Below are 57671 nucleotides of genomic sequence, written 5' to 3'. Positions count from 1 at the left end.
CGACACGGCGACCATGCAGGTGTCGTTCCTCAAGGACCTGGTCACCATGCGGAACCCGACCAGCGAGTTCAGCTTCCTCAACTACCTGCACGCCGCCGGGCGGCTGGTCGACTTCATCAACCACAAGAACCTCTTCCCGCTGCGCGTGGAGTTCCACGACTACTTCGAGTGGGCGGCGGCGAAGGTCGACGACGTCGTCTCCTACGGCACCGAGGTCGTCTCGGTGACTCCGGTCCACGACGGCCCCGAAGTCGCCTACTTCGACGTCGAGGCGTCGGACGGCTCGACGCTGCGGGCCCGCAACCTCGTGGTGGGCACCGGATTGCGGCCGCAGCTGCCCCAAGGCGTCACCGCCGGGCCGCGGATCTGGCACAACAGCGAACTGCTCTTCCGCGTCGACGCCCTACGCGCGGCCGACCCGAAGCGGTTCGTCGTCGTCGGCGCCGGCCAGAGCGCGGCGGAGGTCGCGGCGTTGCTGCACGACGAGTTCCCGCGCGCCGAGGTGTGCGCGGTGTTCGCCCGCTACGGCTACAGCCCGGCCGACGACAGCTCGTTCGCCAACCGCATCTTCGACCCCGAGGCCGTGGACCAGTTCTACCGCGCGGGCGAGCCGGTGAAGGACCGCCTGATGCGCTACCACGGCGCGACGAACTACTCGGCCGTCGACGTCGACCTGATCGACGAGCTCTACCGGCGGGTCTACCGCGAGAAGGTCCTCGGCGTGGAACGGCTGCGGCTGTTCAACGTCTCGCGCCCGGTCGAGGTGACCGACGCGGGCACGGTGACGGTCGAATCGCTGACCACGGGTGCGCAGACGGTCCTGGAAGCCGACGCGGTCGTCTACGCCACCGGCTACCGGCCCGCGGACCCGACGCCGCTGCTCGGCGAACTCGGCCCGCGGTGCCGTCGCGACGAGTCCGGCCGCCTGCGCGTCGAACGCGACTACCGGATCACCACGGATCTGCCCCTGCGCGGCGGGATCTACCTGCAGGGGGGCACCGAGCACACGCACGGGATCACGTCGTCGCTGCTGTCGAACACCGCGGTGCGGGTGGGGGAGATCCTGCAGTCCGTCGTGGACCGCAGGATCGTCGCCGCGCCGGCGGGGGAGTACGCGATCAGCGGGCGCTGAGCTGCTCCCGCAGGATGTCGCCGTGGCCGGTGTGGCGGGCGAACTCCTCGATCAGGAACAGGTAGACGAAGCGGAGGGTGACCTCGCCGACGACCGGGTGCGTCCACCGGTCGTCGAGCGAGTGGCCGGCCGCGATCTCGCGCGAGCGGGCGCTGGTGCGCTCGTACTCGGCGATGACGTCGTCGACCGTTTCGTCGTCACCGACGGCGAAACTGGCGTCCCCGGGAGTCGAGGGGCCGTCGATCTCGGCCTCGTCCAGCCCGGCGATCAGCCACTGGAACCACCGGCGCTCGGCAACGGCGGCGTGCTTGACGAGGGCGATCGGCGTGGTCAGGGAAGGCACCAGCCGCTGGCGGGCATCGGTTTCCGACAGCCCGCGCGTGTTTTCGACGAGCGCGAGGCGGTTGCGGTCGAGCATGGCCTCCAGCAGTTCGCGCTCGGGGCCGGTGGTCTTTTCGGGCAGCGCATACACGGCAGTCAGCTTCCTTGGTGGGGGATCCGGCCGGAGGGGCCTCGGAGACGGTGAGGCAGGCCGGGCCCCAGAATAGCGCTAGCTGACCGGCGCCGGGTGGTGGCGGCTGATCGGGATGACCAGCGGGGTGCCGCTCACCGGGTCCGGGGTCACCCGGCAACGGACGTCGAACACCTCGTCGACCAGCTCCTCCGTGATCACCGACGCCGGTTCGCCCGCCGCGGCCACGCGGCCCGCCTTCATCGCGATCACGTGGTCGGCGTAGCGGCACGCCTGCGGGAGGTCGTGCAGGACCATCACCACCGTGCGGCCCTCCGCGCGGTTGAGGTCGACCACCAGGTCGAGCACGTCGATCTGGTGGGCCAGGTCCAGGTACGTCGTCGGCTCGTCGAGCAGCAGCACCGGCGTGCCCTGTGCGACCGCCATCGCGATCCACGCGCGCTGGCGCTGGCCGCCGGACAGCTCGTCCACCGGGCGGTCGGCGAGGTCGGTCATCGAGGTCGCTTCCAGGGCGGCGTGCACCGCGCCTTCGTCCGATGTGGACCACTGGCGCCACCAGCTCTGGTGCGGGGCGCGGCCGCGGGCGACGAGGTCGGCCACCGTCATGCCTTCGGGCGCCACCGGCGACTGCGGCAGGATGCCGAGCCGCTGGGCGACCTGGCGGGTCGGCAGGTCGTGGATCGACCGGCCGTCCAGGTACACCCCGCCCTCCTTCGGCGTGAGGAGGCGGGCCAGCGTGCGCAGCAGGGTCGACTTCCCGCACGCGTTCGGCCCCACGATCGCGGTGATCTTCCCCGGCGGGATCTCGAGGTCGAGGCCGTCGATGACGATCCGGTCGTCGTAGGCGACGCGCAGGTCCTGCACCCGCAGTGACGGTGTCATCTTCTCAGCCTCCGGAACCGGATCGGTTGGCCCTGGCCAGCAGCCAGAGCAGCAGCGGGGCGCCGAGCGCGCCGGTCACGATGCCGACCGGCAGCGGGGACGCCGTGAGCGTGCGGGCCAGGATGTCGCTGCCCAGCACGACGACCGCGCCGGTGAGTGCCGACGCCGTCAGTGGTGGGGACGCCTGGCGCGCCAGGCGTTGCGCGATCTGCGGCGCGGTCAGCGCGACGAACGAGACCGGCCCCGCGGACGCCGTCGCGAAGGCCACCAGCCCGGCGCCGGACAGCAGCAGCCCCAGCCGCACCGGCTGCACCGGCGTGCCGAGCCCGGCCGCCACGTCGTCGCCGAGCTGCAGGGTGCGCATCCAGCGGGACAGGGCCAGCACCAGCGGCAGCAGCACCGCCAAGGCGCACGCCAGCGGGACGACGTGCTCCCAGCCGCGGTTGGCGAGGTTGCCGACGAGCCAGCCGATCGACGCCTGCGCTTCGGTGATCTGCGCGCGGCTGAGCAGGTAGTCGGTCAGGCTGGTGCACATCGCGAAGATCCCGATCCCCACCAGGATGATCCGGTAGCCGGTGGTCCCGCGCCGCCACGCGAGCGCGTACACGAGCACGCCGGTCAGGAGCCCGCCCAACAGGCCGAGCGTCGTGGTGCCGAGCCCGCCGCCGAAGCCGAAGGAGATCCCGGCGACGACGGCGGTGGCCGCGCCCGCGTTGATGCCGATCATGTCCGGGCTGGCCAAGGGATTGCGGGTGATGGTCTGGAACACCGCGCCGGACGCGCCGAACGCGAGCCCGGCCAGCAGCCCGGTCAGCGCCCGGGGCAGCCGCAGCTCCCGCACGATGTAGCCGGTCCCGCTGTCGCCGCCGCCGAACACCGCGGACAAGACGTCGGACACGCTCAGCGGGACGTCGCCGATCGTCATGCCCACGCAGAACAACGCGAACGCCAGCACGGCGAGGACGAGCGAGACGGCCACCAGCCGCAGCCGGACCTGGCCGGACACCGCGGGTTTCGCGAGGCGGAAGGTGACGCGGCCGCGCCGCACCTGCAGCAGGCTCATCAGGACTCCACCAGCTTGCGGCGGCGGACCAGGTAGATGAAGAAGGGCGCGCCGAGGAACGCGACGATCACGCCGGCGCGGACCTCGCCGGGCCGGGCCACGACCCGGCCGAGGATGTCGGCGGCCAGCAGCAGGCACGGCGCGAGGACCGCGGTGTAGGGCAGCAGCCACCGGTGGTCGGGCCCGATGACGAACCGCACGGCGTGCGGCACGATCAGGCCGAGGAACACGATCGGCCCGGCGACCGCGACGGACGCGCCGGTCAGCAGCGTGATGGCCAGCGCGCCGCGCAGCCGCAGCGGGCCGAGCCGCCGCCCGAGCGCGACCGCGACGTCGTCGCCGAGCGCGAGGCTGTTCAACGCCGGCCCGCTCGTGAGCGCGAGGACCACGCCGGCGAGCAGGAACGGCAGGATCCGCAGCAGCGAACCGCTGTCGACGCCGGCGAGCGATCCGGCCGACCAGAAGCGGTACCGGTTGAGCGCCACCGGGTCCGAGAGCACCATTGCGCTGGTGAAGGAGCCGAGCAACGCCGTCACGGCGGCCCCGGCGAGGGCGAGCTTGACCGGGCTCGAGCCGGTGCGGCCGCGGGTGCCGAGGAAGTAGACGACCGTCGTCGCGGCGAGCGCGCCGGCGAACGCGAACCAGATGTAGCCGTAGAGGGAGCCGACGCCGAGCACGGTGATGGAGAAGACGATGGCGAACGCGGCCCCGGCGCTGATCCCGAGCAGCCCCGGCTCGGCCAGCGGGTTGCGGGTCAGCGCCTGCATGAGGGTGCCGGCCAGGCCGAGCGCGGCGCCGACCAGGACGGCCAGGAACGTGCGCGGCATCCGGACACTGTGGATGATCACGGCGTCGGCCGAGCCGTCGTCGTGCCACAGCACCTGCCAGACGGCGCCGAACGAAATCTCCTTCGATCCCAGCCAGACACTCAGCAGGCACAGGAAAACGAGGACGCTTAAAGCGCCCAGGAGACCGAGTGCGCGGCCCGTGTGTGGCGGGCGTCGCTTGAGAGCGATGCCTCCGGGGTCTGTTCGCACCGCACCTCCGACTGGTACTGATTTAGGTAAGGCTAACCGATGGTACAGGAGTGCATCCTCACCATCCGTTTGTTAGGGTCACCTAAGTCAGCGCTCCGGTCGGGGCGCCGTGAGCAGCGGGAGGCTGGTCTACCGGTGAGCAACGGTGACGCTGTGCAGCAGCAGGTGTCGAGGCTCGGGTTCTGGCGGGACAGCCTCGCTTCGGCGCCGAAGGAGCTGCCGCTGCCGGTCGACCGGCCGTACGTCGGGGAGCCCGTCTTCGCCCGGCTCGACCGGCCGCTGCCCGCCGTCGACGAACTGACCCTCCTCGCGGCGTTCGCGGTGCTGATGTCCCGGTACGCCGGAACGGTGGATGTCGTGCTCGGGATCGGCGCGCTGGTGCCCCTCCGAGTGGATCTGGGCGGCTCGCCGGGGTTCGGCGAAGTCGTCGCGCGCGTCCGCGAGGCACGGGAAGACGCGCTGGCCCACCGGGTTCCGTTCGCCGACCTGGTCGCCGAGCTGGGGCCCGAGCCGGGACGCGGGGGATCGGTGCTGGTCAACGTCGGTTTCGGCGCCGAGACCGACCTGGCCCTCGACCTGAACCTGACCCGGGACGGCGCGGACTACCGCGCCGACGTCCTCGATGAGTCCACTGTGGACCGCATGCTGGACCACCTCGGGATCCTGCTCGCCGGCGCGCGCGAGCGTCCACAGTGGCCGGTGTCCCGGCTGGAGCTGATGACGGCCCCGGAACGGCACCGGATCCTCGAGGAATGGAACGAGACGGACCTCGAGGCGCCGCTGTCGACCCTGCCCGAACTGTTCGCCGCCCGTGTCCGGGAGGCGCCGGACGCGGTCGCGCTCGTCTTCGAAGACCAGGAACTGTCCTACGCCGAGCTGGACGCGCGCGCGAACCGGCTCGCCCACCTGCTCATCGGGCGCGGCGCCGGGCCGGAACGGGTCGTGGCGCTCGCCGTGCCGCGTTCGATCGAGATGATCGTCGCGGAGCTCGCCGTCCTCAAGGCCGGCGCCGCCTACCTGCCGCTCGACCCCGACCACCCGGCCGAGCGGATCGCGTTCATGGTCGCCGACGCGCGCCCGGTGTGCGTGGTGACCACCCGCGAGCTCGCCGGCCGCTTCGACGGCGACGTCCTGCTGCTCGAAGACATCTCGTGGGAGCCGGCGACCGACCCCGCCGCCGCGATCGTCCCGGCGAACGCCGCCTACGTCATCTACACCTCGGGATCCACGGGACGGCCCAAGGGGGTCGTCGTCTCCCACGCGGGCGTGGCGAAGCTGGTCGCGACGCAGTCGGAGCGGTTCGGCGTCGGCCCGCAGAGCCGGGTGCTGCAGTTCGCGTCGCCGAGTTTCGACGTCGCGTTCTGGGACCTGTGCCTCGGCCTGCTCTCGGGCGGGCGCCTGGTGATCGTCCCGGCGCAGCGGCGGGTGCCCGGCCCGGAACTGGCCGAATACGCGCACGCGCACGGCGTCGACTTCATGATCCTGCCGCCCGCCCTGCTCGCCGAATTCCCCGAGGACTGCGACCTGCCGCGGGACAGCGTGCTGCTCGCGGGCACCGAGCGGGTGTCGCCCGAGCTGGTGCGCCGCTGGGCGCCGGGGCGGCGGATGTTCAACGCCTACGGCCCGACCGAGGCCACGACCAACTCGACGCTGGGCCGCTGCGACCCGGAGATCGCCCCCGGCTCGGCCGTGCCGATCGGGGTGCCGGACCCCGGCACCCGTGCCTACGTCCTCGACGCGCACCTCGCGCCGGTGCCGGTCGGCGTCGCCGGTGAGCTGTACCTGGCCGGGAGCGGCCTGGCGCGCGGGTACCTCGGGCGGCCGGGGCTGACGGCGGAGCGGTTCGTGGCGGATCCGTTCGGTTCCGGTGGGCGGCTGTACCGGACCGGTGATCTGGTCAAGTGGCTGCCGGATGGTCGGCTGGTGTTCCTGGGCCGGGTCGACGACCAGGTGAAGATCCGCGGTTACCGGATCGAACCCGGCGAGATCGAGTCCGTGCTGGCCGAACACCCGCGCGTCGGGCAGGCGGTCGTCGTCGCCCGTGACGGGCAGCTGATCGCCTACGCCGTGCCGGTGCCCGACCGCGACCAGGCGGCCGAGCAGGGGCACGTCGACGAATGGCGCGCCGTCCACGAGGAGATGCTCGCCGGCTCCCACGGCATCGAGGAGAACTTCGCGGGCTGGAACTCCAGCTACGACGGCTCCGAGATCCCCCTGGCCGAGATGCGCGAGTGGCACGCGGCGACGATCGAGCGCATCCGTGCCCTGGCCACCCAGGGGGCACTTTCAGGTGAAAGTGCCCCCTTCGGGCGGGTGCTGGAGATCGGCGTCGGCAGCGGGCTGATCCTGTCGCGGATCGCGCCGGACGCCGAAACCTACTGGGGCGTCGACCTTTCCGAGAGCGCCATCGAGAACGTCCGGCGAGAGGTCGCCGCCGTGCCCGGGCTGGCGGGCAAGGTCCACCTCGCCGCCCGGCCCGCCCACGACCTCGGCGAGCTGCCGGAGTTCGACACGGTGATCATCAACTCGGTCGCCCAGTACTTCCCGAGCGCGGACTACCTCGCCGAAGTCGTCAAGACGGCTGCGCGTGTCGTGCGGCCGGGCGGAGCGATCTTCCTCGGCGACATCCGCAACCTGCGTTCGCTGCGGGCGTTCCGGACCGCCGTCGAGCTGCGCCGCGGCCGTCCCGACGTCGCCGCGGTCGACCAGGCGCTCGCCCGTGAGGGCGAGCTGGTCCTCGACCCGGACTTCTTCCCGGCGCTGGCCCGCGGCCTGGCCGGCTTCGACGACGTCGACCTGTGGGTCAAGCGCGGCACCGCGCACAACGAGCTGACCCGGCACCGCTACGACGTCGTCCTCCGGAAAGCGCCGCGGCCCGAGCCGGCCGGCGAGCAGGTCGTCGCGTTCGGCGATCTCGCTGCCGTGGAACGGTTCCTGGCTGCCGAGAAACCGGAACGACTGCGCGTCACCGCGATCCCGGACGCGCGCCTGGCCGGCGAGTTGGCCGCGGTCCGCGCGCTGGACACCGGCGACGCCGAGGCGGCCCTCGCCGCGCTGGGGCGGCGGGACGGCGTCGACCCGGAAGCCTTGTACGCGCTCGGCGAGCGGGCCGGCTACCGCGTGGCGGTCACCCCGGCGGCCGAAGCCGGTGAACTCGAAGTCGTCTTCACGCGCCCCAATGTGGCCTTGGGGCGCGTGGGGGGCGCTGCGTACCGGCCGGTCCGTCGGACGGGCACACCGGGGTCGTACGCCAACAACCCCGCGGCCGGGCGGGAAACCGGGGCGTTCGTGGCCTCGCTGCGGGCGCACGTGCGGGAGCGGCTGCCGCAGTACATGGTGCCGTCGGCGTTCGTCGTGCTCGACAAGCTGCCCGTGCTCGCCTCCGGCAAGCTGGACCGCAAGGCCCTGCCGAGCCCGGACCGCTTCGACGCCGGGCCCGGCCGCGCGCCGCGCCACCCCGTCGAGCAACTGCTGTGCGAGCTGTTCGCCGACGTCCTCGGCGTCCCGCAGGCCGGACCGGACGACGACTTCTTCGCCCTCGGCGGGCATTCCCTGCTCGCCACCCGGTTGATCCAGCGCATCCGTGCGGCCGTCGGCGCCGAGGTTGGTGTGCGGGCGGTGTTCGACGCGCCGACGCCGGCCGCGCTGGCAGACCTCCTCGCGGGGTCGGTCACTGCGACCGGGCGGCGCCCGCTCGTCCGCGTCACCGAGCGGCCGGACCGGCTGCCGCTGTCGTCCGCCCAGCAGCGCCTGTGGTTCCTGCACGGGCTGGAAGGCGGCTCGGCCACCTACAACGTGCCGCTCGTCATACGGCTGGCCGGTGAGCTCGACGTCGACGCGCTGCGGGCGGCGCTCGACGACGTCGTGGCCCGCCACGAAGCCCTGCGGACGGTGTTCCCGGTCGTCGGCGGCGTCCCGTACCAGCAGATCCTGCCCGAGGGGACGGTCGAGCTCGCCGTCCGCGCAGTGTCCGACGTGGACTCCGAAGTGGCCGGACTCGTGCGTGCGGTGTTCGACCTCGGCGCCGGGGTGCCGGTGCGCGCGGAACTGCTCACCGACGGCCCTCGGCGACACGTCCTCGTCCTGGTCGTCCACCACATCGCCGCCGACGGCTGGTCGCTGTCCCCGCTCTGGCGCGACCTCGCCACCGCCTACCGCGCGCGCCTGCGTGGCGGAGCTCCACAGTGGACACCGCTGCCGGTGCAGTACGCGGATTACACGCTCTGGCAACGCGAACTCCTGGACACCGAAGAGGCCGCCCAGCTCGCCTACTGGCGGGACGCGCTCGCCGGCCTGCCCGACCGGATCCCGCTCCCGCTCGACCGGCCGCACCCGCCCGTGTCGGCCTACCGCGGCGGCTTCTTCACCTTCACCTGGGACACCGGGCTGCAGACCGCGCTCACCGACCTCGCGCGCGCCTGCGGCGCCAGCCCGTTCATGGTCGTGCACGCGGCACTGACGGCCCTGCTCTCGCGCCTCGGCGCGGGCACGGACATCCCCGTCGGCACCCCGATCGCCGGGCGCACCGACCCCGCGCTCGACGACCTCGTCGGCTTCTTCGTCAACACCCTGGTCCTGCGGGTGGACACCGGCGGCGACCCGTCGTTCCGGGACCTCGTCGCCCGCGTGCGCGAGCGCAGCCTCGACGCCTACGCCCACCAGGACGTCCCGTTCGAGCGCCTGGTCGAAGCGCTCAACCCGGCGCGGTCGCTGGCCCACCACCCGCTGTTCCAGACCATGCTCGCCTGGCAGAACACCCCCGGCGCGGGCGTCGAACTGCCCGGCCTGACCGTCACCGAACAGCCGGTCGGCACCGGCACGGCCAAGTTCGACCTCTGGTTCTCGTTCACCGAGCGTCCCGACGGGCTGCACGGCCAGGCCGAGTTCAACGCCGAGGTCTTCGACCGGGCCACCGTGACCGGGCTCCTCGACCGCCTGGAAACGCTGCTGCGGCAGGTCGTCGCCGCCCCGGACCGGCGCCTCGGCTCGCTCGACGTGCTCACCCCGGCCGAGCGTGACGGCCTCGAAAAGACCTGGTCAGGGGCCGTCGAGGACGTGCCCGCGGTGACCGTGCCCGAGCTGTTCGCCGCCCAGGTCGCGCGGACGCCGCATCACCCGGCGCTGGTCTTCGAGGACGAAGAACTCACCTACGCCGAACTCGACGCCGTTTCCGATCGCCTCGCCCGGGTCCTGGCCGCGCGGGGCGCGGGGCCCGAGCGCGTGGTCGCGTTGGCGCTGCCCCGCTCGACGCACCTGGTCACGGCGATCCTGGCCGTGCTGAAGACGGGCGCGGCCTACCTGCCGCTCGACCCCGGCTACCCCGCCGACCGGATCGCGTTCATGCTCGAGGACGCCGAGCCGGCCCTGGTGCTGGCCGTCGCGGACACCGCCGTCCCGGGCGCGCTGCTGCTGGACGACCCGGCCACCCTCGCCGTCGTCCCCGACGCACCCCTCGACGTCCTGCTCCGGCCGGAGCACCCGGCGTACGTCATTTACACGTCCGGGTCGACCGGCCGCCCCAAGGGTGTCGTCGTCCCGCACGCCGGGATCGTCAACCGGCTGCTGTGGATGCAGCACGAATACGGCCTCACCGGCGACGACCGCGTGCTGCAGAAGACGCCGTCGAGCTTCGACGTGTCGGTTTGGGAGTTCCTCTGGCCGCTGCTCACCGGCGCCACCGAGGTGCTCGCCCGCCCGGACGGGCACAAGGACCCGGCCTACCTCGCCCGGCTCATCCGCGACCGCGGGATCACGACCGTCCACTTCGTCCCGTCGATGCTCCAGGTCTTCCTCCAGGAACCGGCGGCGCGGGAGTGCACGAGCCTGCGCCGCGTGCTCTGCAGCGGCGAAGCACTGCCCCTCGACGCCGTCACGCAGTTCGGGCACGTCCTCGACGCCGAGCTGCACAACCTCTACGGCCCGACCGAAGCCTCGGTGGACGTCACGGCCCATCGGACGTCCACCGAGGACACATCCGTCCCGATCGGACGTCCGGTGTGGAACACCCGCACCTACGTCCTCGACGCCGCCCTGCGCCCGGTGCCGCCGGGCACCCCCGGCGAGCTGTACCTGGCCGGCGTCCAGCTGGCCCGCGGCTACCTCGGCCGGGCCGGGCTGACCGCCCAGCGGTTCGTCGCCGACCCGTTCGGCGCGCCCGGCGCGCGGATGTACCGCACCGGCGACCTCGCCCGCTTCCGCACCGACGGCGTCCTGGAGTTCCTCGGCCGCGGGGACGAGCAGGTCAAGATCCGCGGCTTCCGCGTCGAGCCCGGCGAGATCGCCGCGACCCTGTCCGCGCACGACGACGTCGCCCACGCCGTCGTGGTCGCCCGCGAAGACCGGCCCGGCGACATCCGCCTGGTCGGGTACGTCGTCCCCGCCGACGCCGACGCCGCCGGCTCGGCCGAGGAGGAGACCGAGCAGGTCGGCGAGTGGCGCGAGCTGTACGACTCGATGTACGCCGTCGACCGCGACGAGTTCGCCGGCTGGAACTCCAGCTACACCGGCGAGCCGATCCCGCGCGAGGAGATGCGCGAGTGGCGTGCCGCGATCGTCACCCGCATCCGTGAGCTCCGGCCGCGGCGGGTGCTCGAAATCGGCGTCGGCAGCGGCCTGCTGCTGACCGAGCTGGCCCCGGACTGCGAGGCCTACTGGGGCACGGACTTTTCCGCCGAGGTCATCGCTTCGCTGGGCGAGCGGGTCGCGGCGGAACCGGCGCTCGCCGGGCGCGTCGAACTGCGCACCGGCGACGCCGCCGACGTCACCGGCCTGCCCCCGGCGTTCTTCGACACGATCGTGCTCAACTCCGTCGTCCAGTACTTCCCGAGCGGGAGCTACCTCCTGGACGTCGTGCGGAAAGCCCTGGCGCTGCTGGCGCCGGGTGGCTCGCTCTTCGTCGGGGACGTCCGGGACCTGCGGCAGGTCCGGGCGTTCCACACCGCTGTCGCCCGGGCGCGCGGTGGTGACGTCGAACAGCGGCTGCTGCGGGAGAAGGAACTGCTCGTCGCACCGGAGTTCTTCGCCGGCCTCGACGGGGTGGCCGCGGACATCCGGGTCAAGCGCGGCCGGGCGGTCAACGAGCTCACCCAGTTCCGCTACGACGTCGTCCTGCGCCCCGGCACCGCCGAGCCGCGACCGGTCGAGACGCTGACCTGGGGCACCGAGGTGTCCACTGTGGACGAGGTGGCCGAACGGCGGCGCGACGGCCTGCGCGTCGAGGGTGTCCCGAATGGACGGATCACCGACGGCGTCGACCCCGAAGACTGGTACGCACTGGGTGCGGTCGTCACCTGGTCCGCGGCCGGCGACGGCTCGGTCGACGTCCTGTTCACCGGGGGCGACGCGGTCGGCGCCTTCCGGCCCGGCCCGGATCCGATCCTGACCTACACCGGCAACCCGCGGCGATCGCGCCGGAGCGCGGCCTTGCCGGCGGAGCTGCGGACCTTCGCCGCCGGACGGCTGCCCGAGCACATGGTGCCCTCCGCGATCGTCGTCCTCGACGCGTTGCCGGTGACGGCGAACGGCAAGCTCGACCGCCGCGCGCTGCCGGCGCCGGAGCCGGCCGCGCCGGTGTCGGACCGCGAACCGCGCACGCCGGTCGAGCGGCAGCTGTGCGAGCTGTTCGCGGACGTCCTCGGCCTGCCGCGGGTCGGCCCGGACGACAGCTTCTTCGCACTGGGCGGCCATTCGCTGCTGGCCACCCGGCTCATCGCCCGCGTCCGCACCGCCCTGCACGCCGAGCTCGAGGTCCGGGCGGTCTTCGAGACGCCGACCCCGTCGGGGCTGGCCGGGGTGCTCGCCACCGCTCGCGGTACCGCGCGGCCTCCGCTGGCCGCCGCGCGACGGCCGGACTTCGTCCCGCTGTCCGGCGCCCAGCAGCGGCTGTGGTTCCTGCACCACCTCGAAGGTCTCTCGGCCACCTACAACGTCCCGCTGGTCATGCGCCTCGAAGGCGAACTCGACGTCGAGGCGCTGCGCCGGGCGCTCTCGGACGTCGTGGCCCGGCACGAAGCCCTGCGCACCCGGTTCCCGCAGCGCGACGGCGTGCCCTACCAGGACATCCTTCCGCCCGCGGAGCTTGACCTGCCCGTCCGCGAGGTCACCGGCCTCGACGACGCGCTGACCGGGCTGGTCCGCGGCTCGTTCGACCTCGAGCGCGAGGTGCCGGTGCGCGCCGAGCTGCTGCGCCTGGGCGCCCGCGAGCACGTCTTCGCGCTGGTGTTCCACCACATCGCCTCCGACGGCTGGTCGATGGCCCCGCTGTGGCGTGACATCGCCACGGCCTACACCGCCCGCCGCGCCGGTGAGCCGCCGCGGTGGCCGCCGCTGCCGGTGCAGTACGCGGACTACACGCTGTGGCAGCACGACCTGCTCGGCCGCGAAGACGACCCGGACAGCGTGCTGAGCGCGCAGCTGGACCACTGGCGGACGGCCCTGGCCGGCCTGCCGGACCGGATCGAGCTGCCCCTGGCCCGCCCGCACCCGGCCACCGCGACCTTCCGCGGCGAGCTTCACACCTTCACCTGGGACGCCGGCCTCCACGCGCGCCTGGCCGAGCTGGCCCGGGAGAGCGGCGCCAGCGTGTTCATGGTCGTGCACGCGGCCCTCGCCGCGCTCCTCACGCGGCTGGGTGCGGGCACCGACGTGCCGATCGGCGCACCGATAGCCGGGCGCACCGACCCCGCGCTGGACGACCTCGTCGGGTTCTTCGTCAACACCCTGGTCCTGCGCGTGGACACCGGCGGCGAGCCGACGTTCCGGGAGCTGCTCGCCCGCGTCCGCGAGCGCAACCTCGACGCCTACGCCCACCAGGACGTGCCCTTCGAGCGGCTGGTCGAGGTGCTGAACCCGGCGCGGTCGCTGTCGTACCACCCGCTGTTCCAGGTCATGATCGCCGGGCAGAACAACGCCCGCGCCGAAGTGACGCTGCCCGGCCTGGCCGTGACCGAAATCCCGGTGACCACCGGGACGGCGAAGTTCGACCTGTCGATCTCGCTGACCGAGCGCGACGCCGGGATCGCCGGGGTCCTGGAGTTCAACGCCGACGTCTTCGACCACGCCGGCGCGCACGCGATCCTGCGCCGCCTGGAGGTGCTCCTCCGGGCCGCCGCGGCCGAGCCCGACCGTCCCGTCGGTGCCTTGGACCTGCTCGACGGCGACGAGCGCGACCGGGTGCTCACCGGGTGGGCGGGCTCGCTCGAACCGGCGGGCACCGAGACGTTCCCGGGGCTGTTCGCCCGGCGCGTCGCCGAGGCGCCCGACGCGGTGGCGCTCGTGTTCGAGGACGTCGAGCTCACCTACGCCGAGGTGAACGCCCGTGCCAACCGGCTCGCGCACCTGCTGCTCGGCCGCGGCGCCGGACCGGAGCGGGTCGTCGCGCTCGCCGTGCCGCGGTCGCCGGACATGATCCTCGCCGAGCTGGCGGTGCTGAAGGCGGGTGCCGCCTACCTGCCGATCGACGTCGACTACCCGGGCGATCGCATCGCCTACATGGTCGAAGACGCGGCCCCGGTGTGCGTGGTGACGACCCGGGAGGTCGAGGCGAAGCTGCCGGCGGCGCTGCCCCGGGTGCTCCTGGAGGACGCGGCGCTCGCCGGAATGTCCACAGAGGACCCAGCCGTCACGATCACGCCGGAGAACGCGGCGTACGTGATCTACACGTCCGGCTCGTCCGGGCGGCCCAAGGGGGTCGTCCTGCAGCACTCGGGCGTCGCGAAGCTGGTCGCCACGCAGACCGAGCGGTTCGGGGTGGGCCCGCACAGCCGGGTGCTGCAGTTCGCGTCGCCGAGTTTCGACGTCGCCTTCTGGGACCTGTGCCTCGGTCTGCTCTCGGGCGGCCGCCTGGTCGTCGTCCCGGCCGAGCGGCGGGTCGCGGGCCCGGCGCTGACCGAGTACGCGCACCGGCACGCCGTCGACTTCATGATCCTGCCCCCGGCCCTGCTCGACGCGCTGCCCGCGGACCTCGACCTGCCACGGGACAGCGTGCTGCTCGCGGGCACCGAACGCGTGTCGCCGGAACTGGTGCGCCGCTGGGCGCCGGGACGGCGGATGTTCAACGCCTACGGCCCGACCGAGGCGACCACGAACTCGACCCTCGGCGAAAGCGACCCGGCCGAGCTGGCGGCCGCGGCCGTCGTCCCGATCGGCATCCCCGACCCCGGCACCCGCGCGTACGTGCTCGACACCGGGCTGCGGCCGGTGCCACCCGGGGTGGTGGGGGAGCTGTACCTCGCCGGAAGCGGCCTGGCGCGCGGGTACCTCGGCCGGCCGGGACTGACCGCCGAGCGGTTCGTGGCGGACCCGTTCGGTTCCGGTGGCCGCCTCTACCGGACGGGTGACCTGGTCAAGTGGCTGCCGGACGGCCGGCTGGTCTTCCTGGGCCGGGCCGACGACCAGATCAAGATCCGCGGCTACCGGATCGAACCCGGCGAGATCGAATCCGTGCTGGCCGAACACCCGGCCGTCGGGCAGGCGGTCGTCGTCGCCCGGGACGGGCGGCTCATCGCCTACGCCGTGCCGTCGGCCGGGCGGGACGAAGCAGCGGAGCTGGCGCACGTCGGCGAGTGGCGCGAGCTGCACGAGAACGTCTTCACCGAAGCGGCGTCCGGCGGGCTGGAGGAGAACTTCACCGGCTGGAACTCCAGCTACGACGGTTCCGAGATCCCCGTCGGCGAGATGCGGGAGTGGCACGCGGCGACGATCGACCGGATCCGGGCGCTGCGGCCGAAGCGCGTCCTGGAGATCGGCGTCGGCAGCGGGCTGATCCTCTCGCGGATCGCGCCGGACGCCGAGGAGTACTGGGGCGTCGACCTGTCCGAGCAGGCCATCGCCAACCTGCGGCGTGAACTCGCGGCGACGCCGTTCGCGAGCAAGGTCCGCGTGGCCGCCCGGCCCGCCCACGACCTGGGCGAACTGCCGGAGTTCGACACGGTGATCGTCAACTCGGTCGCCCAGTACTTCCCGAGCGTCGGCTACCTCGCCGAGGTTCTCCGCACGGCCGCGGCGCACGTCCGGCCCGGCGGCGTCATCTTCCTCGGCGACATCCGGAACCTCCGCTCGCTGCGGGCGTTCCGGACCGCGACCGAGCTGCGCCACGGCCGCCGGGACGTCGCCGCGGTGGACCAGGCGATCGCCCGCGAAGGCGAGCTGGTGCTCGACCCCGACTTCTTCGGCGCCCTGGAGCTCGACGGTTTCGACGATGTCGACCTGTGGGTCAAGCGCGGCCGTGCGCACAACGAGCTGACCCGGCACCGCTACGACGTCGTGCTGCGCAAGGCGCCGCGGCCCGACACCCCGGAAGAGCTGGTCGTCGCATGGGACGACCTGGAAGAGGCCCTGGTGGGCCGCCCGGCCCGGCTGCGCGTGACCGGCGTGCCCAACGCCCGGCTGTCCGGCGAACTCGCCGCCGTCACCGCGCTGGCCGCGGGCGACCCCGGGACGGCACTGTCCTCTTTGGAAGACCGGTCCGGAGTCGATCCCGAGACGCTCCACGAGCTCGGCGAACGGCACGGTTACCGCGTCTACGCGACCCTCACCGCGGACGAGGGCGCCCTGGAAGCCGTGTTCACCACCGGCGAGCCGACGCGCATCCACCGCGCCCGGCCGGTCCGGGCCGCCCTCGACGCGCTGGGCAACCACCCGGCCGGGCAGCGGGACACGAACGCGCTGGTCGCGGCGCTGCGGGCGCACGTCCGCGACCGGCTGCCGCAGTACATGGTGCCGTCGGCGTTCGTGCTGCTGGACCGGCTGCCGCTGCTGGCCTCCGGCAAGCTGGACCGCCGCGCCCTGCCGAGCCCGGACCCGCAGGCGGCCACCGCCGGCCGGGCCCCGCGAACCCCGGTCGAAGAGGTCCTCTGCGGGCTCTTCGCCGAGGTCCTCGACGCGTCCGTCGGAGTCGACGACGACTTCTTCGCCCTCGGCGGGCACTCCCTGCTGGCGACGCGGCTGGTCGCCCGGCTGCGCGCGGTGTTCGGCGTCGAACTGCAGGTGCGGTCGGTGTTCGAGACGCCGACCGTGGCCGGGCTGGCGGCCCTGCTGGCCACCTCGGGCGCTTCGCCCGCCCGGCCCGCGCTGGTGCGCGCCGACCCGCGTCCGGACGTGCTGCCGCTGTCGTTCGCGCAGCAGCGCCTGTGGTTCCTGCACCGCCTGGAAGGCCCGTCGGCGACGTACAACATGCCGACGGCGGTCCGGCTGACCGGCGTCCTCGACGTCGAAGCGCTGCGCGCGGCACTGTCCGATGTGGTCGAACGGCACGAAGCCCTCCGCACGGTCTTCCCGGAGGTCGACGGCGAGGCCCGGCAGCTCGTCCTCGACGACGTCACCCTCCCGCTGCCGGTCCACCCGGTCACCGAGGACACCCTCGCCGACGCCGTCTCCGAGGCGGCGGGCACGGTGTTCGAACTGGAGTCGGAGCTCCCGCTGCGGGCGCGGCTGCTCCGGCTCGGGGACCGCGCGCACGTCCTGGTGCTGGTGTTCCACCACATCGCCTCCGACGGCTGGTCGACCGCGCCGCTGTGGCGCGACCTCGCGACCGCCTACACCGCCCGCCAGGCCGGTGAAGCTCCACAATGGATCCCGCTGCCGGTGCAGTACGCGGACTACACGCTGTGGCAGCGGCACGTCCTCGGCGAACCGGTGATCGAGCCGCAGCTGGCCTACTGGCGCGAAGCCCTCGCCGGCCTGCCCGAGCGGATCGAGCTGCCCACCGACCGGCCGCACCCGGACCGGGCGTCCTACCGCGGCGAGCAGTTCGCCTTCGGCTGGGACGCGGAGCTCCACAGTGGACTCCTCGCGCTGGCCCGCGCCTGCGGCGCCAGCGTCTTCATGGTCGTGCACGCCGGGCTCACCGCGGTGCTCACCCGGCTCGGCGCGGGCACCGACATCCCGCTCGGCACGTCCATCGCCGGCCGCACCGACGCCGCGCTCGACGACCTCGTCGGGTTCTTCGTCAACACGCTCGTCCTGCGGGTGGACACCGGCGGCGACCCGTCGTTCCGGGACCTCGTCGCGCGGGTGCGGGACCGCAGCCTCGACGCCTACGCCCACCAGGACGTGCCCTTCGAGCGGCTGGTCGAGGCGCTGAACCCGGTCCGGTCGCCGGCCCACCACCCGCTGTTCCAGACGATGCTGGCCTGGCAGAACAACGCCGTCGCCGACCTCGCCCTGCCGGGGCTGGCCGTCGCGGAGGAGCCGGTCCGCACCGGCACCGCGCGGGCCGACCTGACGTTCTTCGTCGGCGAGCGGCCCGGGCACCGGGCCGGGATCCGCGGCACGGCCGAGTACAACAGCGACGTCTTCGACCGCGCGAGCGTCGAGGCGCTCCTGGACCGGCTCCGGAAGTTCCTGGCCGCCGTCGTCGCCGACCCGGACACGCGGATCGGCGCCGTCGACCTCCTCACCGCCGCCGAACGCGACCAGCTCACGCCCGCCCCCGCGACGACCCTGCCCGCGGAGACGGCCGCCGGGCTGTTCGCCGCCCAGGTCGGGCGGACGCCGGACGCACTGGCGCTGGTGTCCGGCGCCGAGCGGCTCACCTACGCCGAGCTGGACACGCGGGCCACGGCCCTCGCCCGGGCGCTGCTCGCCCGCGGCGCGGGGCCGGAACGGGTGGTGGCGGTCGCGCTGCCGCGCTCGGCCGACCTGGTCGTCGCGCTCCTGGCGGTGCTCAAGACCGGCGCCGCCTACCTGCCCCTGGACCTGAACCACCCGGCGGACCGCGTCGAGCTGATGCTCACCGACGCGGCCCCGCACCTGGTCATCGCGGAAGACGGCTTCGGGGACCGGCTGGTCCGGCCCGGCGACACCGGCACCGAACCGGCCTGGCCCCCGGTGCAGCCGGACCACCCGGCGTACGTGATCTTCACGTCCGGTTCCACCGGCCGCCCCAAGGCCGTCGCCGGCACCCAGCGCGCGCTGGCCAACCGCCTGCACTGGGGCCGCGATCTCGCCCGGGGCGTGCGCCTCGCGAAGAGCGCGCTGACGTTCATCGACGGCTCGACCGAGCTGCTCGGCGGCCTCGTCGCGGGCGATCCGGTGGTCCTCGCCGACGACGCCACGGCCACCGACCCGATCGCCCTCGCCGAACTGGCGCGCGAGTCCGGCGCGCAGGTGCTCACCGTCGTCCCGAGCCTCCTCGAGACGTTCGCCGAGGACGCTCCGGCCGGCGCGTTCGGCTCGGTGACCACGTGGATCACCAGCGGCGAGCCGCTTTCCGGCGTCCTCGCCGGGAAGGTCGCGGCCCGCTGGCCGTCGGCGAAGCTGGTCAACCTCTACGGCTGCTCGGAGGTCGCCGGCGACAGCCTGGCGCAGGTCTGCGGCCCGGTCGCGATCGGGCGGCCGATCGCCAACACCCGCGCGCACGTCCTCGACGCCGCGCTGCGGCCGGTGCCGCCGGGCGTGCGCGGGGAGCTCTACCTGGCCGGCGCCGGGCTCGCCCGGGGCTACCTCGGCCGGCCGGCGCTCACCGCCGAGCGGTTCGTCGCCTCGCCGTTCGAGCCCGGGCAGCGGCTCTACCGCACCGGCGACCTCGCCTGCCGCCGCGCCGACGGGGCACTGGAGTTCCTCGGCCGCGCCGACCAGCAGATCAAGATCCGCGGGTTCCGCGTCGAGCCGGGCGAGGTGGAAGCCGTGCTGACGGCCGACGCCGCGGTGGCCCGCGCGGCCGTGATCGCCCGGGAAGACCGGCTGATCGCCTACGTGGCACCGGCGGGCGACCCGGTCGCGTTGCGGGCGTCGCTCGCGGCGCGGCTGCCGGAGCACCTGGTGCCCTCGGCGATCGTCGTGCTGCCCGAGCTGCCGGTCAACGCCAACGGCAAGTCCGACCGAGCCGCCTTGCCCGATCCGCGGGTGCGCGCGTCCGGGCGGCTCGCCCGTACCCCGGCCGAACAGGCGTTGTGCGAGCTGTTCGCCGACGTCCTCGGCGTGCCGGCGGTCGGCCCGGACGACGGGTTCTTCGCCCTCGGCGGGCATTCGCTGCTGGCGACGCGGCTGGTCAGCCGGATCCGCGCCCGGCTCGGCGTCGAGGTGCCGCTCCGGGCGGTGTTCGACGCGCCGACCCCGGCCCGGCTCGCCGACGCGCTGGACCCGGGCCGGGGCCGCCGCCCGGCGCTGGTCCCGGCGTCGCGCCCCGAGGTGGTGCCGCTGTCGTCCGCGCAGCAGCGGCTCTGGTTCCTCGACCGCCTCGACGGGCCGTCCGCGACCTACAACATCCCGTGGGCCTGGGAACTGACCGGGCCGGTCGACACCGGCGCGTTGCGGGCCGCGTTGGGTGACGTCGTGGCGCGCCACGAGGTCCTCCGGACCCTGCTGGTCGAAGTGCGCGGCACGCCACGGCAGGTCGTGCTCGACCACGCCGAGCCGGTGCTGGTCACCGAGACCGTGCCCGCGGCCGACCTCGACGAGCGCGTCACCGCCGCCGCGTCGTACCGCTTCACCCTCGACGCGGAGATCCCGATCCGGGCGACGCTCGTCTCGGCCGGGCCCGACCGGCACGTGCTGGTGCTGCTGGTGCACCACATCGCGGGCGACGGCTGGTCATTGCCGCCGCTGAAGCGGGACCTCGACACCGCGTACGCGGCCCGGCGGCGCGGAGAGCGTCCACTGTGGACGCCGTTGCCGGTGCAGTACGCGGACTACACGCTGTGGCAGCGGGAGATGTTCGGCCGCGCCGACGACCCGGACAGCTTCCTCGGCCGTCAGGCGGCGTTCTGGCGGGACACCCTCGCGGGCCTGCCCGACGAGCTGGCGCTCCCGGCCGACCGGCCGCGCCCGCCGCGGTCGACCAACCGCGGCGCCGCCGTGCCGTTCACCGTGCCCGCGTCCGTCCACACCGGACTCCGCGAGCTGGCCCACCGCAGCGGCACCAGCACGTTCATGGTCCTGCAGGCGGCGCTGGCCACCCTGCTGACCCGGCTCGGCGCGGGCACCGACATCCCCGTGGGGACGCCGGTGGCCGGGCGCTCCGACCACGCATTGGAGGACCTCGCCGGATTCTTCGTCAACACGCTGGTCCTGCGGACCGACACCGGCGGCGACCCGACGTTCCGGCAGCTCCTCGGCCGCGTCCGCGAGGCCGACCTGGCCGCCTACGCCCACCAGGACCTGCCGTTCGAGCACCTCGTCGAACTGCTCAACCCGCCGCGGTCGCTGGCCCGGCACCCGCTGTTCCAGGTCATGCTCGCGGTCTACCACTCGGGCTCGGAGCCGGAACGGCTGCTCGGGCTCGACGCGGCCTACCGGGGCACCGGACTGCGGCAGGCGAAGTTCGACCTGTCGTTCGACCTGGTCGAGACGGCCGCCGGCATTGACGGCGACCTCGAATACAGCCTGGACCTCTTCGACGAACCGACGGCCCGGACGCTCACCGAGCGCCTGGTCCGGGTGCTGGCGGCGGTCGTCGCGGACCCGGACCGGCCGCTGAGCCGGATCGACGTCCTCGACGCCGGCGAGCGGCACCGGATCCTGCACGACTGGAGCGCCGGGGAGCCGCTCACGGTCTCGGCGCCGACGGTGGTGGACCGGCTGGCCGCCCAGGTGGCGGCGACGCCGGAGGCGACCGCGCTGAGCGACGCCCGCTCCAGCGTCACCTTCGCGGAGTTCGCCGCGCGGACCGACCGCCTGGCGCGGTGGCTGGCCTCGCGGGGCGCCGGTCCGGAGCAGGTGGTGGCGCTGGTGCTGCCACGTTCGGCGGCGGTCGTCGAGGCGATCTTCGGCGTGTTCAAGACGGGTGCGGCGTACCTGCCGGTGGACCCGGACCAGCCCTTGGAACGGATCTCGGCGATCCTCGACGACTCGGGCGCTTCGCTGGTGCTGAGCAGCCGCTCGCTGGCTTCGCTCGTCCCGGACGCGCTGTTCGTCGAGGACATTGTGGACAGTGACGCGGCGCTGACGCCGCCGTCGCCCGCGAACCCGGCGTACGTGCTGTACACGTCCGGGTCGACCGGCAAGCCCAAGGGTGTGGTGATCCCGCATTCCGGGCTGGTCAACCTGTTCCACAGCCACCGCGAAACGCTCTACCGCCCGGCCGTCGCGGCTGCGGGCGGGCGGCGGCTGCGGGTCGGGCACGCCTGGGCGTTCTTCTTCGACGCGTCCTGGCAGCCGCAGTTGTGGTTGCTGGACGGGCACGAGGTGCACGTCGTCGACGACGACACCCGCCGCGACCCCGACCGGCTGGCGGCGGTGGTGCGGGAGCGCGGACTGGACTTCCTCGAGCTCACGCCGTCGCACTTCGCGCAGCTGGCCGCGGCCGGGGTGATCGCGGACGGCCGGTGTGCGCTGGGCGTGGTCGGTGTCGGCGGGGAAGCCGTCTCGCAACCGCTGTGGGAGACACTGGCGTCGATGCCGGGCACGGCCGCGTACAACCTCTACGGCCCCACCGAGGCCACTGTGGACGCTCTGGTCGGCCGCTTCGGCGCCGCCGACCGGCCGGTGATCGGCCGTCCGGTGCACAACACGCGGGCGTACGTCCTGGACGGCGGCCTGACGCCGGTCCCGGCCGGGGTGCCGGGGGAGCTGTACCTGGCCGGCGCCGGGCTGGCCCGCGGCTACCACGGACGGCCGGCGCTCACCGCCGAACGGTTCGTCGCTTCGCCGTTCGAGCCGGGGGAGCGGCTGTACCGCACCGGCGACCTGGTGCGGTGGCGGCCCGGCGGGCAGCTCGAATACCTCGGGCGCACCGACGACCAGGTGAAGGTCCGCGGCTTCCGGATCGAGCCGGGCGAGATCGAAACGGCCCTGACCCGGCACGAGGACGTCGGGGAGGCGCTCGTCGTCGTCCGGGACGAGCGGTTGGTCGCGTACACGACTCCGGCGAGCGCGAACCCGGCGCGGCTGCGCGAGTTCCTGGCGCGGTCGCTGCCGGAGTACATGGTGCCCGCGGCGATCGTGCCACTGGACGCGTTCCCGGTGACCCCCAACGGGAAGGTGGACCGGGCGGCGTTGCCGGTGCCTTCGTTCGAAGTGCGCGGCCGGGCCCCGGAAACCCCCGTGGAGAAGGCGCTCTGCGAGATCTTCGCCGACGTCCTGGGCGTCGCCGCCGTCGGCGCCGACGACGACCTGTTCACCCTCGGCGGCCATTCGATGCTGCTGGTGGTCCTGCGCAACCGGATCACCGAGCGGCTCGGGACCGAACTGGCCATCGCCGAGTTCTTCCGCACCCCCACCGCGGCCGGACTGGCCGCGCTGCTGACCCGAGACACGGAGTAGACGTGCACCGCACCCTGATGAACGCCAAGATCCACCGCGCCACCGTCACCCAGGCCGACCTGCACTACGTCGGCTCGCTGACCATCGACGCCGACCTGATGGCCGCCGCCGACATCGTCGAAGGGGAGCGGGTCCAGGTCGTCGACATCACCAACGGCGCCCGGCTGGAGACCTACGCCATCACCGGGTCGCCGGGGTCCGGGGTGATCGGCGTCAACGGCGCCGCCGCCCACCTGGTGCACCCCGGCGACCTCGTCATCATCATCACCTACGCGCAGGTCGACGAGGTCGAGCGCGCCGGGCACCGGCCGCGGGTGGTGCACGTGGACGGCGACAACCGGCAGGTCCACTTCGGACACGACCCGGCCGAGCCGGTGCCGGGCGCGCCCGCGCAGCTGTCCGGCCGTGGGCGTTGACACAGTTGCTTTTGACAGCCTTACCTAAATAAGGTGTGCCTAAGTTGATGGTCTGCGAGAGGTGCTCATGTCCGTGTTCCAAGGCGCTGGGCTCAGCCGGCGTGGCTTCCTGATCGGGGCGGGTGGCGTCGCGGCCGCTGCGGCCCTCACCGCGTGCGGCAGCGGCGGCAAGCCGGCGGCCGGGGGCGCGTCCGGCCCGTGGGAGTTCACCGACGACCGCGGCCAGAAGGCTTCGCGCGACCAGCGTCCGGCCCGCGTGGTCGCCTACGCCAGCTCGGCCGCGGCGCTGTGGGACTACGGCGTCCGCCCGGTCGGCGTGTTCGGCCCGCAGAAGACGGCAGCCGGCGGCAAGGAGATCCAGGCCGGCAACATCGACCTGAACGCCGTCACCTCGATCGGCAACGCCTGGGACGACTTCAGCGTGGAGAAGTTCGCCGCGCTCAAGCCGGACCTGGTCGTCACCGGCCTGACCGGCACCAAGCCGACGGACCTGTGGGTGCTCACCGGCGACCTCGGCCCGAAGGTGCAGCAGGTCGCGCCGGTCGTCGCGCTGTCGGAGTACAAGGTCACGCTGCCGAAGGTGATCGAGCGGTACTCGCAGCTGGCCGTCGCGCTGGGCGGCGACGCGAATTCGGCCGCGATGAAGCAGGCCAAGGCGGACTTCGACAAGGCGTCCGAGGACCTGCGGGCGGCGGCGAAGGAGAAGGCCGGGCTGAAGGTCCTGGTGCTGTACGGCGACAAGGACGGGCTGTACATCGCGAAGCCGGACTTCTTCGCCGACCTCGCGTACTACCGCGAGCTGGGCCTGGACATCGTCTCCGGCGGCGGCAGCGAGGACTACTGGGAGCAGCTGTCCTGGGAGCAGGCGGGCAAGTACCCGGCGGACCTGATCCTGACCGACTCGCGCTCGTACGCGATGCCGCGCGCGCAGATGACGCAGTTCCCGACGTGGAACCAGCTGCCCGCGGTCAAGGCGAACCAGCTCGGCGACTGGTCGGCCGAGCCGCGCTTCAACCACCTGCTCGCCACGCCGGTCATCCAGAAGCTGACGGCGCTGGTGAAGGGCGCCCGCACGGACATCACCGCCTGAGGAGGCCTGCCGTGACCAACCCGTTCGAAGACCCGGCCGGGACGTACCTGGTCCTGGTCAACGCCGAGAACCAGCACAGCCTGTGGCCGGAGTTCGCCGACGTCCCGGCCGGCTGGACGGTCGCGTTCGGCCCGTCGTCCCGCCAGGAGTGCCTGGACCACGTGGAAGCGAACTGGACGGACATGCGCCCCAAGTCCCTGGCCGACGCCATGGACGCCTGACCACCCTCCGCGCGGCACGCCGGAAGCCCCCACCCCCGGCGTGCCGCCCCTCCCACCCACGTTCCGACCCTCCAGGCACGCAACCCGACCCTCCAGGTCCGCAAGCCGACCCTCCAGGTCCGCGTGATGCCCCTCCAGACACGGGAGATGCCCGCTCAATCACGCGACTTCCGCCTCGAGTCACGCGAGTTCCGCTTCTGATCACGCGAGTTCCGCCTTCAATCACGCGAGTCCCGCGGCCAATCACGCGAGTTCCGTGCTCCCGAGCGTTCGAATGGCGTGCGGCCGGCTCGCGTACCCACAGGGTCGGCTTGCGTACCCAGACGGTCGGCTTGCGTCCCTGGAGGGTCGGTTCGCGTAATCGGTGGGGGCATCTCGCGTGATCAGGGAGGCATCTCGCGTGACTGGAGGGGCACCGAAGGAATTGCCGGGTCAGGTGCGCTGGCCGGACCATGCTGTCCAGAGCTTGGCGTACTGGCCGCCCGCGGCGACCAGCTCGTCGTGGGTTCCGGACTCGACCACCGCGCCCGCGTCCAGCACCACGATCCGGTCCGACGCCGCCGCCTGGGTTAGGCGGTGGGCCACCACCAGGGCCGTGCGTCCCTCCAACGCCGCCGCGGCCGCGGACTCCAGGACCTTCGATCCCGCGCTGCCCGCCTCGGCCGTGGCCTCGTCGAGGATCGCGATCGGCGGGTCGGCCAGCACCAGCCGGACCAGGGCCAGCTGCTGGGCCTGCGTCACCGTCAGCTGGTGACCGCCTTCGCCGACGACCGTCGCGAGGCCGTCCGGCAGGGAGGACACCCAGGTCAGCGCGCCCACCTTGGCCAGCGCGGCCCGCAGCTCGGCGTCCGTCGCCGACGGGCGGGCCAGCCGCAGGTCGTCGGCCAGTGACCCCGCGAAGACGTGGACCTCCTGGCTGATCAGCCCGACCGTGCGGCGCGTCCCGTCCGGGCCCAGCTCGTCCAGTGACACGCCGCCGAGCGCGATCGAACCCGCTTCCGGGCGGTGGACGCCGGCGATCAGCTTGGCCAACGTCGTCTTCCCGGCGCCGCTCGCCCCGACCAGCGCCACGCGTTCACCCGGTGCGACACCGAGGTCGACGTCCCGCAGCACCGGATGACCGTCCACATAGGAGTATCCGACCCCGGCCGTCTTCACCGACGCGTCCACCGGCCGGGCCGGCTGCGCGGGCGACGTCTCCGCGGGCAGGTCGGCGACGCCGATCAGCCGCGCGAGGCTGGCCGCGGCCGCCTGCGCGTCGTCGACCAGTGCCAGCGCGGTCGTGATCGGCCCGAACAGGCTGTGGAAGTACAGGGCCGCCGCCGTCGCGACGCCGACCGTCACCGCGTCCGCGCCGACCAGCACGAACCCCAGCGCCAGCACGGCCGACAGCCCGACGAACTCGGCCAGGTTGAGCCGCGCGTAGAACCGCGTCACCAGCCGGATCCCGCGCAGCGCCAGCGAAACGGCCGCGTCGGACCGGTCGCGCACCCGCGCCAGGTGGGTGTCCGCCAGCCGGAACGCCCGGACCGTCTTCGCGCCGCCGATGGTGTCCAGCAGCTGCTGCTGTTGCGCGCCCACCGCCTCGCGCTGGGCGGCGTACAACGGCTTCGCGCGCGGCACGTACCAGCGCACGGTCCACAGCTGGATCGGCACGGCCAGCAGCGCGGCCAGCAGGAACCGCCAGTCCAGCACGGCCAGCGCTCCGAGCGTCAGCACGACCGTCAGCACCGACCGCCCCAGCTCGGGCAGCGCCTGCCGGACGCCCTCGGCGACCACCGAGACGTCGTTCGTCACGCGCGCGGTCAGGTCGCCGGACCCGGCGCGCTCGAGCTGTTCGAGCGGCAGGCCGAGGGCGCGCTCGACGAAGCGTTCCCGCAGCTCGGCCAGGATCGTCTCGCCCAGCCGCGCGACCAGCGACACCCCGATCGCCGTCGCCACCGCCTGCGCCACCGCGACCAGCGCCAGCCCCACGACCGGCGTGACCAGCTCGGCGGCCGGACGGCGGGTGGCGACCAGGTCGACGACCCGGCCCAGCAGCGGCGCGGTCAGCAGGCCGATCGCCGTGGCCGCGACGAGCATCGTGAACGCGGCCGCCGCGCGGCCCTTCGCCCGGCCGAGGAGTTCGCCGAGGACGGCGCGGATCCGCCGTCCGCCGGCCACGGGGAGGAGTTCGCGGGTCATGACAGCACCGCCGCTCGGTAGTCGGGACGGCCGGCCAGCTCGGCGTGCGTGCCTTCGCCCGCGACGCGCCCGTCGTCGAGCAGGACGACGCGGTCGGTGGCGGCCAGCAGCGCCGGGCTGGTGGTGACGAGGATCGTGGTGCGGCCGCGCCGCAGCCCGGCCAGCCCGGCGGCGATCCGCGCCTCGGTGACCGTGTCGACGGCGGTCGTCGGGTCGTGCAGCACCAGCACCGGCGCGTCGGCGGCGAGCGCCCGGGCGAGCGCGACGCGCTGGCGTTGCCCGCCCGACAGCGACCGCCCGCGTTCGGTGACGGCGGTGGCGACGCCGCCGGGCAGCGCGCTCGCCACCTCGTCGACGGCGGCCGCGGTCATCGCCTCGGCGGCCAGCGGCCCGGAGGTCACGTTGTCCGCGACGGTCCCGGCGAACAGGTCGGCGTCGTGCGCGGCGACGAGCACCACCTCGCGCACCCGGCTCGGCTCCACAGTGGACAGATCCACCGCGTCGACCGCCACCGAGCCGGCCGCGGGATCGGCGGCGCGGCCCAGGCAGTCCAGCAGGTCCGTCGCGGCGGCCGGGTCCTTGGCCACCACGCCCAGCAGCTCGCCCGGGCGGGCTTCGAAACCGACGTCCCGCAGGGCGCCGCGGCTCAGGCCCGACAGCTTGACGTGCCCGGCCGCCGGCGCCGGGAGCGTGGCGTCCCCGCCGCCGACCGCGGGTGGCGCGTTCAGCACGTCGGCGATGCGCGCGGCCGACGCCCGGCCCTGCGCGAGTTCGCCGTTCACCCACGAGAAGATCGTGAACGGCGTGATCAGGTACTGCGCGAGCCCGACCGCGGCGACCAGGTCGCCGACGCTGATCCTGCCCGCCGCGGCGAGGGTGCCGCCGACGAGGGCGACCACGGCGATGAAGATCCCGGTCAGCGCCAGCAGCGCCCCGTTGTGCCAGGCCTGGGCGCGGGCGGCGCGCAGGGTCGCCCGCAGCGAGTCCCGGCTGGTTCGCCGGTACCGGTCGACGGCGGCGCGTTCGGCGCCGATGCCCTTGAGCACGCGCAGCCCGGCGACGAGGTCGGTGGCGACCCCGGAGGCGAACGCCGAGCGCTCCTGCTCGGCCTCGCTGCGGCGCTCCAGCGGCTTCCCGATCAGGTGCGCGAGGTACAGCATCGGCGGCGTCCCGAGCAGCACCAGCAGGCCGAGCGGCAGCGACATGGTGAGCAGTGCGACGGCGCTGACCAGCAGCCCGGCCAGGCCGGCGACCCCGAAGGGGAGGACGCCGTTCACGGTGCCGACGCGCTTGGCGTCCGACGTCCCGATGCTGACGAGCTCGCCGGCGAGGGTCCCGGCGTCGGCGACACCGCCGGGGTGCAGCACCCGGCGTCCGATGTCGAGGCGCAGGTCGTGGGCGGCGCGTTCGGCGGCGCGCTCGCCGAACCGGGCGCCGAGGCGGTAGCTGGTCGACAGCGCGGCGAAGAGCACGCCCAGCACCGCCAGCCAGACCAGGAGCGTGCGCACCGAGCCGCCCGCGACGGCCTGGTCGATGACCACGCCGATCACCACCGGGATCAGCGCTTCGCCGCCTTGGTGACCCGCGGTCAGGAGCGCCGCGAGCGCCACCGACCGTCGTTGCCCGGCGATCGACCGGCGGAGGACCTGCCGTCCCGTCGTGCTCACCCGCGCCTCCCTCTCCAGAGCTGGGATAGGTAAGGCTAGTCTAAGTAGAGGAGTTACGGGAGCACGGTCGGCTTCGTCTCATTCCGCGATTCCGTCGCCGGTTCGCCGAACCGGGCCAGCGCGAGCGCGGCCGCGACGGCGAGGGCGAACCCGGCGACGGCGACGGCCGCGAAACCCGGCCGGGTGCGGTCGCCGAGGGCCAGCACGCCGACCAGTGAGGGGAACACCGTCTCGCCGAGCACCATCATCGCCGTCGAGGTGGTGACGCTCCCGCGCTGCAACGCCGTCGCGTAGAACAGCATCGCCAGCCCGCCCGCGACGGCGACGGTGTAGGTCGCGGGGTCGGTGAGCAGGTCGAGCGGCGCGAGGCTGGGGATGATCCGGCCGGCGATGGCGACGACGCCGAAGCACAGCCCCGCGACGAGCCCGAGCGCCGGCGTCCGGATCCGGCGGTTCGCCTTGCCCGCGACGATCCCGGCCACGGCGAGGACGGCCACCGCGGCGATGAGACCGAGCCGGAAGCCGAGCCCGACCGGATCGGAGCCTTCGCTTTCGGCGGCGGCGCCGAGCAGGGCGAGCCCGGCGCACACGACGGCGATGGCCGCCCACTCCTTCTTGCCGAGCCGCACGCCGAGGAACCGCGCGGCGACCGCGGTCACGGCGAGGCTGGCGGCGAGCGCGGCCTGGACGACGAACAGGGGCAGGACGTGCAGCGCGACGATCTGCGCGACGAACCCGAGGACGTCGAGCGAGAGCCCGAGCACGAACTTCCACTGCCCGAGCACCCGGACGAGCAGTTTCGGGTCGACGCCTTCGGCGCCGGTGTCCGTCGCGCGCGCGGCGACCGACTGCATCACCGAAGCCACGCCGTACGCGCATGCCGCGCCCAAGGCGCAGAGCAGTCCCCACCACATGCGGATCACTCTATTTTGTCGGTCCGCCGGGGTACGGTGCGGCCATGTCGAACACGAGTTCGAAGACGCACCGCCAGTGGCCCGCCCCCCTGGCGGCCGGCGAGCTGCGCCTGCTGCTGGACTTCCTGCAGTTCCTGCGCGCGACGGCGGTGAACAAGCTGGCCGGGCTGACGCAGTCCCAGGCGGCGGCGACACCGTTGCCCGGGTCACCGCGGATGAGCGCACTGGGGGTGGTGAAGCACCTGACGGCGGTGGAGCGCTGGTGGCTGGCGATCGAGGCGGGCGGGGCGGACCTGCCGTCGCTGTGGGCGGGGAGCCCGGACCCGAGCTGGGACGTGGGCCCGGAGGACACACCGGCTTCGGTGGTGGCGGCGTACAAGGCCGAGTGGGCGCGGGTGGAGAAGGCCTTGCGGGGGTTGGGGCCGGACGACCGGACCCGGCGGCGGGCGGAGTTCACGGTGCGCTGGGTGGTGACCCACGTGGTGCAGGAGACGGCGCGGCACGTGGGGCACCTCGACGTGCTGCGCGAGCTGGCCGACGGGGAGGTGGGGGAGTGACGGAGTGATCCCGGAGGTGGTGGCGGCGGTGGGCAAGGGGAGGGGGAAGGAGAGAAGTCGGCCGAATCCCGCCTCGCCGGGCGGTGGCGGTACCCGGCTCGTGGGGGCCGCTGCGGCTGGGAAGGTGGCGCCCCGGCTCCTGCGGCTGGAAAGTGGCGCCTCGGGAAGCTGCTGCGGCTGGGAAGGTGGCGCCCCGGCTGCTGTAGCTGGGGAAGTGGCGCCCCGGCTGCTGTAGCTGGGGAAGTGGCGCCCCGGCCGCTGTAGCTGGGAAAGTGCCGCCCCGGCCGCAGCCGGCTCCGGCGCGGATAACCGGGTGACAGACCCCGCTACCCTGGATCCGTGGTCGTTGTCGCGGAGCACCGCCGATTTACCGGCCCCCTGGCCTTCTCGAGCCAGCGGGGTCTCGGCGCCGTGTCCGCCTGACTCTTCGCCGGGCCGCCGGGCCAGGGGGGAACCGCCCCCGAAACCCACCCGAGCCCGGAGGTTCCACCATGCCCGCAACACTCACCCCGGCCCAGCTTGCCCGCGACCTCGCCGTCCGCGATCTCACCGATCCCGGCGCCGGGCCGCACGCCGTCCAGCTCCTCGTCGACGAAGCCGTCCGAAGCCTCGCCGGGCGGTGGTCCTGCGACGTCCGGAGAAGCCCCGGCGACCGCATCGTCACCGTGGCCGACAACTACGACAACCTCGGCTACGACCCGGCCGACGTCACGCGCGACGCCCGCTACACCCGGTACGTCGACGACCGGCACGTCCTGCGCAGCCACTCCACCGCCCTGATCCCCGGCGCACTGCGGAACCTGGCCGCCGACCCCGCCGACGACGTGCTGCTCGTGTGTCCCGGCCTCGTCTACCGCCGCGACAGCATCGACCGGCTGCACAGCGGCACGCCGCACCAGCTCGACCTCTGGCGGATCGTCCGCGGGACCGTCACCCGGGCCGACCTCGAGGACATGGTCGCCGCCCTCGTACCGGACCGGCGGTGGCGGCTCGAACCCCGCCGTCATCCGTACACTGTGGACGGCGCGCAGCTCGACGTCGAGCAGGACGGGCGCTGGGTCGAGGTCGCCGAGTGCGGGCTCGCCCATGCGGGCGTCCTCGCCCGGGCGGGGCTCGGGACCGGCTGGTCCGGCCTGGCGCTCGGCCTGGGTCTCGACCGGATGGTCATGCTGCGCAAGGGCATCCCGGACATCCGGCTGCTGCGCTCGACCGAGCCGGCCGTCGCCGCGCAGCTGACGGACCTCACGCCCTACCGGCCGGTTTCCGCGCTGCCGCCGGTGCGCCGCGACCTTTCGATCGCGGTGCCGGCCGACGACCGCGCCGAAGACCTCGGCGACCGCGTCCGCGACGCCCTCGGCGACGAAGCCGACGTCGTGGAGTCGGTCGAGATCCGGCAGGAGACGCCGTACGCCCGGCTGCCGGCGCGGGCCCGCGCCCGGCTCGGCGCGACGCCGGACCAGAAGAACCTACTCGTCCGCCTGGTCCTCCGTCCCCTGGACCGGACGCTGTCGGATCGGGAAGCGAACCTCCTCCGGGACCGAGCCTATGCCGCGCTGCACCGGGGGAGCGTCCACGAGTGGGCCGGACTCACCGGAGGACGCGGTACCGCAGGTGCGTGACCGAGGGTGTCGCCCGCACGTCCAGCTGCTCGAGGTTCAGCGGTCCGACACCGTCGAACAGCCGGACGCCGTCGCCGAGCGTGTACGGCGCGATGTGCACCCGCAGCTCGTCGACCAGGCCCGCGGCGAGGTACTGGTTGACGGTGCTCGGGCCGCCGTGGACGGAGATCCCGCCGTCGCCCGCGGCTTCGCGGGCGCGGGCCAGCGCGGCTTCGATGCCGTCGGTGACGAAGTGGAACGTGGTGCCGCCGTCCATCGGCTGCGGCTCGCGCGGGTGGTGGGTGAGCACGAAGACCGGGCCATGGTACGGCGGGTTGTCGCCCCACCAGCCCGTCCACGGCCGGTCCCACTCACCGCGGACCGGCCCGAACATGTTGCGCCCCATGATGAACGCCTTGGCCGTCAGCATCCGGTCGAACTCGGCGGGGTGCTCGTCGCGGCCTCCCTCGTACCAGGCGTGCAGCTTGTCGCCCCAGCCGTCGCCGCCGTCGTCGCCGAACGGGCGCTGCTCGGTCTGGTGGTGCCCGGCTGCGTACCCGTCGAGGGTGATCGTGAGGTCGCAGGTCACCTTGCCGGTCATGTGTCCTCCATAAGATTGTTGGTGTTCAGGACGGGTTGTTCTGGATGCCCAGGGCGATGGGGTGTGGCTGATGGGTTCTTGCCCCGGTCGGGTGGCTTCTGAGGAGTGGCCGCCCTGTCGTTCTGGACGCCCTGGCCGCTGATTGAGATCTGCGCTTGGTCGCTGTTTATGGAGATGCCGGCGGGTCGTCCACGGGGTGCAGCTGCGAAGACGGGAGGGCAGGCTGAGTGGCGGTGGGGAAGGTGTGGGTCGGGATCGATGTCGGCAAGGGCTTCCACCATGCGTGCGCTGTGGATCAGGCCGGGAAGGTCGTGTTCTCGCGGAAAGTGGCCAACAGCCAGGCTGCGATCGAGGCGCTGATCGCCCGGACCACGGCGAAAGCCACTGGTGGGGTGGTGTGGGCGGTGGACATGACCTCCGGCCCCGCTGGGTTGCTGATCGCGTTGCTGCGCGCGACCGGGCAGCCGGTGCTGTATGTGCCGGGCCGGTTGGTCAACCGGATGGCCGGCGCGTTCGCCGGGGAAGGCAAGACCGATGCCAAGGACTCCCGCACGATCGCCGAAACCGCCCGGTTGCGTTCTGATCTGACCCCGGTGCCCGGTCCGGATGCGGTGGTGACCGATCTGCAGGTGTTCACCGCGCGCCGGGAGGACCTGATGGCCGACTGGGTGCGTGGGGTCAACCGGATCCGTGAGCTGCTGGCCTCGATTTTTCCCGCGCTGGAACGGGCGTTCGATTACTCGACCCGCTCGGCGTTGGTGCTGCTCACCGGTTTCCAGACCCCGGCCGGCATCCGCGAGGCGGGCGCGGCCGGTCTGTCGGGCTACTTGCGCGACCAGGGTGCCTGGGCCAAGGGCATTCCGTCCATGGTGGACAAAGCCCTCGCGGCCGCGGCGGAGCAAACCGTGGCCTTGCCGGGAGAATCGGTGACCGCCCCGTTGATCGCCCGGCTGGCCCGGCAGCTGCTGGAGCTGGACCGGGAGATCAAGGACCTGGACAAGCAGCTCGCCGACCGGTTCGCCGAACACCCCGACGCCGGGCACATCACCAGCCTCGACGGGTTCGGCCCGGTTCTGGGTGCGCAGTTGCTGGCCGGGACCGGCGGCGACCTGCAAACGGCCTTCCGCAGCTCCGGGCATCTGGCCGCTTACGCCGGTCTCGCGCCGGTGCCCCGCGACTCCGGGCGGGTGCGAGGCAATCTGCACCGCCCCCAGCGCTACCACCGCGGCCTGCGGCGGGTGTTCTACCCGGCTGCCCTGTCGGCCATCAAACGCCCCGACAGCCCATCCCGAACCTTCTACCTGCGTAAACGCGGCGAAGGGAAACGCCACACCCAGGCGCTGATCGCCCTGGCCCGCCGCCTGGTCGACGTCATCTGGGCCCTGCTGCGCGACAGGCGCAAATTCCATCCCTCACCGCCGGTCACGGCCACGGCTGCTGCTTGACACGATCATTGAGACTCCTTGGTCGGCCGACAACCAGGATGGCCTGCACATCACATGACGTCCAATGCCAATCCAGCCGACGAACCATTGATATTCTCGATGAATGCTGAACCTGGTCCAGCTCGAAGTCCTGGCCGCGGTGGCTCGGCACGGTTCGGTGACCGAAGCGGCCCGGGAGCTGCACTATTCGCAGCCGTCGGTGAGCCACCACCTCGGCCGCCTGGAAGCGGCCACCGGTGCCCGGCTCGTGCAGCGGGCCGGCCGCGGGATCCGCCTGACGCCGGAAGGCCGGCTGCTGGCCGACCGCGCCGCCGAAATCGCCGGACGCGTGGCCGCGGCGGCCGAAGAGCTGGCCGCGCAGGTCGGCCTGCGAGCCGGGCGCGTCCGGCTGGGCGCCAACGCGTCCGTGCTGAGCACCCTCGTGCCGAAAGCCGCCGCGTCGCTGGCTCGGGCGCACCCGGGGCTCGAGCTGAGCCTGGTCGACCGGCACCCCGTCGAGGCGCTGGACATGCTGCGCCGCGGCGAACTCGACGTCGCCCTCGTCTTCCAGCACGCCGGAGCCCCGGCCGAGGAAGGCGGCTTCCGGTTCCAACACGTCGCCGACGACCCGGTCCACCTGATCAGCCGGCAGCCGGACGACAGCCTGGCCGCCCACCGCGACTCCGCCTGGATCGGCGGCTGCCCCCGGTGCCGCGCGGAGCTGACCGCCATCTGCGCGGGGGCGGGTTTCAGCCCGCGTCTCGGCTCCTCCAGCGACGACATGGTCGTCGTGCAGTCCCTGGTCGCGGCCGGCCTCGGGGTCGCGACCCTGCCCGGGCTCGCGCTGGAGGCGCATCGCCACCCCGGCGTCCACGCGACCGAACTCCCGGGCGTCCACCGCCGCATCCACGCGGCCACCTACGGCGACCCACCCGACCCGCCCGCGGTGGCCGCCGTCCTGGCGGCACTCACCCAGGCCGCCGCGCCGGCGCCGAGCGGCCCGTAGGGTGACCGGCATGACTGATCGGCTCTACTTCCGGCAGCTGCTCGCCGGGCGTGACTTCGCCGTCGGGGACCCCGTCGCGACGCAGATGGTGAACTTCGCCTACCTCATCGGCGACCGCGAAACGGGCGACGCCGTCATCGTCGACCCGGCCTACGCGGTGCGGGACCTGCTCGACGTCCTGGCGCAGGACGGGATGCGGCTCACCGGCGTGCTCGCGACGCACCACCACCCCGACCACGTCGGCGGCGAGATGCTCGGCTTCTCGCTGCCCGGGATCGCCGAACTGCTCGCCGTCGAGCAGGTGCCCATCCACGTCAACGGGGCCGAAACGGAGTGGGTCAAGCGGGTCACCGGCGTATCCGGCACCGATCTGCGCGCGCACGACCACGACGACGTCCTCGAGGTCGGTGCGGTCCCGATCCGGCTGCTGCACACGCCCGGGCACACACCGGGCAGCCAGTGCTTCCTGGTCGAGGACAAGCTGGTCTCCGGCGACACGCTCTTCCTGGAAGGCTGTGGCCGCACCGATTTTCCCGGCGGCGACGCCGAGGAGATCTACCGCAGCCTGCAGGCGCTCGCCGGCCTGCCGGGCGACCCGGTCGTCTACCCCGGGCACCAGTATTCGGCCGAGCCGTCCGCCGCGCTGTCGGACGTCAAGCGCACCAACTTCGTCTACCGGCCGCGGTCGCTCGACGAATGGAAGGTCATGTTCGGCGGCTGAGCCAAGTCGTTCCACGGGCTGAAACGCGGGACGTTCACGGAGTGGGCGCCGATTGACTTCGGTTCCCACTCCCCGGATGGTCGGGGCCACGCAATCCCAGAACCCCCGTCCCCGGGAGAAGTCCGTGTCGATCTCCACCACGGGTGTGCTCGCGCACGCCCGGAAACGCGCCGCCGAGCCGCCGCGCAAACCCGCCCGGCGGCTCGACCTGCGGCGCTGGATCAGCCCGGTGGTGCTGCTGGCCGCCTGGCAGGTCGCCAGCGCCACCGGCGTCCTGCCGCCCGACAAGCTCAGTTCGCCGTGGACGGTCGTGCAGGCCGGCATCGAAGTCGCACGCAGCGGCGAACTCGGTGCCGCCTTCGCCGTTTCGCTAGGCCGGGTCGGTGCCGGCTTCGCGCTCGGTGCGATCGCCGGCGTCCTGCTCGGCATCGTCTCCGGGCTGTCCCGCTGGGGCGAGGCCCTGGTCGACCCGCCGGTGCAGATGCTGCGCACGCTGCCCTTCCTCGGCCTGATCCCGCTGTTCATCCTCTGGTTCGGCATCGGCGAAGAGACGAAGATCGTGCTGGTCGCCCTGGGTGTGGCCTTCCCGCTCTACCTCAACGTCCACTCGGGAATCCGCGGCGCCGACCCCGCCCTCGTCGAAGCCTCCCGGGCGCTCGGGTTCAGCCACGCCGAACGGCTCTGGCACGTCGTCCTGCCCGGCGCGCTCCCGCAAACGCTGGTCGGGCTGCGGCAGTCGCTCGGCCTGGCCTGGCTCGCGCTGATCGTCGGCGAGACCGTCAACGCCGACGCCGGGGTCGGCTACCTCATCAACAACGCCCGCGAGTTCCTGCGCACCGACGTCGTGGTCGTCGGGCTCGTCCTCTACGCCCTGCTCGGCCTGGTCACCGACGCGCTGGTCCGGCTGCTCGAACGGAAGGTGCTGCGGTGGCGAACCCGGTAGCCGAGGTCGACGGCCTCACCAAGCGGTTCGGCGACCGAACCGTCCTCAGTGGACTGGACCTGACCGTCGAGCGCGGCGAGTTCGTCGCCCTGCTCGGCCGCAGCGGGTCCGGCAAGTCGACGCTCCTGCGGGTGCTCGCCGGCCTGGATTCCGACGTCGAAGGCAGCGCGGAAGTCACCGGCACCGTCTCGGTCGCGTTCCAGCAGCCGAGACTGCTGCCGTGGCGGAAGGTCTGGCGCAACGTCGTCCTCGGCCTGCGCCAGGACGGCGTCACGAAGTCGCGGAACCGGACGCTGGCCGAGAAGGCGCTGGCCGAGGTGCACCTGGCCGAGCACGCCGACGACTGGCCGCTCACGCTGTCCGGCGGCGAGGCCCAGCGCGTCTCGCTGGCCCGCGCGCTGGTGCGCGAACCCGATCTGCTGCTGCTCGACGAGCCGTTCGGCGCACTGGACGCCCTGACGCGGATCTCCATGCACGGCCTGGTCCAGGACCTCTGGCGGCGGCACCGGCCGGGCGTGCTGCTGGTGACCCACGACGTCGACGAGGCCCTGCGGCTCGCCGACCGGGTCCTGGTGCTCGACGGCGGCCGGATCGTGGCCGCGCACCGGCCGCGCGACACCGACGGCCACGACGACCTCCGCCGCCGTGTGCTGGCCGACCTGGGAGTGACCGAAGATGCTGTGGCGTAAGGGAATCACGATCCTCGGGGCGGCTCTCGTGCTGTCCGCCTGCGGGACGGCGACCGGCGACGGCCCCGCCGCGGTGCCGGCCGCGGTCGGCAACGCCGACCTCGCGAAGGTGACGCTGAAGGTGGGCGACCAGAAGGGCGGCGTGAAGTCGCTGCTCACCGCGGCGAACCTGCTGCAGGGCACGCCGTACAAGATCGAATGGGCGACGTTCACCTCGGGCCCGCCGCTGCTCGAGGCCGCCTCGGCCGGCGCGATCGACACCGGGCGCGTCGGCAACACGCCGCCGATCTTCGCGGCCGCGGCGAAGGCGAAGATCAAGGTGATCAGCGTGTCGCGCAGCAACGTCGAACGGGAGGCCGTCCTCGTCCCGCCGGATTCGCCGCTGCAGAACGTCGCTTCGCTGAAGGGCAAGACGATCGGCGTCGCCAAGGGCACTTCGGCGCACGGGCAGCTGCTGAACACGCTGCGCAACAACGGGTTGTCCACCCAGGACGTCAAGCTGAGCTTCCTCCAGCCGTCCGAGGCGTACGCCGCCTTCACGCAGCACACCATCGACGCCTGGGCGATCTGGGACCCCTACACCGCACAGGCCCAGATCGAGGCCCACGCGCGGGTGCTGGCCGACGGCCGCGGCGCGTCCAACGGCCTGGCCTTCCTGACCGCGAGCACGGCGGCGCTCGGCGACCCCGGCAAGAACTCCGCCCTGCGCGACTTCGCCGTGCGGGTGGTCAAGGCGCAGAAGTGGGCCGACACGCACCGCGACGCGTGGGCGCAGGCGTGGGCGAAGGAGACCGGGCTGAAGCTCGAGGTCGCGCAGAAGGCGGTCGACGCGGGACGTGACCTGCCGATCGTGCTGGACGACGCCGTGGTGGCGTCGGAACAGCAGCTCGCGGACACCTTCACCGACGCGAAGGCGCTGCCGGGGAAGGTGGACTTCGCCGCCTTCGTCGACCGGCGGTACGGCCTGGACCTGGACGCGGCGAGGAGCAACGGATGAGCATCAGGCTGCACTGGTTCCTGCCCACCAGCGGGGACGGCCGTACGATCGTGGAACGCTTCCACGCCAACCGGTCCGCGGGGCCCGCGGCCCAGCGCGACCCGGACCTGGACTACCTGGCCCAGGTGGCCCGCGCGGCCGAGCGGCAGGGCTTCGAAGGCGTCCTGACCCCGACGGGCACGTGGTGCGAGGACGCGTGGCTCACCACGGCCGCGCTGATCCGGGAGACGACCCGGCTGAAGTTCCTCGTCGCGTTCCGCCCGGGCGTCATCTCGCCTACGCTCGCCGCGCAGATGGCGGGGACGTTCCAGCGCCTGTCGGGCGGCCGCGTGCTGCTCAACATCGTCACCGGCGGCGACGCGGTGGAGCAGCGCCGGTTCGGCGACTGGCACGACCACGACGCCCGGTACGCCCGCACCGACGAGTTCCTGACCATCGTGCGCGGGGTCTGGTCCGGGCAGCCGTTCAGCTTCGAGGGCGAGCACCTGCGGGTCGAAGGCGCGACGACGCTGGCCGCGCCGGATCCGGTGCCGCCGATCTACTTCGGCGGCTCCTCGCCGGCCGCGCTGCCGGTCGCGGCGCGGCACGCCGACGTCTACCTGACCTGGGGCGAGCCGCCCGCGCAGGTGGCGGAGAAGATCGGCAAGGTGCGGGAGCTGGCCGGGGACCGGCCGATCCGGTTCGGTGTCCGGCTGCACACGATTTCGCGGGACACCTCGGCCGAGGCCTGGGCGGAGGCGCAGAAGCTGCTCGACGCGCTGAGCCCGGAACAGGTCGCGAAGGCCCAGGCGCAGCTGTCCGCGAGCGAGTCGGTGGGGCAGCAGCGGATGGTCGCGCTGCACGGCGGCCGGTACGGCGACGGGGTCCGCGGGCTGGAGATCCACCCGAACCTGTGGGCGGGTGTCGGCCTGGTCCGCGGCGGCGCGGGCACCGCGCTGGTCGGCAGCCACGAAGAGGTCGCGGACCTGATCGAGGAGTACCACAGCGTGGGGGTGAGCGAGTTCGTGCTGTCGGGCTACCCGCACCTGGAGGAGGCGTACTGGTTCGGCGACGGCGTCCGGCCGGAGCTGGCCCGGCGTGGCCTGCTGGCCGGTGTCCCGGCCCTGCACCGGCCCTCGCACCCGGAGCGGAACGTCTCGGCCCTGTAGGCGTGGTGCGGGGATGCGCCGCACATCCCCGCACCACGGGGTTACCGCTGCGGCTCGCGTGCCCGGCTCGGGGGCGCTGCTCGGGCAGGCCACGTCGAGGATCTGGACCTGGTCGTAGGCGGCGATAAGCACTCGCCGTTCCCTCCCCATGACCGGAATCAGCGGACGAGCAGCCCCGGAGGCGCGAACAGCGGGTAGGTGACGAGCACGCCCTCGGCGGTCCGGACCACCGAGGCCGGGCGGAAGAGGTCGCGCTGGCCGGCGTAGAACGCGGTCGTGCCGGCTTCACCGCCGGTCAGCAGGACCCGGCGGCGCGGCTGCCCGGCGGCGTCCTCGCCGGGGACCTCGGGGAAGGCGGCGACCCCCACGGGCTGGATGGCGGCGAGCGCGGCGATCGTGGTGATGAGCCGCGGATCCGCGCACCCTTCGCGCAGCACCTCGGCGGCTTGCGCGGTGAGCGCGATGCGAGCCGACGCGGTCAGAGCTTCACCGGCGTGGGCCCGGGCCGGCGCCTCGGGCGGCGCGGCGGGATCGGCCGGGGGCAGTCCGAGCCGCCAGACGGTGATTCGTGCGGTGCCGGAGCCGAACACGGCGGTGGCGCCGGCACCGGTGAAGGCGGCTTCGAGGGAGGGGAGGCGCTGCCGGAGGCCGGTTCCATCGTCCCCGAAGACGGCCCACTCGGCGGCGGGGCAGGTGACGGCGCACGCGGCGGGCGGGGCGAGCAGGCCGGTCGGCCACCCGGAGCCGGCGAGTTCGGCCCAGGCGGCGTCGTCGACGAGCAGTCGCGAGCCGGAAGCGTTGGCCTGCAGCCAATCCCGCGCCGAGGCGAGGGGTCCGCCGCGGTCGAGGGCCGGGTGCAGGGCGGGGTAGCCGACGCCCCAGCTGACGGCGAAGGCAGCAAAGGCGCCGAGCAGAAGTGCGGGCCCGACCCGGCGGTGGGCCCGGCGGCTGTGGTGCGCGGGGCGTGCGGCGGCGGTGGGTGTCGCGGGTTCCGGGTGGCTTGCGTCCCTGCGTTGGGCGGTGCAGGTGGTGTCGGCGGGTGCGGTTTCGGTCCGGCACTGGCGGTTCGGGTCTCCGGAGCGCGTGGATCCGGGGTGCGGCCCGGTGGCATCCCTGCGGTGTGCGGGGAAGGAGTGCGGGTCGGAGCCGAACTCGGTGCGTCGGCTCGAGCCGAGTTGCCGAGCGACAGCACGGACAAAGTCGGCTGAGCGCGCCTCGCGCGCGTGGACCGAACGCGCCACGACGTCGCCTGGCGAGGCTTCGCCACCGTGGCGCCCGGCCTTCCGCCACGCCGCGGTGATCTCGGCCGGTCCGGGCCGCACCCAGCGCTGCTCACCTCGCCCAGGAGCACCCCGCCGGAAGACCGCCTGCGCCACCCCCGCCACGAGCACCGGCGCCACCGGCACCACCAGCGCCAGCGCCGCCGTGTCCGGCACCCCCGGCACCAGCAGCGTCGCCGCGAGCAGCACGCCCGTCGCCGCCAAGGGCCGCAAGGGCTTCACCGCCAACCCCGCCACCAGGGCGACCGCCGTCAACACCGCCCACGCCGGGTCCAGCGCCGCCCAGTCCGCCGCCGACGGGTCCGTCGGCGCCGCCAGGTGGGGGCGGAGCACGGCCGCTGCCGGGCCGAACGCCAAGCCCAGCCCCAGGTTCAGCACCACCGCCACCAACGCCGCGCGGGCCGGGGCCCGGCGCACCAGCAGCCAGCCCGCCGCCGGCAGGAACGACAGCGCCAGCGGCGACGTCAGCACCGCCGCCAGCAGGCAGGCCGCCGCCGCGGCGTCGTGGCGGATGCGGGCGTGCGGGCGGGTGATCAGGACCAGTGCCCCCAGTGCCCACACCGCCGCCAGGTGCTCCACCACCACCAGCCGCTGCACACCGAGCGCCAGTGGGGAGGCCGCGAGCAGCAGCACCGCCGCCGACGACGCCCAGCGCGTCAAGCCCAGGCGGCGGGCCAGGATCCACACCAGCACCGCGCCGGCCAGCGACGCGAAGAGGACCGCCTCGCGGACCGCCGCCAGCGCCGTCGGCGAGCGGCCGAACGCGTCCGAGACCATCGTGGCCGCCGCCAGCTGCAGCCAGCCGAACGGGCTGACCCCGGCGCCGCCCGTGTCGGCGAACGACGTCAGGTGGCCGAGCGCGTACACGTGCGCGACGGTGGCCGCTTCGGTGGGCAGGGCCGGTTCTTCAGCCGCGAGGTAGAGCACGCGCAGCCCGCCGGCCAGCGCCGACAGGGCCAGGACCAGGTCGAGCGACAGCAACCGGTGGGCGGCGGAGACCGGGCGGTGCTGGGCCATTGCACGGACTGTAGCGGGTCGCGCCGGACCCGTGGTTCCGGGACCCCGCCGGGAAACCCTTGCGGGGCAAGATTATTTCCGGCCGTCCGCGGCCGGGCCGGAGAGTGTCCGGGTCAACGCGAGCGCCACCGTCCGGACGGCCGGGGCGACCCGTTCGGTCCGCATCCGGTTGGCCCAGCCGGAGATCGACACCGCCGCGACCGCGACCCCGCGGGCGTCGAGCAGCGGGCTGGCCGCGCACACCACGCCGACGCCGGATTCCTCGCGCTCCAAAGCGATCCCGTCTTCCCGGACGCGGGTGAGCTGTCGCCGCAGCAGCCCGGGCGCGGTGATCGTCCGTGCGCTCATCCGCGGCAGCCCCGCGTCGATCACCTGGTTCACCACGGGTTCGGGCGAGAACGCCAGGATCGCCTTGCCGACGCCGGTGGCGTGCGCGGGGAACCGGCCGCCGATGCGCGAGGGCAGCGTCGGCGCGTCGGGCCCGCGCAGCACGTCGAGGTACACCACTTCGGTGCCTTCGAGGATCGCCAGGTGCACCGTGTTCCGGGTGGCCTCGCGCAGGTCGGCCAGGTACGGCCGGGCCGCCTCGACCAGGCCTCGCCGGGGCGAGGCGAGCTGGCCGATCTCGAACAGGCGCAGCCCGAGCCGCACCGCGCCGGTGTCGCGTTCGAGCAGGCCGGTTTCGGTCAGGTGCCCGACGAGCCGGTGCACGGTCGTCTTCGCCAGCCCGGTCCGGCGGGCCAGCTCCGAGACGCCGAGGGTCTCGTCACCGGGCCGGAAGGCTTCCAGCAGCGCGGCGAGCCGGGCCGCGACGAGACCGTCGCCGCTCACCCCGTCGTTCCGCCCAGCGGTACGCATGGGTTGAGTGTGCCCGATCGGCCGGGCGAGTGTCAGCAGCAGGAGGTGGGGTCAGTGGCCGTCGGCGCCGAGGACGAGTTTGACGCAGTGCGCGACGAGCCGCTCGCGCGAAACCTTCAGCGACCCGTCGAGGTAGGCGATGAACACGTTGCTCAGCGCGCCGACCAGCCCGACGGCGACCATCCGGCGTTCGGTCTCGTCGCCGTGGGACAGCTGCTCGCCGACCAGCGCGGCGAACACCGGCAGCAGGTGCAGGCCGCGGCGGGTCAGCGCGGGGTCGGTCAGCGGCGCGAGCAGCAGGACGCGGCCCTTGCGGGGGTCGTCGACGATCAGCTCGACGAACGCCCGCACGGCGTGCTCCGCCCGCGACACCGGCGTGGGCGCGTCCCGCACCGCGTCGACGAGCGCCTGCCGGGCCTCTTTGCCGACGTGCTCGTACACGGCCGCGACGAGCTCTTCGCGGTCGGCGAAGCTTTCGTAGAAGTAGCGCTCGGTCAGCTTCGCGTGCCGGCACACCGCGCGGACGCTCGTCCCGGCCGAGCCTTCGGTGCCCAGCAGCTCCAGGCCGGCGGCCACCAGCTGCTCGCGCCGGAGTGCCTTCCGGTCGTCCAGCGTCGTGCCCGCCCAGGTCCGGCCCGGCATCACAGCTCCTCGGTTGACTACAACTGTTGTCAGATCCTAGCCTGACAACAGCCGTGGTCAGTTCGAGACTCGACGAGGAGTGCGCCGATGACACCCCAGCCCCTGGGTCCGGACTCGCTGACGTGGAAGTACTTCGGCGACTGGCGCGGCCTGCTCATCGGCCTGTGGGCCGGGTCGATGCAGAACATGCACCCCGGCCTCGGCGCCGGGGTCGAGCAGCACTCGCGGTTCTTCGAAGAGCGCTGGCAGCGGCTGTTCCGTTCGCTCTACCCGATCGGCGGGGTGGTCTACGACGGCCCGCGCGCGCACGCAACGGCCCTTCAGGTCCGCGGGTACCACGACCGCATCAAGGGCGTCGACGCCCGCGGCCGCCGCTACCACGCGCTCGACCCGGACACCTACTACTGGGCGCACGCGACCTTCTTCGTCAGCACGATCCTGATCGCGGACCACTTCACGGGCGGCATCGGCGAAGCGGAGAAGTGGCAGCTGTTCGACGAGCACGTCCGCTGGTGGCGGATGTACGACCTGAGCATGCGGCCGGTGCCGGAGAGCTGGGAGGACTTCCGGCGGTACTGGAAGCACATGTGCACCGAGGTCCTCGAGGACAACAAGGCCACCCGGGACGTCCTCGACATCCGCGGGCTCGGCAAGCCGCCGTTCCTGCCCTGGCTGCCGGACGCGCTGTGGCGGCCGGTCCAGCGGGTGGTCGCCGGCAAGTTCGTCTGGCTGACGATCGGCCTCTACGACCCCGAGATCCGCGACCTGCTCGGCTTCCGCTGGACCGAGCGCGACGCCCGGCGGCACCGGCGGTTCGGCAAGCTGGTCAACGCTGCGTTCAAGCTCGTCCCGCACGACCGCCGCTACCACCCGCGGGCCCGCGCCGGCTGGCGCCGCGAACGCGGGCAGGTGGCCACGGACGCGCCCTTGGTCGAGACTCCACCCAGGAACCTGCCGCCGCTGTCCGAGCGGGGCCGGCCCGAGCACTACGCACCCCACGTCTAGGAGGCCTTCGTGAAGCTGGGATTCCACATCGGGTACTGGCAGAGCGGCCCGACGCCGGGTGCGCTGGAAGCCGTCCTCAAGGCCGAAGAGCTCGGCTTCGACTCGGTGTGGACGGCGGAGGCGTACGGCTCGGACGCCTTCATGCCGCTGGCCTGGTACGGCGCGTCCACCAGCCGCATCCGGCTCGGCACGAACATCGTCCAGATGGCCGCGCGGACCCCGACGGCGACGGCGATGAGCGCCCTGACGCTCGACCACCTCTCCGGCGGCCGGATGGTGCTCGGGCTCGGCGCGTCCGGCCCGCAGGTCGTCGAGGGCTGGTACGGCCAGCCGTACCCGAAGCCGCTGGCCCGCACCCGCGAGTACGTCGACATCGTCCGGCAGGTGATCGCCCGCGAGGCGCCGGTGACCCTCGACGGCGACCACTTCCAGCTGCCGCTGAAGGGCGGCACCGGCCTGGGCAAGGCGCTGAAGCCGACCGTGCACCCGCTGCGCACGGACATCCCGATCCACCTGGCCGCCGAGGGACCCAAGAACGTCGCACTGGCCGCGGAGATCGCCGACGGCTGGCTGCCGCTGTTCTTTTCGCCTAAGAGCAACGGCTTCTACAAGGCCGCGCTCGAAGAGGGCTTCGCACGGCCGGGCGCGCGGCACACGTTGGACACGTTCGAGGTGCCGTGCTCGCTGCCGGTGATCGTGCACGACGACGTCGAGGAGGCGGCGAGCTGGATCAAGCCGTCGCTGGCGTTGTACATCGGCGGGATGGGCGCGAAGAGCGTCAACTTCCACCACGACGTCTTCGCCCGGCTCGGCTACGAGGACGTGGCGGACAAGGTCCAGGAGCTCTACCTGGCCGGCCGCAAGGACGAGGCGGCGGCCGCGATCCCGACGTCGCTGGTGGAGGACACCTCGCTGATCGGGCCGCCCGCGAAGATCCGCGACGAGCTGCAGGCCTGGGAAGAGACGGTGGTGACGCAACTGCTCCTGCGCGGTGACGCGGCGACCCTGGAGAAGATCGCCCGCGCCCTCGGCTAGCGCGGGCCGGTCCGTGCCGAAGGTCACGACGATGGCACGATTCCCTCGACCCACTACCGGGTGCCCGGCGAGATCGAATACTCATGCGGGCACCCGGTACGCCTTCGAGGAGGACCATGGCGACGCTGTCCGGCCGGACGAGGTTCCGCTATTCGCTCGGCTCGTTCGTCACCGGGTCCTTCGGCACGGTCCCCGGCCTGGTCCTGGTCAAGTACCTGACCGACACGATGGCGGTGCCCGCGGGCTGGGCCGCGGCGATCGTGTTCGTGCCCAAGGCCTGGGACGTGCTGTTCAACCCGATCGCCGGCCGGCTCTCCGACGCCGACCTGATCAAAACCGGCAGCCGGCGGCGCTTCCTGCTGGTCGGCGGCATCGGCGTGGCAATCCTGTTCGCCGCGATGTTCGCCCACCCCGGCTTCGGCAGCCCGCTGCCCGACGCGCTGTACGTGGCGCTCATGTTCGCCGCCTGCGCCACGGCGTACGCGCTGTTCCAGGTGCCGTTCAACGCGCTGCCGGCCGAGCTGACCGAGTCGGCGACCGAGCGGACCAAGCTCACCAGCGTCCGCATCGGCGTGCTCGCCGTGACCATCCTGATCTGCGGCGGCGGCGCGCCCGCCATCAGCGCCGGCGTCGGCGGGGTCACCGGCTACCGCGTGATGGCCGTGGTGATCGGGCTGATCGTGCTGGCCGCGACGCTGCTGGTCTACTTCGGGCTCAAGGACGCGCCGGTCGGCTCGCTGCGGCCGAACACCGTGCGGCTCAAGGAACTGGTGCGCACGCTCGCCGCGTGGCGGCCCTTCCGCTGGCTGCTCGGGACGTACTTCATCCAGGCGCTCGGCATCGGCACGGTGCTCGCCGCGATCCCGTTCTTCGCCCAGCGCATCCTCGGCAGCGAGGGCTACGGGACGATCCTGTTCGTCATCTTCGTCGGCCCGGCGCTGGTCACCATGCCGCTGTGGCCGCGGCTGGGCGACCGCGTCGGCAAGCTCAACGGCTTCCGGCTGGCCACCGCGGCCTTCGCGATCGGCCTGCTGGGGCTGGTCTTCGCCCAGTCGATCCCGCTGGTCGTGTCGTTCCTCTTCGTGGCGCTCTGCGGCGTCGGCTACGCCGGGATTTCGGTGTTCCCGCTGGCCATCCTGCCCGACCTGATCACCGCCGAAGAGGAGCGCACCGGCGAGACCCGCGCCGGGATCGCGGCGGGCGTGTGGACGGCGGGGGAGACCCTCGGGCTGGCCTTCGGCGGCGGGCTGTGGGCGCTCATCCTGCAGTTCGGCGGGTACGTGTCGAGCACGGACGCCACCGCGTTCCAGCCGCACAGTGCGATCGTGGCGATCCTCGTCGGGGCGTCGATCATCCCCGGTGTGCTGATCGCGCTCGCCCTGCCGCTGCTGCGGCGCTCGGTCCTGGAGCCGCGGCATGAGCTCGCCTGAGGACGTCCTCGCGCGGCTCCGGCAGCTGCGCGCGGGGGACCTGCCGACGCACGGCGGCCGGACCCTGGCCTACGTCTACGACAGCGGCCTGTCCGAAGTGGACTCCCTGGGCGCGGCGGCGCACGCGCTCGCGTCGTCGGCCAACGGACTGGACCCGACGGCGTTCCCGAGCCTGCTGCGCATGGAGAACGACCTCGTCGCCGCGGCCTCGGCGCTGCTCGGCGACGTCCCGGGCGTGACCGGTTCGGTGACGTCCGGCGGCACGGAATCCTGTCTGCTGGCGGTGCTCGCCGCCCGGGACGCCGACCCGGCGGTCGCCGAGCCGTCGATCGTGCTGCCGACGACCGCGCACGCGGCGTTCCACAAGGCCGCCCACCTGTTCGGGCTGCGGCGGATCGACGTCCCGGTCGACCCGGTGACCTTCCGCGCCGACCCGGCGGCGATGGCCGCGGCGATCGACGACTCGACGGTGCTGGTCGTGGCGAGCGCGCCGTCGTACGCCCACGGCGTGCTCGACCCGATCCCCGAAATCGCGGCCGCGGCGGCGGCGCGGGGCGTCCGGATGCACGTCGACGCCTGCATCGGCGGCTGGGTGCTGCCGTACTTCGCCCGGCTCGGCGCCGATGTCCCGCCGTTCGACTTCCGCGTCCCCGGCGTCACGAGCATTTCGGTGGACCTGCACAAGTACGCCTACTGTCCCAAGGGGACGTCGGTGCTGCTGCACGCCTCGGCGGACCTGCGGCGCACGCACTACTTCGCGAGCGCCGGCTGGCCGGGCTACACGATGCTGAACACGACGATCCAGAGCACGCGTTCGGGCGGCCCGCTCGCCGCGGCCTGGGCGGTCGTGAACCACCTCGGTCCCGACGGCTACCTCGAGCTGGCGTCCGCCGCGCGTGAGGCCACTTCGCGCATCCGGCTCGGCATCGAGGAGCTGCCCGGGCTCCGCGTGCTCGGCGACCCGGTGTCGACGCTGATCGCGTTCACCGGCGACGACGGGTTCGACCTCTTCACGGTGGCCGACGAGATGAAGACCCGCGGCTGGTACGTCCAGCCGCAGTTCGCCCACCTCTCGTCCCCGGCGAACCTGCACCTGACGGTGACGGCGGCCAACCACGGCAGCGAGCAGGAGTTCCTCGCCGACCTCGCGGCCTCGGTGACCGCGGCCCGGGCGGCGGGCCCGGTGGTCGTCGACCCCGCCGTGGCGGAGTTCGTCGCGGCCCTCGACCCGGACACGCTGACCGCGGAGCAGTTCGCGGGCCTGCTGGCCGCGGCGGGTCTGGGGGCCGGCGCGGGACTCCCGGAGCGGATGGCCCCGATCAACGCGCTCCTCGCAACGGCACCGGCGCCGTTGCGGGAGCGGCTGCTGCTCGAATTCCTGGGCGCCCTCTACACGCCCTGAACCTTCACTGGTCGCGCGAAGCCAGCCCCGCGGGGGCGGACTTGACGGCCGCGTGGATCGCGTCCGCCAGGGCCAGGGCGTCCTCTTCGGTCAGTTCGAGGGCCACGCGCGCCGAAGCACCCAGGGCCGGGCTCCGGAAGTCGATGTTCACCGTGTGCGCGTACGGCGCGTGGACCGGGTGGTCGACGTACACGGTGCCTTCGGTCAGCCGGAACCAGCCGCGGGCGCCCTTGCCGCTGCCTTCGAGCGCGAACTTCTCCGTCAGGTAAGTGCACATGCGCGGGTCCTCTCAGGCGGTGAGCGTGCGGGCGTAGAAGTCGAGGATGCGTTCCCAGCCGTCCTTCGCGGCTTCGGGACGGTAGCTCGGGCGGTCGACGGCGAAGAACGCGTGGCCGGCACCCGCGTACGTGTGGAACTCGTGCTCCTTGCCGTGCTTCTCCAGCTCCGCCGCCAGCACCGCCACCTCGTCCGGGCTCGGGAACTGGTCGTCGGCGCCGAAGATCCCCAGCAGCGGGCACGACAGCTGCGGCGCCAGGCCCAGCAGCGGCTTCATCTGCTTCATGGCCTCCGGCGGGTCGTTGACGACGAAGGCGCCGTAGCAGTCCACCGCCGCGTCGAGGTCCAGGGAACACGCGGACAGGAACGCGTGACGGCCGCCGGAGCAGTGCCCGATGACGCCGATGCGGCCGTTCGCGTTCTCCAGCGCGCGCAGGTAGTCCGCCGCGCCCGAGACGTCTCCGACCAGGCGGTCGTCGGGGACGCCGCCCGCCGCGCGGACGGTCGCGGCGGCGTCGTCCGGGTCCGCGCCCGGTGCTTCGCGCGTGTACAGGTTCGGGCAGAGCGCGTTGTAGCCCTCGACGGCGAAGCGGCGGACCATCTCCTTCGTCGCCGCGTCGTAGCCGGGCAGGTGGTGGATCACCACGACGCCGCCGCGCGGGGCCGCATCGGTCGGTTTCGCCAGGTACGCCTCGAGCTCGTCCCCGCCGTGGCCGGAGATGGTGACCGTCCCGGCGACGATCTCGTCCTTCATCGGTTCTCCATAAGATTGTTGGTGTTCAGGACGGGTTGTTCTGGATGCCCAGGGCGATGGGGTGTGGCTGATCGGTCCTTGCCCTCTTGTGGTGGCTTCTGAGGAGTGGCCGCCCTGTCGTTCTGGACGCCCTGGCCGCTGATTGAGATCTGCGCTTGGTCGCTGTTTATGGAGATGCCGGCGGGTCGTCCACGGGGTTGACGTGCACGAACAGGGAGGACCGGCTGGATGGCCGTGGGGAAGGTGTGGGTCGGGATCGATGTCGGCAAGGGCTTTCATCACGCCTGCGCGGTCGATGCGGCCGGGAAGATCGTGTTCTCGCGGAAAGTGGCCAACGGGCAGGCCGCGATCGAGCAGCTGATCACTCGCACCACCGCGAAAGCCACCGATGGGGTGGTGTGGGCGGTGGACATGACCTCCGGCGCGGCGAGCCTGTTGATCACGCTGTTGCTGGCCACGGGCCAGCCGGTGGTGTCGGTGCCGGGTCGGTTGGTCAACCGGATGACCGGTGCGTTCGCCGGCGAAGGCAAAACCGACGCTCGTGACGCCCGCACGATCGCCGAAACCGCCCGGATGCGCAGTGATTTGGCCCCGATCACCAGCCCCGATGCGGTTGTGGCCGACCTGGGAGTCCTCACCGCGCGCCGGGAAGACCTGACGGCTGACTGGGTCCGCGGGGTCAACCGCATCCGGGAACTGCTCGCAAGCATTTTTCCCGCGCTGGAACGGGCGTTCGACTACTCCACCCGCTCGGCGCTGATCCTGCTCACCGGCTTCCAGACCCCAGCCGGCATCCGCGCCGCCGACGCAGCCGGCCTGTCGGCTTACCTGACCGAGCGCGGCGCCTGGGCCAAGGGAATCCCGACCATGGTGGACAAAGCCTTGGCCGCCGCAGCGGAACAAACCGTGGCCCTGCCGGCGGAGTCGGTGACCGCACCGTTGATTGCCCGGCTGGCCCGGCAGCTGCTGGAGCTGGACCGGGAGATCAAAGACCTGGACAAGCAACTCGGTGCCCGGTTCGCCGAGCACCCGCACGCCGGGCCCATCACCAGCCTCGACGGGTTCGGCCCGATCCTGGGTGCTCAGCTGCTCGGCACCGGCGGCGACCTGCACACCGCGTTCCGCAGTTCCGGGCACCTGGCTGCCTACGCCGGTCTCGCGCCGGTGCCTCGTGATTCCGGCCGGATACGCGGCAACCTGCACCGACCCAAGCGCTACCACCGAGGCCTGCGCCGGGTGTTCTACCTGGCTGCCCTCACAGCGATGAGACGGCCCGACAGCCCATCGCGAACCTTCTACCTGCGCAAACGTAGCGAGGGGAAGCGGCACACCCAAGCCTTGATCGCCCTGGCCCGCCGCCTGGTCGACGTCATCTGGGCACTGCTGCGCGACCGGCGTGAATTCCATCCCTCACCACCGATCACAGCCACAGCCGGCGCTTGACACGATCATTGAGACTCCTTCGCTTCTTCGGGGGAGTGCGCTCCTTCGGGGGAGTGCAGGTACCGCGCGCCGCGCGAAGCGGACGCGATCGCGGCGACGACGGCCATCGCCGCGGCCGCGGTGAACACGACCACCAGGCCGTGGTGGAACGGCCCGGAGACCAGCCGCGGGAAGAACTCGCCGCCGGTCAGCGCCGCCCGGTCGGCCGGGGCCAGCCCGGCCAGGACGTCCGGGCCGAGCAGGTGCCCGACCGGGTTGCTGCCGAGGAACGCGGCGAACAGCGTGCTGACCGGCGGGAGCTGCGCGACCCCGTCGGCGACCGGGGCCGGGACGCCGTGGGCCTGCAGGCCGCCGGTGAGCGTCTGCGGCAGCGAGGTGGCCAGCCCGGCGATCATCAGCGAGAAGAACACGCCGATCGACAGCGACGTCCCGGAGTTCTGAAACGTCGCCCGCATGCCGGAGGCGACCCCGCGCTGCTCGGTGGGGACACTGCTCATGATCGCCGACGTGTTCGGCGCGGCGAACATGCCCTGGCCGATGCCGCTGAGGACGAGCAGGGCCGCGAACGCCGGGTACGGGAAGTCCACCGGCAGCGTCAGCAGCCCGAAGAACGCGGCGGCGACCAGCAGCAGCCCGCCGGTGGCGAGCGGCCGCGCGCCGAAGCGGTCGGACAGGTAGCCCGACACCGGCCCGGCGACCAGGAACCCCACGGTCAGCGGCAGCATGTGGATGCCCGCCCACAACGGCGTCCGCTCGTAGTCGTAGCCGTGCAGGGGCAGCCAGATCCCCTGCAGCCAGATGATGAGCATGAACTGCATGCCACCACGGGCGACCGAAGTCAGCAACGCGGCGATGTTGCCCGCGGCGAAGGCCCGGATCCGGAACAGCGAAAGCTGGAACATCGGCGCGGCGACCCGCGTCTCGATCACGCCGAAGGCCACGAGCAGCAGCACCCCGGCGCCGATCCCGCCCAGCACCCACGGGTTGCCCCAGCCGGTGGCCGCGCCGCCGTGGGGCTGGATGCCGTAGGTGATCGCGGCCAGGACCAGCGCGGTCCCGGTCGCGAAGGTGACGTTGCCGCCCCAGTCGATCTTCGCGCGCTGCGGCGTCCCGACCTCGCGGAGGCTGCGGATCGACCAGATCGTGCCGAGCAGGCCGAAGGGCACGCTGACCCAGAACACCGCGCGCCAGTCGATCTCGGCCAGCAGACCGCCGACGACCAGGCCGAGGAACTGCCCGGCGAGCGCGGTGATCTGGTTGACCCCCAGCGCCATCCCGCGCTGCCGCGCCGGGAAGGCGTCGGTGAGGATGGCCGCGGAGTTCGCCGTCAGCATCGACCCGCCGACGGCTTGGACGACCCGCCAGCCGATGAGCCAGAGCGCCCCGCTGCCGCCGTGGAACGGGTCGAACGACAGCGCCACGGACGCGGCGCTGAACACGACGAACCCGACGTTGTACATCTTGACGCGGCCGAACATGTCGCCGAGCCGCCCGAGCGTCACCACCAGCACGGCCTGCACCAGCAGGTAGCCGAGGATCATCCAGAGCAGGTAGCCGATGTTGCCCGGCGCCAGCGGGTCGAGGCCGATGCCGCGGAAGATCGCCGGCAGCGAGATGATCACGATCGAGCCGTCGAGCGCGGACATCAGCACGCCGAGGGTGGTGTTCGACAGCGCGACCCACTTGTAGCTCACAGCTCGTCCGCCAGCCGCTCGATCAGCGGGATGGCCGCGACCAGCTCGCGCTGCTCGGTCTCGCTGAACCGCCCGGCCAGCACGGCCGCCATCCGCCGGGTCGTCTGCGAGCGCCGGTCGGTGAGCAGCTTGACGCCGGCCTCGGTGACCGACATGAGCACCTTGCGGCCGTCGGAGTCGTCCTTGCGCCGCTCGACGAGCCCGCGGTCGACCAGCCCGGCCAGGGTGACGCCCATGGCCTGCGGTTTCACCCGTTCGAGGTCGGCGAGACACCCGGGCGTGGCCGGGCCTTCGCGGTCGAGCCGGGAGAGGACCGAGCGTTCGGGCAGGGTCGGTTCGCCGGCGACGTAGCTCTGCCGCAGCCGCCGGACCAGCCGGCCGAGCGCGACGCGCAGGTCGGCGCTCGCCTGGAGGAGTTCCTCGTCCGTCACGATCGTCAACCTAGACTGATAAACCTGGATTGATCAACTCGGACGAGAGCGCCGCTATCGGGTGAGCCGGGAGGTTTCGCCCGGGTGGTGGCCGGTCCCCGGTGTTACCGTCCGAAGTGGACTCACCGGGAGGGGACCGCCGATGACGCACCCGCACGTTCCGCACGCGGGCCACGAGCACCACACCCACGGCGAAGGCTGCGGCCACGCGGCGGTGCCGCACGGCGACCACGTGGACTACGTGCACGAGGGGCACCTGCACCGCGCCCACGACGGCCACTTCGACGAGTGCGAGAACTTCGGGCACGTGCCCCACCCCGATCACGAGCACCACACCCACGGCGACGGCTGCGGCCACATCGCGGTCCCGCACGGCGACCACGTCGACTACCTGCACGACGGGCACCGCCACGCGGTCCACGAGGACCACTACGACGACCACTGAAGATCAGCGCAGCGGCACCTCGACGGTGGCCCGGCCGGCGGGTGCCTCGACGGCCAGGGTCAGCACCCGCGCCTGCGCGGGCGGCCCGGGTTCGAACTGCCGCCGGTCCACGAGCAGGCCGTTCGACCCGGACCCGCTGCCCCCACCGGCCCGGTACTGCGTTCCCGCGTCGTCCCACCCCCGCCACCGGATGTCCGGCCGGAAGCGGTCCCGCAGCAGGCGGTGATCGCGGTAGCCGTGCGCGAACGTCAGGACGACGAGGGTGGACCACACCTCCAGGCTCACCAGCTGCGCCGTCAGGTCGCCGATCGCCAAGGTGCGGCCCGCCAGCGAAACCACGTGCCGCAGGACCGGCGCCGGCGGGTTTTCGATCGCCTGCCGCCACTCGGGCCGCTCGGTGCCCACGGGCATGGCCACCTGGGTCCTGCTCGAGCCCTCCGCGTGCACCACCTGGAGCAGGCCGGATCGTCGCAGGGTGGCGTCCAGGTCGGCGAGGATCGCCTCGGCGTCCTCCTGGGTGAGCGCTCCCGCGGCGACCAGGCCGATCGCCACCCCGCGGAGCTCCGATCGGTCGAACGCGGCGCGCCGCCCGGCCTCCGGCTGCCCCCGCCCCGCGCCGAGGCGGTCGGAAATCAGCTTCTCCAGGTACCGGCGCCCGTCCATGCCGACCATTTTTCCTTGGCCGTCAACGGATATCGACCGGTTCCCGCTGCGGGACGCTCACCGCGCGTGGAAGTGCTTCACCAGCCGGCGCGGGACCAGCCGGACCTCGCCGTCGACCTTGATCGGCACCAGGTCGGGCACAGCGGCCTTCCACCGCGCCCGCCGGGACCGCGTGTTGCTGCGCGAGGTCCGGCGCTTGGGGACGGCCATCAGCGGCCGCTCCGCTTCCCGTAGCGGCGGTGGAACTTCTCGACCTGGCCGGCGCTGTCCATGATCCGCTGGGTGCCGGTCCAGAACGGGTGCGACCACGAGCTGATGTCGACCACGACGAGCGGGTAGGTCCGGCCGTCGGACCACTCGATCGTCTTGTCCGAGGCGATGGTGGACCGGGTCAGGAACGCATCGCCGGTGGACGAGTCCTTGAACACGACGGGGTGGTAGCCGGGGTGGATTCCGGTCTTCATCGTTCTTCCTTTCGGTTCGCCGCGGAGTGCCGCGCCGGGTCGGGTTCGGTGTCCTCGCACGGTTCCTCGTGCCAGTCCCCGAACGGATCGGGGTAGTGCGCCCACGCCTCCGGGCCGGCCGCGAGTTCCGCTTCGGTCAGTAGAGCGCCGCGCAGGGCCGCGTCGATCTCATCCGGTGTTGTCTGGTCCGTCACCACGACCAGCTCCTGCGCCCGGTCGCCGTGCACCGGGTGCCAGCGCAGGGAGGCCAGCGTCCGGCGCTCCGGCGAGACGTCCGTCCACTTCGGACCGTCCGGTGCCGCGAGCCACGGCCCGGCGTGGCCGATGCCCAGGCCGCCGCCCGCCGACTCGATCCAGAAGGCGACGTCGGGCCGGCTCGCCACCCACGCCCGCCCGCGGGTGCGGACGACGCCGTCGAGCAGCACGTCCAGGGCGTCGTGCAGGCGCGCGGGGTGGAACGGCCGCTGCGCGGTGAAGGTGACCAGCCCGATGCCGCAGTCGACGTGCACCGGCGGTTCGCCGCGCAGCAGAGCGCCGTGCATGTCGGTGACCTCGCCGCGGCGGGCGTCGCCCGGCACCGCGGCCAGCACGCCGTGGCCGTCGGTCCGCGCCAGTTCGACGCGCGGGACCGAGGGCGCCACGCGGTCGAGCACCGCGGACGCCTTCGCGGCGCTCCACGCGTCGGCGGCCGCGCCGGCGAGCACGAGCACGTCGGCGAACTCGACCTGGGACAGCGCGACCTGGGCGACGGTCCGCTCGTCCTCGGGGCTGCCCTGCAGGTTCCGGTCGGCCAGCTCGTCGTCGCCTGTCACGTCGGCCAGCCAGCTCGCGCGGTCGACGACGGTCAGCACGGCTCGCAGGTCGACGTCGTCGGCCACCGGGTGGGCGCCGACCAGGACGTTCCGGATCGCCCAGCTCACCGGCTCCGGCTCCATGGCCTCGTCGAGCCGGACGACGATCCGGGCCACCTCCGGGCGCCGGGCCAGCCGCCGCAGCAGCGGGAGCAGGTCCTGCCGCAGGGTGCAGGACACGCAGCCGTGGGCGAGTTCGAGCACGGTCAGTTCGTCGAAGTCGCCGAGCCGCAGCCGGCGGCGGACGACGCCGGAGCGGATCTCGCGCAGGTCGTGGTGGACGACGGCGGTGCCGGGCTCGGCCACGCGCAGCAGCTCGGCGAGCGTGGCGTTCGGCCCGGCGGCCAGGCCGCTCACGAGGACGAGCGGGACGCGGGAGTGGTGGGTCACAGGGGCTCCAGGAATGCGGGCGGGGTCCGGTGCGCTACAGTACATGGAAATGAAAATCACTATCAACTCGGGAGGGCCCTTGTCCGCCGTGTGCCAGGTCACCGGCCGCAAGCCGGGCTACGGCAAGCAGGTCTCGCACTCGCACCGCCGCACGTCCCGGCGGTGGGAGCCGAACCTGCAGCACCGCCGCTACTTCCTGCCCGGCGAAGGGCGCTGGGTGCGGCTGCGGGTCTCCGCCAAGGGCATGAAGACGATCGACAAGCGCGGCATCGAGGCCGTTGCCGCCGAGCTGAAGGCGAAGGGGGTGAAGCTGTAATGGCGAAGAGCACCGACGTCCGGCCGGTCATCAAGCTGCGGTCCACCGCGGGCACCGGCTACACGTACGTGACGAAGAAGAACCGCCGGAACGATCCGGACCGGATGGTCCTGCGCAAGTTCGACCCGGTCGCGCGCAAGCACGTCGAGTTCAAGGAAGAGCGCTGATGGCCAAGAAGTCGAAGACCGCGAAGAACGAGCAGCGGAAGGTGGTCGCCGCGCGGTACGTCGATCGCCGCCGCACGCTCAAGGCCGTCATCGCCGCCCCCGGGGCGTCGCCGCAGGAGAAGGCCGAGGCCGTCGTCGCGCTGCAGAAATTGCCGCGCGACGCGAGCCCGACCCGGATCCGCAACCGGGACGCCGCGGACGGCCGCCCACGCGGCTACCTGCGGAAGTTCGGCCTGTCGCGGGTGAAGGTGCGGCAGGCCGCGCACCGCGGCGAGCTGCCCGGCGTGGCGAAGTCGAGCTGGTGAGCCGGATGCCGAAGCCGAACCGCGACCGTCCCGCCAAGCGCAGGGTGAACCTGTTGCACGCCGGCAAGATCACCCACGTCGACTGGAAGGACGTCGATCTGCTGCGCAAGTTCGTCTCCGACCGCGGCAAGATCCGCGCCCGCCGCGTGACGGGATTGACACCGCAGCAACAGAAACAGGTCGCCATGGCGATCAAGAACGCGCGGGAGATGGCGTTGCTGCCGTACCCGTCCGCGGGCCGCGCGAGCTGAAACGCGGAGGCGCGAAGGCCGGGTGGGACGCGATCGTGAGCCCGGTTCACGGTCCCGCCCGCCCGGCTGCCCGCCACCGCGGTCGTGCACCCCGGCGGCCCTCCGGGTGCGCCGGCCCGGGACGTCCCGGGCGCCCGCGGGCCGGTGTTCGGCGTGGCATGACCCACGCTGGGCTGGCGCGGGGGTGAACCGCCAATAAACTCCCCGCCATGGACGACCCGCACTACCTCTCCGGCCTCCAGCTGGCCGGCCGCCGCGTCGTGATGATCGGCGGCGGTTCCGTGGCCCAGCGCCGGCTGCCCCGCCTGATCGGCGCGGGGGCCCGCGTCGAACTGGTGTCGCCGCACACGACGCCGTCCGTGCAGGGGATGGTGGACGCGGGCGAGCTCGTCTGGCACGAACGCCGTTACGAGCCCGGTGACCTTCGCGCCGCTTGGTACGCGCTGGCCTGCACGAACGACCCCGACGTCAACGCGGCGGTCTGCGCCGAGGCCGAGCGCGAGCGGGTGTTCTGCGTCCGCGCCGACGAGGGCGAGTCCGGTTCCGCGGTGACCCCGGCGTCCGGGCGGCACGGCGGCCTGCTGTTCGGCGTCCTGTCCGGCGGTGAGCCGCTGCGCTCGGCCGCGGTCCGCGACTCGATGCTCGACGGCCTGCACAACGGCACGATCGAGGACGGCCGCCAGCCGCACCCGGAGGGCACGCTGCCCGGCGTGGCGCTGGTCGGCGGCGGCCCGGGCGACCCGGAGCTGGTCACCGTCCGCGGACGGCGGCTCCTGTCGCGCGCGGACGTCGTGGTCGTGGACCGGCTGGCGCCCCGCGAGCTGCTCGACGAGCTCGCGCCCGAGGTCGAGATCGTCGACGCGGCGAAGATCCCGTACGGCCGCGCGGCCAGCCAGGACGTCATCAACAGCACGCTGATCGAGCGCGCCAAGGAGGGCAAGTTCGTCGTCCGCCTCAAGGGCGGCGACCCGTACCTGTTCGGCCGCGGGTTCGAGGAGGTGCTGGCCTGCGCGGAGGCGGGCATCCCGGTGACGATGGTCCCGGGCATCACGAGCGCGTTCGCGGTCCCGGCGGCCGCGGACGTCCCGGTGACCCACCGCGGCGTGGCCCACGAGGTGGTGGTGGTCTCCGGCCACGTCGCCCCCGGCGACGACCGGTCCCTGGTCGACTGGGACCTCCTGGCCCGGATGAAGGGCACGATCGTGCTGATGATGGGCGTGGAGCGGCTCCCGCAGTTCGCCAAGGCCCTCCTCGACGGCGGCCGCCCCGCGGACACCCCGGTGGCGATCGTCGAGGACGGCACGATGCGCACCCAGCGCTCCCTCCGGTCCACATTGGACACAGTGGTCGCCGACGCGGCGGCCGCGGGCGTCCGCCCGCCCGCGGTGATCGTGATCGGCCCGGTGGCCGGCCTGGCCCCGGTGCCGTAACGGGAACCTCGCGTGATCAGCCGGGCATCACGTGGAGTTGCCCCCTGGGGCCGGACACCTTGATTCCAGACGGTGGTCTGGAGGGAGGATGTCCTGGTGTCTCGCAGGTCGAAGTATCCGGAGCAGTTCCGGCACGATGCGATCGAGCTGGTCAACTCG

44 protein-coding genes (1 of these 44 running past the window's edge) are annotated in these 57671 nt (G+C 73.1%); 25 read left to right on the top strand and 19 right to left on the bottom strand.

The genetic code is table 11. From position 1 onward, the window contains the following. Positions 1 to 1132, top strand: partial view of a lysine N(6)-hydroxylase/L-ornithine N(5)-oxygenase family protein gene (locus ACLJPY_RS33565; protein ID WP_410594731.1) — the 3' portion only. The gene continues 167 nt to the left of window position 1, outside the view; the window shows 1132 of its 1299 coding nt (coding positions 168-1299); its start codon lies beyond the left edge, outside the window; it ends in the stop codon at positions 1130 to 1132. Here ACLJPY_RS33565 and ACLJPY_RS33560 read toward each other — a convergent pair. From ACLJPY_RS33560 to ACLJPY_RS33545, 4 genes are all read right to left on the bottom strand, one after another. Further along, entirely contained in the window at positions 1119 to 1604 is a 486-nt protein-coding gene (locus ACLJPY_RS33560; RefSeq protein ID WP_410594729.1) for a DinB family protein, read from the bottom strand. The two genes, ACLJPY_RS33565 and ACLJPY_RS33560, sit on opposite strands and share 14 nt — an antisense overlap. Before the next feature lie 78 nt (positions 1605 to 1682). Continuing rightward, a complete protein-coding gene (locus ACLJPY_RS33555) occupies positions 1683 to 2486 on the bottom strand; it encodes an ABC transporter ATP-binding protein (protein ID WP_410594727.1) in 804 nt (267 codons plus the stop codon). Between the two features lie 4 nt (positions 2487 to 2490). After that, entirely contained in the window at positions 2491 to 3549 is a 1059-nt protein-coding gene (locus ACLJPY_RS33550) for a FecCD family ABC transporter permease (RefSeq protein WP_410594725.1), read from the bottom strand. Continuing rightward, positions 3549 to 4586 (bottom strand): FecCD family ABC transporter permease, encoded by a 1038-nt coding sequence (locus tag ACLJPY_RS33545; RefSeq protein WP_410594723.1) that lies wholly within the window; start codon positions 4584 to 4586, stop codon positions 3549 to 3551. The genes ACLJPY_RS33550 and ACLJPY_RS33545 overlap by 1 nt, the downstream gene beginning before the upstream one ends. A gap of 135 nt (positions 4587 to 4721) precedes the next feature. On the opposite strand from ACLJPY_RS33545, the gene ACLJPY_RS33540 reads away from it, so the two are divergent. The 4 genes from ACLJPY_RS33540 (at position 4722) to ACLJPY_RS33525 (ending at position 24514) form a co-directional block, all read left to right on the top strand. After that, positions 4722 to 22787, top strand: a complete 18066-nt coding sequence (locus tag ACLJPY_RS33540) for an amino acid adenylation domain-containing protein (RefSeq protein ID WP_410594721.1) — start codon at positions 4722 to 4724, stop codon at positions 22785 to 22787. A 2-nt stretch (positions 22788 to 22789) separates the two neighbouring features. Further along, the gene (panD, locus tag ACLJPY_RS33535) at positions 22790 to 23203 is read left to right on the top strand and encodes an aspartate 1-decarboxylase (protein ID WP_410594719.1); all 414 of its coding nucleotides are present in this window, start codon (positions 22790 to 22792) and stop codon (positions 23201 to 23203) included. Between the two features lie 67 nt (positions 23204 to 23270). Next, positions 23271 to 24293 carry an ABC transporter substrate-binding protein gene (locus tag ACLJPY_RS33530; RefSeq protein ID WP_410594717.1) on the top strand — a complete coding sequence of 341 codons (1023 nt, stop codon included), beginning with the start codon at positions 23271 to 23273 and terminating at the stop codon, positions 24291 to 24293. Between the two features lie 11 nt (positions 24294 to 24304). After that, the gene (locus tag ACLJPY_RS33525) at positions 24305 to 24514 is read left to right on the top strand and encodes an MbtH family protein (protein WP_410594715.1); all 210 of its coding nucleotides are present in this window, start codon (positions 24305 to 24307) and stop codon (positions 24512 to 24514) included. A gap of 432 nt (positions 24515 to 24946) precedes the next feature. Here the strand turns inward: ACLJPY_RS33525 and ACLJPY_RS33520 are convergent, their stop codons facing one another. The 3 genes from ACLJPY_RS33520 to ACLJPY_RS33510 are packed head-to-tail and all read right to left on the bottom strand — an operon-like array spanning position 24947 to position 29279. Continuing rightward, complete coding sequence (locus ACLJPY_RS33520; protein ID WP_410594713.1) at positions 24947 to 26698, bottom strand: ABC transporter ATP-binding protein; 1752 nt, start codon at positions 26696 to 26698, stop codon at positions 24947 to 24949. Next, on the bottom strand, positions 26695 to 28365 hold the full coding sequence (locus tag ACLJPY_RS33515; RefSeq protein WP_410594711.1) for an ABC transporter ATP-binding protein: 1671 nt from the start codon (positions 28363 to 28365) through the stop codon (positions 26695 to 26697). The genes ACLJPY_RS33520 and ACLJPY_RS33515 overlap by 4 nt, the downstream gene beginning before the upstream one ends. 53 nt (positions 28366 to 28418) lie before the next feature. Next, on the bottom strand, positions 28419 to 29279 hold the full coding sequence (locus ACLJPY_RS33510) for a hypothetical protein (protein WP_410594709.1): 861 nt from the start codon (positions 29277 to 29279) through the stop codon (positions 28419 to 28421). Positions 29280 to 29323: 44 nt separating this feature from the next. Here ACLJPY_RS33510 and ACLJPY_RS33505 point away from each other — a divergent pair, with 44 nt between their 5' ends. Together ACLJPY_RS33505 and ACLJPY_RS33500 are read left to right on the top strand one after the other, a co-directional pair. After that, entirely contained in the window at positions 29324 to 29836 is a 513-nt protein-coding gene (locus tag ACLJPY_RS33505; RefSeq protein WP_410594707.1) for a DinB family protein, read from the top strand. A 491-nt stretch (positions 29837 to 30327) separates the two neighbouring features. Next, positions 30328 to 31455, top strand: coding sequence for a hypothetical protein (locus ACLJPY_RS33500; RefSeq protein ID WP_410594705.1), 1128 nt, complete (start codon positions 30328 to 30330; stop codon positions 31453 to 31455). Here the strand turns inward: ACLJPY_RS33500 and ACLJPY_RS33495 are convergent. Then, the gene (locus ACLJPY_RS33495; RefSeq protein WP_410594703.1) at positions 31424 to 32035 is read right to left on the bottom strand and encodes a dihydrofolate reductase family protein; all 612 of its coding nucleotides are present in this window, start codon (positions 32033 to 32035) and stop codon (positions 31424 to 31426) included. The genes ACLJPY_RS33500 and ACLJPY_RS33495 overlap by 32 nt on opposite strands. A gap of 227 nt (positions 32036 to 32262) precedes the next feature. On the opposite strand from ACLJPY_RS33495, the gene ACLJPY_RS33490 reads away from it, so the two are divergent. The 7 genes from ACLJPY_RS33490 (at position 32263) to ACLJPY_RS33460 (ending at position 38963) form a co-directional block, all read left to right on the top strand. Further along, entirely contained in the window at positions 32263 to 33480 is a 1218-nt protein-coding gene (locus ACLJPY_RS33490) for an IS110 family transposase (RefSeq protein ID WP_410594701.1), read from the top strand. A 103-nt stretch (positions 33481 to 33583) separates the two neighbouring features. Continuing rightward, the gene (locus ACLJPY_RS33485; RefSeq protein ID WP_410594699.1) at positions 33584 to 34465 is read left to right on the top strand and encodes a LysR family transcriptional regulator; all 882 of its coding nucleotides are present in this window, start codon (positions 33584 to 33586) and stop codon (positions 34463 to 34465) included. A gap of 10 nt (positions 34466 to 34475) precedes the next feature. Then, positions 34476 to 35186 (top strand): MBL fold metallo-hydrolase, encoded by a 711-nt coding sequence (locus tag ACLJPY_RS33480; RefSeq protein WP_410594697.1) that lies wholly within the window; start codon positions 34476 to 34478, stop codon positions 35184 to 35186. A gap of 124 nt (positions 35187 to 35310) precedes the next feature. Then, on the top strand, positions 35311 to 36129 hold the full coding sequence (locus ACLJPY_RS33475; protein WP_410594695.1) for an ABC transporter permease: 819 nt from the start codon (positions 35311 to 35313) through the stop codon (positions 36127 to 36129). Further along, positions 36114 to 36818 (top strand): ABC transporter ATP-binding protein, encoded by a 705-nt coding sequence (locus ACLJPY_RS33470; protein ID WP_410594693.1) that lies wholly within the window; start codon positions 36114 to 36116, stop codon positions 36816 to 36818. The genes ACLJPY_RS33475 and ACLJPY_RS33470 overlap by 16 nt, the downstream gene beginning before the upstream one ends. Further along, entirely contained in the window at positions 36805 to 37815 is a 1011-nt protein-coding gene (locus ACLJPY_RS33465) for an ABC transporter substrate-binding protein (protein ID WP_410594691.1), read from the top strand. Before ACLJPY_RS33470 ends, ACLJPY_RS33465 begins: the two co-directional genes overlap by 14 nt. Further along, positions 37812 to 38963, top strand: a complete 1152-nt coding sequence (locus tag ACLJPY_RS33460) for an LLM class flavin-dependent oxidoreductase (RefSeq protein ID WP_410594689.1) — start codon at positions 37812 to 37814, stop codon at positions 38961 to 38963. Before ACLJPY_RS33465 ends, ACLJPY_RS33460 begins: the two co-directional genes overlap by 4 nt. A gap of 158 nt (positions 38964 to 39121) precedes the next feature. Here the strand turns inward: ACLJPY_RS33460 and ACLJPY_RS33455 are convergent, their stop codons facing one another. From ACLJPY_RS33455 to ACLJPY_RS33445, 3 genes are all read right to left on the bottom strand, one after another. Then, positions 39122 to 41260: a glycosyl transferase gene (locus ACLJPY_RS33455; RefSeq protein WP_410594687.1), complete on the bottom strand. Its 2139-nt coding sequence runs from the start codon at positions 41258 to 41260 to the stop codon at positions 39122 to 39124. A gap of 72 nt (positions 41261 to 41332) precedes the next feature. Further along, entirely contained in the window at positions 41333 to 42118 is a 786-nt protein-coding gene (locus ACLJPY_RS33450) for an IclR family transcriptional regulator (RefSeq protein WP_410594685.1), read from the bottom strand. A gap of 51 nt (positions 42119 to 42169) precedes the next feature. Beyond that, complete coding sequence (locus ACLJPY_RS33445; RefSeq protein ID WP_410594683.1) at positions 42170 to 42760, bottom strand: TetR/AcrR family transcriptional regulator; 591 nt, start codon at positions 42758 to 42760, stop codon at positions 42170 to 42172. Between the two features lie 87 nt (positions 42761 to 42847). On the opposite strand from ACLJPY_RS33445, the gene ACLJPY_RS33440 reads away from it, so the two are divergent. From ACLJPY_RS33440 to ACLJPY_RS33425, 4 genes are all read left to right on the top strand, one after another. After that, positions 42848 to 43765: an oxygenase MpaB family protein gene (locus ACLJPY_RS33440; RefSeq protein ID WP_410594681.1), complete on the top strand. Its 918-nt coding sequence runs from the start codon at positions 42848 to 42850 to the stop codon at positions 43763 to 43765. Between the two features lie 9 nt (positions 43766 to 43774). Further along, positions 43775 to 44800 carry an LLM class F420-dependent oxidoreductase gene (locus ACLJPY_RS33435; protein ID WP_410594679.1) on the top strand — a complete coding sequence of 342 codons (1026 nt, stop codon included), beginning with the start codon at positions 43775 to 43777 and terminating at the stop codon, positions 44798 to 44800. 116 nt (positions 44801 to 44916) lie between these two features. Further along, positions 44917 to 46230 carry an MFS transporter gene (locus tag ACLJPY_RS33430; protein WP_410594677.1) on the top strand — a complete coding sequence of 438 codons (1314 nt, stop codon included), beginning with the start codon at positions 44917 to 44919 and terminating at the stop codon, positions 46228 to 46230. Beyond that, the gene (locus tag ACLJPY_RS33425) at positions 46217 to 47632 is read left to right on the top strand and encodes a pyridoxal phosphate-dependent decarboxylase family protein (protein ID WP_410594675.1); all 1416 of its coding nucleotides are present in this window, start codon (positions 46217 to 46219) and stop codon (positions 47630 to 47632) included. The genes ACLJPY_RS33430 and ACLJPY_RS33425 overlap by 14 nt, the downstream gene beginning before the upstream one ends. Before the next feature lie 4 nt (positions 47633 to 47636). Here the strand turns inward: ACLJPY_RS33425 and ACLJPY_RS33420 are convergent, their stop codons facing one another. Further along, positions 47637 to 47909, bottom strand: coding sequence for a DUF6295 family protein (locus tag ACLJPY_RS33420; RefSeq protein ID WP_410594673.1), 273 nt, complete (start codon positions 47907 to 47909; stop codon positions 47637 to 47639). 12 nt (positions 47910 to 47921) lie between these two features. After that, positions 47922 to 48662 (bottom strand): dienelactone hydrolase family protein, encoded by a 741-nt coding sequence (locus ACLJPY_RS33415; protein WP_410574612.1) that lies wholly within the window; start codon positions 48660 to 48662, stop codon positions 47922 to 47924. Positions 48663 to 48890: 228 nt separating this feature from the next. Between ACLJPY_RS33415 and ACLJPY_RS33410 the strand changes: the two genes are divergently transcribed. Further along, positions 48891 to 50105 (top strand): IS110 family transposase, encoded by a 1215-nt coding sequence (locus tag ACLJPY_RS33410; RefSeq protein WP_410594671.1) that lies wholly within the window; start codon positions 48891 to 48893, stop codon positions 50103 to 50105. Positions 50106 to 50110: 5 nt separating this feature from the next. Here the strand turns inward: ACLJPY_RS33410 and ACLJPY_RS33405 are convergent, their stop codons facing one another. After that, on the bottom strand, positions 50111 to 51799 hold the full coding sequence (locus ACLJPY_RS33405; RefSeq protein WP_410594669.1) for an MFS transporter: 1689 nt from the start codon (positions 51797 to 51799) through the stop codon (positions 50111 to 50113). Next, a complete protein-coding gene (locus tag ACLJPY_RS33400; RefSeq protein WP_410594667.1) occupies positions 51796 to 52230 on the bottom strand; it encodes a MarR family winged helix-turn-helix transcriptional regulator in 435 nt (144 codons plus the stop codon). Before ACLJPY_RS33400 ends, ACLJPY_RS33405 begins: the two co-directional genes overlap by 4 nt. A 142-nt stretch (positions 52231 to 52372) precedes the next feature. Here ACLJPY_RS33400 and ACLJPY_RS33395 point away from each other — a divergent pair, with 142 nt between their 5' ends. After that, on the top strand, positions 52373 to 52675 hold the full coding sequence (locus ACLJPY_RS33395; RefSeq protein WP_410594665.1) for a hypothetical protein: 303 nt from the start codon (positions 52373 to 52375) through the stop codon (positions 52673 to 52675). 3 nt (positions 52676 to 52678) lie between these two features. Here the strand turns inward: ACLJPY_RS33395 and ACLJPY_RS33390 are convergent, their stop codons facing one another. Genes ACLJPY_RS33390 through mrf form a run of 4 tightly spaced genes read right to left on the bottom strand, consistent with a single transcriptional unit; the run spans position 52679 to position 55043 of the window. Then, entirely contained in the window at positions 52679 to 53338 is a 660-nt protein-coding gene (locus ACLJPY_RS33390; RefSeq protein WP_410594664.1) for a hypothetical protein, read from the bottom strand. 57 nt (positions 53339 to 53395) lie between these two features. Further along, complete coding sequence (gene rpmF, locus ACLJPY_RS33385) at positions 53396 to 53548, bottom strand: 50S ribosomal protein L32 (protein WP_410594662.1); 153 nt, start codon at positions 53546 to 53548, stop codon at positions 53396 to 53398. Then, positions 53548 to 53802, bottom strand: coding sequence for a type B 50S ribosomal protein L31 (locus ACLJPY_RS33380; protein WP_410594660.1), 255 nt, complete (start codon positions 53800 to 53802; stop codon positions 53548 to 53550). The genes rpmF and ACLJPY_RS33380 overlap by 1 nt, the downstream gene beginning before the upstream one ends. After that, positions 53799 to 55043 carry a ribosome hibernation factor-recruiting GTPase MRF gene (mrf, locus tag ACLJPY_RS33375; protein WP_410594658.1) on the bottom strand — a complete coding sequence of 415 codons (1245 nt, stop codon included), beginning with the start codon at positions 55041 to 55043 and terminating at the stop codon, positions 53799 to 53801. The genes ACLJPY_RS33380 and mrf overlap by 4 nt, the downstream gene beginning before the upstream one ends. A gap of 79 nt (positions 55044 to 55122) precedes the next feature. On the opposite strand from mrf, the gene rpmB reads away from it, so the two are divergent. The 5 genes from rpmB to cobA all read left to right on the top strand — a co-directional run bounded on the left by rpmB (position 55123) and on the right by cobA (position 57512). After that, positions 55123 to 55359 carry a 50S ribosomal protein L28 gene (rpmB, locus tag ACLJPY_RS33370; RefSeq protein WP_410594656.1) on the top strand — a complete coding sequence of 79 codons (237 nt, stop codon included), beginning with the start codon at positions 55123 to 55125 and terminating at the stop codon, positions 55357 to 55359. Next, positions 55359 to 55526, top strand: coding sequence for a 50S ribosomal protein L33 (rpmG, locus tag ACLJPY_RS33365; protein ID WP_410594654.1), 168 nt, complete (start codon positions 55359 to 55361; stop codon positions 55524 to 55526). The genes rpmB and rpmG overlap by 1 nt, the downstream gene beginning before the upstream one ends. Next, positions 55526 to 55831, top strand: coding sequence for a 30S ribosomal protein S14 (gene rpsN, locus ACLJPY_RS33360; protein WP_410594652.1), 306 nt, complete (start codon positions 55526 to 55528; stop codon positions 55829 to 55831). The genes rpmG and rpsN overlap by 1 nt, the downstream gene beginning before the upstream one ends. Then, positions 55828 to 56082 carry a 30S ribosomal protein S18 gene (gene rpsR, locus ACLJPY_RS33355; RefSeq protein WP_410594650.1) on the top strand — a complete coding sequence of 85 codons (255 nt, stop codon included), beginning with the start codon at positions 55828 to 55830 and terminating at the stop codon, positions 56080 to 56082. Before rpsN ends, rpsR begins: the two co-directional genes overlap by 4 nt. Before the next feature lie 209 nt (positions 56083 to 56291). After that, a complete protein-coding gene (gene cobA, locus ACLJPY_RS33350) occupies positions 56292 to 57512 on the top strand; it encodes a uroporphyrinogen-III C-methyltransferase (protein WP_410594648.1) in 1221 nt (406 codons plus the stop codon). Positions 57513 to 57671 lie beyond the last annotated feature (159 nt).

This window comes from Amycolatopsis sp. lyj-23, from assembly GCF_046549135.1.
Taxonomy (GTDB): domain Bacteria; phylum Actinomycetota; class Actinomycetes; order Mycobacteriales; family Pseudonocardiaceae; genus Amycolatopsis.
Note: the sequence above shows the minus strand (reverse complement) of the source record. Positions and strands in the feature narration are given on the sequence as shown.

Bases quoted from the DNA above. Each gene is read 5' to 3' on its own strand.
- ACLJPY_RS33555 (WP_410594727.1), bottom strand. From the start codon at position 2,486: ATGACACCGTCACTGCGGGTGCAGGACCTGCGCGTCGCCTACGACGAC.
- ACLJPY_RS33550 (WP_410594725.1), bottom strand. From the start codon at position 3,549: ATGAGCCTGCTGCAGGTGCGGCGCGGCCGCGTCACCTTCCGCCTCGCG.
- ACLJPY_RS33530 (WP_410594717.1), top strand. From the start codon at position 23,271: ATGTCCGTGTTCCAAGGCGCTGGGCTCAGCCGGCGTGGCTTCCTGATC.
- ACLJPY_RS33520 (WP_410594713.1), bottom strand. From the start codon at position 26,698: ATGACCCGCGAACTCCTCCCCGTGGCCGGCGGACGGCGGATCCGCGCC.
- ACLJPY_RS33510 (WP_410594709.1), bottom strand. From the start codon at position 29,279: ATGTGGTGGGGACTGCTCTGCGCCTTGGGCGCGGCATGCGCGTACGGC.
- ACLJPY_RS33505 (WP_410594707.1), top strand. From the start codon at position 29,324: ATGTCGAACACGAGTTCGAAGACGCACCGCCAGTGGCCCGCCCCCCTG.
- ACLJPY_RS33500 (WP_410594705.1), top strand. From the start codon at position 30,328: ATGCCCGCAACACTCACCCCGGCCCAGCTTGCCCGCGACCTCGCCGTC.
- ACLJPY_RS33495 (WP_410594703.1), bottom strand. From the start codon at position 32,035: ATGACCGGCAAGGTGACCTGCGACCTCACGATCACCCTCGACGGGTAC.
- ACLJPY_RS33485 (WP_410594699.1), top strand. From the start codon at position 33,584: ATGCTGAACCTGGTCCAGCTCGAAGTCCTGGCCGCGGTGGCTCGGCAC.
- ACLJPY_RS33480 (WP_410594697.1), top strand. From the start codon at position 34,476: ATGACTGATCGGCTCTACTTCCGGCAGCTGCTCGCCGGGCGTGACTTC.
- ACLJPY_RS33465 (WP_410594691.1), top strand. From the start codon at position 36,805: ATGCTGTGGCGTAAGGGAATCACGATCCTCGGGGCGGCTCTCGTGCTG.
- ACLJPY_RS33460 (WP_410594689.1), top strand. From the start codon at position 37,812: ATGAGCATCAGGCTGCACTGGTTCCTGCCCACCAGCGGGGACGGCCGT.
- ACLJPY_RS33455 (WP_410594687.1), bottom strand. From the start codon at position 41,260: ATGGCCCAGCACCGCCCGGTCTCCGCCGCCCACCGGTTGCTGTCGCTC.
- ACLJPY_RS33450 (WP_410594685.1), bottom strand. From the start codon at position 42,118: ATGCGTACCGCTGGGCGGAACGACGGGGTGAGCGGCGACGGTCTCGTC.
- ACLJPY_RS33445 (WP_410594683.1), bottom strand. From the start codon at position 42,760: ATGCCGGGCCGGACCTGGGCGGGCACGACGCTGGACGACCGGAAGGCA.
- ACLJPY_RS33440 (WP_410594681.1), top strand. From the start codon at position 42,848: ATGACACCCCAGCCCCTGGGTCCGGACTCGCTGACGTGGAAGTACTTC.
- ACLJPY_RS33430 (WP_410594677.1), top strand. From the start codon at position 44,917: ATGGCGACGCTGTCCGGCCGGACGAGGTTCCGCTATTCGCTCGGCTCG.
- ACLJPY_RS33425 (WP_410594675.1), top strand. From the start codon at position 46,217: ATGAGCTCGCCTGAGGACGTCCTCGCGCGGCTCCGGCAGCTGCGCGCG.
- ACLJPY_RS33420 (WP_410594673.1), bottom strand. From the start codon at position 47,909: ATGTGCACTTACCTGACGGAGAAGTTCGCGCTCGAAGGCAGCGGCAAG.
- ACLJPY_RS33415 (WP_410574612.1), bottom strand. From the start codon at position 48,662: ATGAAGGACGAGATCGTCGCCGGGACGGTCACCATCTCCGGCCACGGC.
- ACLJPY_RS33410 (WP_410594671.1), top strand. From the start codon at position 48,891: ATGGCCGTGGGGAAGGTGTGGGTCGGGATCGATGTCGGCAAGGGCTTT.
- ACLJPY_RS33395 (WP_410594665.1), top strand. From the start codon at position 52,373: ATGACGCACCCGCACGTTCCGCACGCGGGCCACGAGCACCACACCCAC.
- ACLJPY_RS33390 (WP_410594664.1), bottom strand. From the start codon at position 53,338: ATGGACGGGCGCCGGTACCTGGAGAAGCTGATTTCCGACCGCCTCGGC.
- rpmF (WP_410594662.1), bottom strand. From the start codon at position 53,548: ATGGCCGTCCCCAAGCGCCGGACCTCGCGCAGCAACACGCGGTCCCGG.
- ACLJPY_RS33380 (WP_410594660.1), bottom strand. From the start codon at position 53,802: ATGAAGACCGGAATCCACCCCGGCTACCACCCCGTCGTGTTCAAGGAC.
- rpmG (WP_410594654.1), top strand. From the start codon at position 55,359: ATGGCGAAGAGCACCGACGTCCGGCCGGTCATCAAGCTGCGGTCCACC.
- rpsN (WP_410594652.1), top strand. From the start codon at position 55,526: ATGGCCAAGAAGTCGAAGACCGCGAAGAACGAGCAGCGGAAGGTGGTC.
- cobA (WP_410594648.1), top strand. From the start codon at position 56,292: ATGGACGACCCGCACTACCTCTCCGGCCTCCAGCTGGCCGGCCGCCGC.